Genomic DNA, 57,671 nt, shown 5'->3' on the forward strand with positions numbered 1-57,671 from the left:
TGGTCCGGGCGGCCTGGTGCGTCTGTCGAGGCGCGCCTCAGCCCTGGTTGCCCTCACCGGCGCCGGCGTGGGCCGGCTCCTGGGCGCTGGAGTCGAGGTCGTGCAGCTGGGTCTCGATGTAGGACTTGAGGTTGGAGCGGTAGTTCTTCTCGAAGCCCCGCAGCTCGGCGATCTTGCGGTCGAGCAGGCCCTTCTGCTTGTCCAGCTCCTCGAGGACGGCGGCCTTCTTCTGCTGCGCCTCCGCGACCATGCCGGTGGCTCGTTCGCGGGCCTCGGTGAGCATCTCGTCGCGGCGCGTGGTGGCCTCGGCGATCATCTGGTCGCGCTGGGACGTCGCCTCGGCGATCATCTGGTCGCGCTGCGAGGTGGCCTCCGCGATCATCTGGTCGCGTTGCGCTGCAGCCTCGGCGGCGATGCGCTCGGCCTCCTGGGTGGCCTGGTCGTGGCGGCTCTGGCCGGTGTGGATGAGCTCGTCGTGCCGGCTCTGGGCGGCGTTGACCAGCTCGTCGTGACGCGCCTGGGCAGCCTCGAGCATCTCGCGGTGGCGGTTCTCGGCCTCCGAGATGAGCTCGTCGCGGCGGCTCTCGCCGGCTGCGACGTGCTCGTCGTGCAGGCGCTGGGCGAGGGCGATGACACCGGCGGCGTCGAGATTGCCGGCCGTGGCAGCGGGGACCGCGTCAGCGGCCGGCGCAGCCGGTGCGGCGGCGGGGGCCTTCGCGGACTCCTCGCGCAGGCGGGCGGCCTCGGCCTCTGCGGCCTCGGCGTCGGCCTGGGCGCGAGCAGCCCGCTCCTCGGCGGCGCGGGCGTTCTCCTGGACCTTGGCCAGCTGCGCCTCGGCGTCGGCGACCTGGGACTTGAGGGCGTTGAGCTTGGCCTGCGCGTCGTCGAGGGCCTGGGAGTCGACGGCCGCCTTGGCAGTCGCCTCGGCCCGCTCGGCCTCGGCCTTGGCCCGCTCGATGCGCTCCTTGGCGACACGCTCGGCGTTGTCGGCCTCGGACTTCGCCTTGGCGGCGCGTTCGCTGGCCGCCTTGAAGGCACGCTCTGCATCCTGGATCTTCGCGGTGAGCCCGCCGAGCCTGGCCTCGTCACCAGGGCGTGCGACCGCCGGCATCGCCGCGGTCGGGGCGTCGGCGCGTACGGCACCCTGGTTCTTGCTCGCCCGGCAGTCGTTGAGCTGCTTCAGGTAGTCGTCACGCTGCTCGATGAGCGAACGCATCTCGGCGACGATCTCGTCGAGGAAGTCGTCAACGTCCCGCTCCTCGTAGCCACGACGAAACTGCGTGGTCTGGAAGTGCTTGTTGAGCACCTGTTCCGGCGTTAGCGCCATGGGTCACCTCGATGCAGACGTAATGATTCGGGTCAACGCTATCCAACGACGTGGTCGGCGACCAAAGCAACGTCCGCCGGGTCGGGCGTTGCTCAAGTGGACGTCAGCGGGTCGGATCCGGGCAGTCGCGCCGCTGGTGGGCAGGAGTGGCGCTCAGAAGTAGTTGGGCACGTTCAGGGCGAGAGAGGTCAGCAGCATCAGGACGAGGAAGCTGAGGTCGAGCCTGACCCCACCGATGTTGGGCGACGGGATCACCTTGCGCAGCGCCCGCAGCGGCGGGTCGGTGACGGTGTAGACCGCCTCGGCCAGGACGAGGACGAGCCCCGACGGCCGCCAGGACCGGGCCAGCACCTGCACCCAGTCGAGGATGAAGCGTGCGATGAGGGCGAGGAAGAAGGTGAAGACGACCACCCCGTAGATCGTCCAGAACACATCCATGGTCGTCAGTGTCCCTGATCTTCACGCCGGAACGAAACGTGGCACCGCGCAACCGCTCCGGATCGCTCCCCGACGTGCAGGACGGGAACCTCAGCTCTGGTTGAAGAAGCCGCGCGCGGAGGCAGCCGGCGGCTCGGGCTCGTCGGCGGAGATCTCGACGTGGGCGGGCGAGAGAAGGAAGACCTTGGAGGTGACCCGCTCGATCGTGCCGTGCAGCCCGAAGACGAGTCCCGCGGCGAAGTCGACGAGACGCTTGGCGTCGGCGTCGTCCATGTCGCTGAGGTTCATGATGACCGGCACCTGGTCACGGAACCACTCGCCGATGTTCTTGGCCTCGTTGTAGGTGCGCGGGTGGATGGTCGTGATGCGGTTGAGCGAGCCGACCTCGACGTCGCGCACGACGGCGGCCACGGGGCGCTTGGTGGGCAACTGGGTCACGGCCGCGGTGTGCTCGCTCTCGTCGTCGTAGCGGTCGGACTCGTCGTAGGCGTCGTAGTCGTCGTAACGGTCATGACGCTGGTCCTCCTCGCTGAGTCCGAGGTACACCATCGTCTTGCGCAGTGCCCCTGCCATGGCCAACTCCCAGAACGTCGAATTGTGATCCCCGCCGACGTTACAGAAGTGACGGGCGTGAACCGAGGATTGCGGTTCCGACACGCAGGTGTGTCGCTCCGTGGCGCAGCCCGGCCTCGAGGTCGCCGCTCATCCCCGCCGAGACCCAGGTCGCACCGGGGTGCCGGGAGCGTATGCCGTCCGCCACCTCTCGCAGGCGCGCGAAGGACGCGTCGGGGTCGGCTCCGAGCGGCGCGACGGCCATGACGCCTCGCAGGTCCAGCAGGTCCTCCGCAGCGACGGCGTCGGCCAAGGCGTCGAGCTCCTCGGGCAGGGCACCCCCGCGGGAGGTCTCGCCGTCGAGGCTCACCTGGAGCAGCACGAGCAGCCGCCGGTCGTGGGCGTGGGCGCCCTTGGCCAGCGCGGTGACGAGCTTGGGGCGGTCGACCGACTGCACCACGTCCGCGTAGGCCGCGACGTGCCCCGCCTTGTTGCTCTGCAGCTGACCGATGAAGTGGAGCACGGGCTCCTGCTCCCCGGCGTGGGAGAGCGCCGCGCGCACCTCACCGAACTTCTGGGCCGCCTCCTGGTCGCGGTTCTCGCCGAAGTGGCGCACGCCGAGCCGGTGGAGCAGCAGGACGTCGGATGCGGGGAAGAACTTCGTCACGACGACGAGGGTCACCTCGGCCGGGTCACGACCGGCGTCGGCACAGCCGCGCGCGATGCGCTCGTGCACGGCCGCGAGGTTGTCGCGCAGCTGCCCGAGCCGCCGCTGTTCGTCGCTGCTCACGCCGTCACCGCCCGACGGGCCACGACCCCGGCGAACCGGCCCGTTCGGCCGTCGCGCCGGTAGGAGTAGAGGTCTGCCGTCTCGCGCGTGCACCCCGGCACCCACTGGACCGGGACACCCTCTGCCGCGAGCTGCTCGACGACGCCTGCTGCGACGTCGATGGCGGTCGTCCCGGTCCACGAGCGGGCTGCGGCGCTCGGGGACGTGCGCGCCGCCTTCATCGCCATGTCCTGCGGCACCTCGTAGCACCGGCCGCACACCGAGGGGCCGACGGTGGCGGCGATGTCCTTCGCCCCGAGGTCGCGCATGGCGCGGACCGAGCGGGGCACGATGCCGGCGACCATGCCCGGCCGTCCGGCGTGGACGGCCCCGACCACTCCGCCGTCACCGTCGTGAAGCAGCACCGGCACGCAGTCCGCGACGAGGACTGCCAGGGCGAGGTCGCCTGCGCGGGTGACGAACGCGTCCGCCGCGGGCACGTCGCCCTGCCAGGGGCCGCGCACCTCGACGACGTCGCAGCCGTGCACCTGGTCGAGGAACAGCAGGCGCTCGCGCGTCACGCCGACCTGCCTGGCAAGGACCTCCCTGTTCGCCTCGACGTCGGCGGGGTCGTCGCCCACGTGGCCGCCGAGGTTGAGGCCGGCATACGGTCCGCTCCCCCGGCCTGCCGACCGGCCGGTGAAGGCCAGCTCCACGGCACCGACGCCGCGCGAGGGGGTGTGGGTGGCGCGCCAGTAGAACACGGGGACCAACCTAAACCCCGGGACGATTGGCCCCCACCGCGAGGGTGCGGCGCCATCCGGAGCCCGGGGACGCCGACGGGCGGGAGACGCCGCTGCGTCTCCCGCCCGTCCTGGGAGTGCCTGTCGGGGCGCCCGGCCCGGGCGCGTCCCGACTACTTGAGGAAGTCGGGGACGTCGAGCTCGTCGCCCTCGTCGAAGGTCACCTGGCGAGGCGGCTGCTGCACCGGCGGCTGGTGCTGCGGCACCTGCTGGTGCTGCACCTGCTGGTGCTGGGGCACCGGCTGCTGCTGGACCTGCTGCTGGTGCTGCGGCTGCTGGGCCGGCACCGCCGGCTGCTGGGTGGGCAGCTGCTGGGCCGGCCGGTGGGCGGGCTGCTGGGGCTGGGCGTGCTGCGGCTGCCCACCCGGGTGCTGCGCCTGGCCGTTCTGGTGGGGAGCCTGCTGAGGGACGGCCGACCGCTGCTGGGCCTGCGCCGGCTGCTGCGACCGGCCGACGACGTGACCCAGGGCCCGCTCGTCGTGGCGCTGGCTGGGCCCCCCGCCGTCGAAGCCCGCCGCGATGACGGTGACGCGCACCTCGTCGCCGAGCGCGTCGTCGATGACGGCACCGAAGATGATGTTGGCCTCGGGGTGGGCCGCCTCCTGCACCAGGCGCGCCGCCTCGTTGATCTCGAACAGGCCGAGGTCCGAGCCGCCCTGGATCGAGAGCAGCACGCCGTGCGCGCCGTCGATGGAGGCCTCGAGCAGCGGGCTGCTGATGGCGAGCTCCGCGGCCTGGACCGCACGGTCCTCACCGCGCGCGGAGCCGATGCCCATGAGAGCGGAGCCGGCGCCCTGCATGACCGACTTGACGTCGGCGAAGTCCAGGTTGATCAGGCCCGGGGTGGTGATGAGGTCGGTGATGCCCTGCACACCGGACAGCAGCACCTGGTCGGCCGAGCGGAAGGCGTCCATCATCGAGACGTTGCGGTCGCTGATCGACAGGAGCCGGTCGTTGGGGATGACGATCAGGGTGTCGACCTCCTCGCGGAGGCTGCCGATGCCGGACTCGGCCTGGTTGGCGCGGCGACGACCCTCGAAGGTGAACGGGCGCGTGACGACACCGATCGTCAGGGCGCCGAGACCGCGGGCGATGCGAGCGACGACCGGCGCGCCGCCGGTGCCGGTGCCGCCACCCTCGCCGGCGGTGACGAAGACCATGTCGGCGCCCTTGAGGACCTCCTCGATCTCCTCCGCGTGGTCCTCGGCGGCCTTCTTGCCGACCTCGGGGTCGGCGCCGGCTCCGAGACCGCGGGTCAGCTCACGACCCACGTCGAGCTTGACGTCGGCGTCGCTCATGAGCAGCGCCTGCGCGTCGGTGTTGATGGCGATGAACTCGACGCCCTTGAGGCCGACCTCGATCATGCGATTGATGGCATTGACGCCGCCGCCGCCGATGCCGACGACCTTGATGACGGCCAAGTAGTTCTGCGGTGCTGCTGCCACGAGAGTGGGCCTTCCTGACTGGTGGTGCCGTGCTGCGGGTGGGCTGGGGACGGGCGGGCGTGGTGCGCGCCCGATGGAGAGCTGGCTGAGGTCTGGCTGGTGCGGCTCGTCCCCGAGCCTGTAAACCCTCAAACCTTAAACGTAGACCTAAAGGTTACAGTTTGGTCACGAACCAGTGCCCCGACGGTATGACGAGCCGCAGGGCCGATCAACCCACGGCGCGGCGTGTCGTCCGGAGGATTCCCGCATTTGCGCAGGTCATACCTCACGAGCACCATCCGCCCCAGGGGCAACCGTCGAGGCCACCGCGGACCAGCCTCCCACGGGGCCGAAAGGTCCGGGATGTCGGGGTTGCACGCCCGAGATGCGATGAATTCATCGTCGGTGACCCTCACCGGGTCACGGGCGAGGAGGGGACGCTGACGTCGATCGTCGATCCCGGCTCCGGCAGCAGGATCTTGACCAGCTCCGCCTTGCGCGGACCGTCTCCCGCGCCGCCCCACACGACGGTCTTCGGCTGCTGCCGCTCGGGCCTGACCGTGAACGAGACCTGGTCGGCGGCCGACACCGAGACCCCCGACACCTTCGCGCGCAACGCGGGCTCGAGCGACCCGAGGGCCTGGAGTGCCGCATCGACCCCCTCCTTGGTCACCTGCGCCGCTCCCGAGCTGACGAGAGGCACGTCCGAGGGCGGCTTGTCGACCGTGCGGAAGGCGACGCCGTCACGATCCACGACGTCCACCTCACCTTGAGGGTTGCGCACCGCCAGCACCGCGACGCGGGGACGGACCGAGATGACGACGGTGTCGGGCAGCGCCCGGCTGACCGACACCTCACCCCACGCCTTGCCGGCGCGCAGGCGCTGGGTGATGGCGTCGGTGTCCACCTGCAGGAGGGGTCCACCGAGGGGCACCCTGGCGACGGTGCGCACCTGCGCCGAGGCCGCTGCACTCACACCCCTGACCTCCACCTTCGAGGCCGTCAGGACGCTGCTGAACCACCCCACCCAGACGAGCACGCCGGCGAGCACGACGACCCCACCGAGGACGGCAGCCAGGAGGCGCGGTCGGCGCCGGGCCGCGGCCGCGCGGCGCTCGAACCTGCTGCGGGAGGAGGCGAGCCCGGTCCCCGCGAGGCGGCGGCGGGACCCGCCCTGCTCGAGCATCACGGTCGCTCCCCTCCGAGGAGCCGCAGCACCTCCGGGCCCACCATCGTCACGTCGCCGGCGCCCACGGTCAGGACGAGGTCGCCCGGCCTCGCGAGTGCGACGACCTGCCCGGCCACGTCGGACCAGGACGGCACGTAGTGCACCTCCGCCGCCGGCCGTGCCGAGCTGACGGCATCGGCCACCAAGGCTCCCGAGACGCCCGGGAGGGGGTCCTCGCGGGCCGCGTACACGTCCATGACGACCACGACGTCGGCCGGCGAGAGCCCGGAGCCGAGCTCCGCCGCGAAGTCGCGGGTGCGGCTGTAGAGGTGGGGCTGGAAGACGACCAGGAGCCGGCCGCTGTCGCCGACGAGCTCCTTGGCGGTCTGGACGACGGCCGCCACCTTGCCGGCGTTGTGCGCGTAGTCGTCCACGACGACCACGCCCGCTGCCTCCCCCTTCGGCTCGAAGCGGCGCCGGGTGCCCGTGAAGGAGGCCAGTCCCGCCAGGACGCGGTCGGGCTCCTGCCCGAGCCCGTGCACGGCTGCGGCATAGGCGGCGGCGGCGTTGAGCGCGTTGTGGCGTCCCGGCACACCGAGGGTCATCTGCCGCTCGACCGCGACGTCGATGACCGTGACCGCCGCGGTGACGCCGTCCTGCTGGTAGTCGCGGAGCACGACGTCGGCCGTGGGGTCGAAGCCGTACGTCAGCACCCGCGTGCCCCTGGACCGCGCCCGCTGGGCCAGCTCCACGGCGCCCGGGTCGTCGGCGCAGGTCACGAGCAGGCCGCCCGGCCGGATCGTGCCGACGAAGGTGTCGTAGGCGGCCTGCACAACCTTGAAGTTCGAGTAGAAGTCGAGGTGGTCCGGCTGCACGTTCGTCACGACTGCCACCTCGGGGCGGTAGACGACGAACGACCCGTCGCTCTCGTCGGCCTCGACGACGAAGACGTCGTCGGCACCGTCGTGGGCGTTCGTGCCGTGCTTGGCCAGCTCGCCACCCACGGCGAAGGACGGGTCGAGCCCACAGCCCTGCAGGGCGACCGTCAGCATCGAGGTGGTCGTGGTCTTGCCGTTGGCACCCGCCACCGCGACCGGGCGGCGGCCGTGCATCAGGGAGGCCAGGCCCTGGGCCCGGTGCAGTACCGGCACCCCGCGCTCGCGCGCGGCGACCAGCTCGACGTTGTCGTCGCGGATGGAGGAGCTCATGACGACCGCGTCCGCGCGCTCCTGGTGCGCCTCGTCGAACCCGACCCACACGCCGGCGCCCTCGCTCTCGAGCGCCTTGAGGACCGGGACGTCCTTCGCGTCGCTCCCGGTCACGCGGATGCCGCGGGCGAGCATGATGCGGGCGACACCGGACATCCCGGCTCCGCCGATCGCGAGGAAGTGCACGTGCCCGAGCTCGTCGGCCCTGGGCACGGGCGCGGTGAAGTCGAAGCGCGCCGCGGCGAAGGGGTCATCGACGCTGGGAGTGCGCGGGGACCGGGTCACGGGTGGTTCCTGTCTCGTGCAGCCCGGTCGACGAGGTCGGCGAGCGTCTCGTCGGCGGCGGGTTCGCCGAGGGCCCGGGCAGCGGTGGCCATCCGGGCCACCCGCTCGCCGTCGGTGGCCAGGGGCAGCAGCTCGGCGTCGATCCACTCGGGGGTGAAGGCCGCGTCGTCGACGACGAGCCCGCCGCCGGCGGCGACGACCTCAGCAGCGTTGAGCCGCTGCTCCCCGTTGCCGATCGGCAGCGGGACGTAGACGGCCGGCAGGCCCACGGCCGTGAGCTCGCAGACGGTGTTGGCACCCGCGCGGGCCACAACGAGGTCGGCGGCGGCATACGCGAGCTCCATGCGGTCGGCGTACGGGACGACGACGTAGGGGGCGCCCGTCTCGGGAGGCGTCACGGCGAACTCCTTGCCCAGACCGGTGATGTGGAGCACCTGGACACCCGCACCGCTGAGGGCCGCCACGCGGCTGCGGAACGCGTCGTTGAGCCGCTGCGCACCGAGCGAGCCGCCGGTGACGAGGAGGGTCGGCCACTGTGCCTCGAGGCCGAAGTGCTCGAGGGCCTCCGGGCGCGACGCGGCCCGGTCGAGCGTCGCGACCTCACGACGCAACGGCATGCCCACGCGTTGGGCCCCGGGCAGCACGGTGCCGGCGAACGTGGTGGCCACGGCGCTGGCCCACCGCGCCCCGAGGCGGTTGGCGAGCCCCGCTCGCGTGTTCTGCTCGTGGACGACGATCGGCACGTGCCTCCGGCGGGCGGCCAGGTAGGCGGGCGTGCTGACGTAGCCACCGAAGCCGACGACGACCTCGGCGCCGGTCTCGTCGATGGCGGCTCCGGCAGCGTCGACGGCGGCCTTGAGGCGCCCGGGCAGGCGGAGCAGGTCGCTGCTCGGCCGCCGCGGCAGCGGGACCTTCGGGACGAACCGCAGGTCGTAGCCGCGCTCCGGGACGAGGCGCGCCTCGAGTCCCTGCTCGGTCCCGAGGGCGGTCACGCGCAGGTCGGGGTGGCGGCGCCGCAGGGCGTCGGCGAGGGCCAGGAGCGGGGACACATGGCCGGCACTCCCTCCCCCTGCGAGCAGGACGGAGGTGGGCGAGGACAGCGGGATCACCGACTTCTACGACGTTGCGGCACGGAGCGGACCCGGGCGGGCAGCACCGCGAGGGACCTGCGGACGAGGCTGGGGCGCGCGTCGAGCAGCGCCTTGCAGCCGGGCTCGTTGCGGGCGAAGGACAGCAGGATGCCGAGGGCCACCAGGGTGGTGACGAGCGACGACCCGCCGGACGAGACGAGCGGGAGCGGGACACCGATGACCGGGAAGAGCCCGATGACGGCGCCGATGTTGATGATCGCCTGGCCGAGCAGCCAGGCCATGATGCCGAACCCGGCGATCCGCACGAAGCGGTCCTGGGTGCGGGTCACGAGCCGGAAGCAGGCCCACGCGAGGATCGCGAACAGCGCGAGGATCAGCAGGGTGCCCGGCAGGCCCAGCTCCTCGCCGATGATGGCGAAGATGAAGTCGTTGTGCGCCTCGGAGAGCCACTCCCACTTCTCCTTGGAGGCACCGAGCCCCACGCCCCACCAGCCACCGTCGGCGAGGGCGTACATGCCGTGCACGGACTGTCCGCACCAGCCGTCGGGGTCGGCCTGGCAGGCCGGGTTGAGCCAGTTGGCGATGCGGCTGGTGCGGTTGCTGCTGCCGGTCACCATCAGGGCCACGCCGATGACCGCGAGACCACCGGCCATGGCGAAGACGCGCTTGGGGGCCCCGGCGACGAGCAGCACGGAGGCGATGATGACGAGCAGGACCAGGGCCGTGCCGAGGTCGTGGCCGGCCAGCACCAGCCCGAGCACCACGAGGGCGATCGGGGCGAGGTAGGGCACGGCGACGTGCACGAGGCTGCCCATCCGCGAGGACTTGTTGGCGAAGACGACCGCACCCACCAGCACCAGCCCGAGCTTGGCGAACTCGGAGGGCTGGAACTGGATCGGCCCCACCGCGAGCCAGTTGCGGTTGCCGTTGACGGTGCGGCCGAGCGGGATGACCGCGGCGAGCAGGAGCACCGAGACCACCATCGTCGGTGCCGCCAGCCGCTTCCACCACCGCACGTCGAGGCGGCTGGCGAAGCCTGCGGCGACCGCGCCGACGACCGCGAAGAGCAGCTGGCGCACGAACACGGCATACGACGCCTCGTCGGCGAGGAGGGCCTCGACGCTCGAGGCGGAGAAGACCATGACGAGACCGAAGACGACGAGCGTCGCGGTGACCCCGAGGAGGAGGTAGTAGGTCGTCAGCGGCGACTCGAGCTTGCCGATGACGGCCAGGGGCCGGTGCCCCTGGGGGGTCCCGGACGTGCCCGAGCCGGTGCCGCTGGCACCGGCCTTGGGACCGGCGGTCGTCGCGCTCACTCGAGCCCTCCGTGCGCCTCCCGGTGCCGCCGGACCGCCTCCTCGAAGGCGTCGCCGCGAGCCCCGTAGTTGGTGAACATGTCCATCGAGGCGGCGGCGGGGGCGAGCAGCACGACGTCGCCCGGCTGGGCGAGGCGGGCGGCCTCCCTCACGACGCGGTCCATGACCCCAGTGTCCGTCTCGGCCACGTCGACGACCGGCACATCCGGGGCGTGTCGGGAAAGGGCCTGGGCGATCTGGTCGCGGTCGGCCCCGAGCAGCACGACACCCCTCAGCCGCCCGGCCATCTCCTGCACGAGGCTGTCGACGTCGGCGCCCTTGAGCAGCCCGCCGGCGACCCAGACGACCGAGTCGAACGACCGGATCGCCGCCGCGGCGGCGTGCGGGTTGGTGGCCTTGGAGTCGTTGACGAAGCGGACGCCCCTGACCGTGGCGACCTCGGCGATGCGGTGCCGGTCGGGGCGGAAGGCCCGCAGGCCGTCGCGCACGGCGATGGGACCGACCCCGTACGCACGCGCGAGCGCCGCGGCGGCCAGGGCGTTGGCGAGGTAGTGCGGCGCCACCGAGGGCGCGTCGCCCTGCAGGTCCGCGATGGTGCAGAGCTCGGCCGCCGAGCGTTGCCGCTGCTCGACGAACGCGCGGTCGGCGAGGACGTCCTCGACGACGCCCACCATGGAGGGCGCGGGGATGCCGGTGGTGAAGCCGATGGCGCGGCAGCCCTCGACGACGTTGGCCTCCATGACGAGCTGCTCGGTCTGGATGTCGGCGACGTTGTAGATGCAGGCCAGGTGGGTGTTCTCGTAGATCTTGCCCTTGGCCCGGAGGTACTCCTCGTAGCTGCCGTGCCAGTCGATGTGGTCGGGCGCGACGTTGAGCACCGCCGACGCGACGGCCGAGATCGAGCGCTGCCAGTGCAGCTGGAAGCTCGACAGCTCGACGGCGAGCACGTCGTAGGGCTCGGGGTGCAGGACGGCCTCGAGCAGCGGCGTGCCGACGTTGCCCGCGGCCGTGGCCCGGAGGCCCGCGTGCCGCAGGATCGAGGCGAGCATGTTGACCGTCGTCGTCTTGCCGTTGGTGCCGGTGACGGTGAGCCACGGGGCCGCGCCCTCCCTGGCGCGCATGCGCCAGGCGAGCTCGACCTCTCCCCAGACAGGTGTGCCGGCCGCTGCGGCCGCGAGCATCAGCGGGTCGTGGGGCGGGACTCCGGGCGAGGTGACGACGAGCTCGGTGCCCGGTGGCGGCGCGACGACGTGCTCGGGACCGATCCGCACGTCGACGTCGAGGATCTCGAGGATCGTCGCCCGCTCGCGGATGGCGTCGGTCTCGTCGCGAGAGACGGCGACCACGTGCGCGCCCCGGTCGGCGAGGGCGTCGGCGGCGGCGAAGCCCGACACGCCGAGCCCGACGACGAGGACGTGCAGCCCGGACCAGTCGGCGTCGCGGTGGGTGAGCCCCTCGCGAGGTTCGTAGAGCGGGTCGTAGGTCACTGCGAACCCACCACCCACTCGGCGTAGAAGACGCCGAGGCCGAAGGCGGCGAAGAGCCCGGCGACGATCCAGAAGCGCACCACGACGGTCACCTCGTTCCAGCCGACCATCTCGAAGTGATGGTGCAACGGTGCCATCCGCAGGACCCGTTTGCCAGTGGTCTTGAAGGAGGCGACCTGGGCGACGACGGAGAGGGTCTCGAGGACGAACATGCCGCCGAGGATGATGAGGAGCAGCTCGGTGTGGGTCATGATCGCGAGGCCCGCAAGTGCGCCTCCGAGCGCGAGCGACCCGGTGTCGCCCATGAAGATCTTGGCGGGGGTGGCGTTCCACCAGAGGAAGCCGAAGCAGGCTCCCATGCCGGCCGCGGCCACCAGCGCCAGGTCGTGGGAGTCGCGCACCTCGTAGCACTTGATGCCCGGGTTGGTCTGGCAGTTCTGGTTGAAGGTCCAGATGCTGATGAGGACGTAGGCGCCGAACACCATCGTCGAGACGCCGGTGGCCAGGCCGTCGAGACCGTCGGTCAGGTTCACACCGTTGGAGGCCCCGGCGATCATGACGTTGGCGAAGATGACGAAGAGGATGACGCCGACGACGGTGCTGCCGCCGAGCGCCAGGCTGATGTTGGTGTCGCGGACGAACGAGACGAGCAGTGACGCCGGGGTGCGGTACTGCTCGTTGGGGAACTGCAGCGCCAGGCCGGCGAAGATGATGCCGACGAGCGCCTGGCCGACCAGCTTCTGTTTCGAGCGGAGGCCGAGGCTGCGCTGCTTGCTGATCTTGATGAAGTCGTCGAGGAAGCCGACGAACCCGAGCCCGGCGGCGAGGAACAGCACGAGGACGCCGCTTGCCGTCGGCGGCACCAGGGTGAAGAGGTGCGCGAGGAAGTAGGCGCCCAGCATCGCCGCGATGATCACCGCGCCACCCATGGTGGGCGTGCCGCGCTTGGTGTGGTGCGAGGTGGGACCGTCGTCGCGGATGAACTGGCCGTAACCGCGCTTGACGAGGAACTTGATGAACACCGGGGTGCCGAACAACGAGATGAGCAGCGAGATGGAGGCTGCCAGCAGGACACCCTTCACCGCGTGACCGCCTGCGCGTCGGCGTCCCGGCTCGGGCTCGGGCTCGGGCTCGGGCTCGGCGGCTCGCCCGGTCCCCCGTCGGCGGCGAGCCGGTCGCCGAGCCACCGCAGCCCGCTGTCGCGGCTCGACTTGAGCACGACCAGGTCGCCGGGTCGCAGGCGGGTGGCGAGGAGCTCGTAGGCGGCGTCGGTGTCGGGCACCCACTCGGCCCCGGGGAAGGCCTCCCCGAGCGGCCGGGCCCCCTCGCCCACGGCCACGAGGTGGTCGAGTCCGAGCGACGCGGCATACGCCCCGACGGAGGCGTGCTCGGCCTCGCTGTCGGCGCCGAGCTCGAGCATGCCGCCGAGGACGGCCCACCGCTCCCCCGTGACGTGCATCGCGGTGACGGCGTCGAGGGCGGCCCGCATCGAGTGCGGGTTGGCGTTGTAGGCGTCGTTGACGACGACCACGCCGTCGGGCCGGTCGGTGATCTCCATCCGCCAGCGACTGGCCGCCTCGGCCGCGCCGAGCCCGGCGACGACCTGGTCGACCGAGAGCCCGAGCTCGAGCGCCGCGGCAGCGACGGCCAGCGAGTTGCCCACGTGGTGTGCGCCGCTCTGGCGCAGGGTGACGCGCGCCCGGCCCTGCGGGCAGACGAGGACGTATGCCGCCCTGCCGCGCTCGTCGAGCGTCACGTCCTCGGCGCGGACGTCCGCCTCGGGGGCCAGCCCCACGAGCTGCACCCGGGAGCGCAGGCCCGAGGCCATGGCGGCGACGAGCGGGTCGTCGGCGTTGAGGATCGACAGGCCCTCGGCGGGGACGGCGCGCGGCAGCTCGGACTTGGCGCGGGCGATGTTCTCGCGGGACCCGAACTCGCCGAGGTGGGCGCTGCCGACGTTGAGGACGATCGCGACCTGTGGCGGCGCGATGCGCGTCAGGTAGTCGATGTGCCCGACGCCGCGGGCGCCCATCTCGGCCACGAGGAAGCGGGTCGTCGGGGTGACCCGGCAGACCGTCAGGGGCACGCCGATCTCGCCGTTGAGCGAGTTGACGGGTGCGACGGTCTCGGCGACCGACGAGAGCACGGAGGCGAGGAGGTCCTTGACGCTCGTCTTGCCGGAGGAGCCGGTGATGCCGACGATGCGCAGCTCGGGTGCCCGGTCCACGACCCCACGCGCCAGCTGCCCGAACGCGGTCTGGACGTCGTCGACGACGACGCAGGGGACGCCCTCGACCACCCGGGAGGTGAGGGCGGCGACTGCACCGGCCTGCACGGCTGCGGCGACGAAGTCGTGGCCGTCGGCGACCTCGCCGACGCGGGCGACGTAGAGGCTGCCCGGCTCGCACTCGCGCGAGTCGGTGGTGACGGCGGCGTCGACGAGCACGGCCTCCGGGGTGTCGGTGCCGTGCACGACGCCGCCGGTGAGGTCTCGGATCTCGCTGAGGGACATGGGGATCACGACGTGGCCTCCAGCGGCGTCGGCGAGCTGACGGCTGCGAGCGCGGCGCGCACGGCGTCGCGGTCGTCGAACGGGTACTTCACTCCGTGGATCTCCTGACCCTTCTCGTGCCCCTTGCCGAGCACCACGACGGTGTCGACAGGGCGGTCCTTGCCGGCGGCCACGACCGCCAGGGCGATGGCCTCGGCGATGGCGTTCGAGCGTGTGCCGCCGTCGATGATCTGGCTCGCCCGGGCGGTTCCGGAACCGACCGCCTCTCGGGCGCCCGCGGCGACGGCGGACCGGATCTCGGCGGGCTCCTCCGAGCGCGGGTTGTCGTCGGTCACGACGACGACGTCGGCCTGCCGAGCCGCGGCGGCTCCCATGGCAGGGCGCTTGCCGCGGTCGCGGTCACCGCCGGCGCCGAGCACCGCGATGAGCCGGCCCGGCGTGGAGGGCCGCAGGGCGGCGAGCGCGGCCTCGACCGCGTCGGGGGTGTGTGCGAAGTCCACGACGCAGCGAGGGCCCTGCGGGCCACCCGGCGACACGACCTGCATCCGGCCGGGCACGTCGGGTGCCGACGCCATGGCCGCCTCGACGTCGTGGGGCTCGACGCCGAGGCGCAGCAGCGCCAGGGCCGCCAGGGCGGTGTTGGCGACGTTGAACCCGCCCGGCAGGTGGGAGACGAGAGAGAGCGCGGCCGCGCCGGAGCGCTCGCGGAGCGTGAAGCCGCCGGCCTCGCCCGGCTCCACCACCCAGTCGGCGCCCTCGGCTGCTGCGGGGCTGGTGGCCAGCGTCGTCACGGGGACGGTCGCCTCGCTCGCCAGCCGGCGACCCCAGTCGTCGTCGACGCAGACGATCGCCGCGCGCGACCGATGTGGCGTGAACAGGGACGCCTTGGCGGCGAAGTAGTCCTCCATCGAGGGGTGGAAGTCGAGGTGGTCCTGCGAGAGGTTCGTGAAGAGCGCGACGTCGTAGACGACGCCGTCGACCCGGTGCAGCTGCAGGGCGTGGCTGGAGACCTCCATGACGCACGCGTCGAGGCCACGCTCGACCATGACCGCCAGGAGGGCGTGCAGGTCCGGGGCCTCGGGGGTCGTGCGCACCGACTCGATCGCCTCGTCGCCGATGCGGGTCTCGACCGTGCCGATGAGGCCGGTGCGCTGCCCGTGGGCGCGCAGCGCGGACTCGACGAGGTAGGCGGTGGTGGTCTTGCCGTTGGTGCCGGTGATCCCGACCATGGTCAGGCTGTGGGAGGGCTGGCCGTAGACGTGGGCCGCCAGCTCGCCGAGGACACCACGGGGGTCGCGCGCGACGAGCACCGGCACCGGTGGGCCGTCGGTGGCAGCCTCGGTGGCAGCGTCGGACGAGCTGCCCAGCTCGGCCTCGCCGGCGGCGTCGGTCAGCACCGCTGCGGCGCCGGCGGCGACGGCGTCGGCGGCGAACCGAGCGCCATGGACGTTGAAGCCCGGCAGGGCGGCATACAGGTCCCCCGGCACCACGGCACGGCTGTCGAGGGTCACGCCCGTGACGAGCACGTCGGGGACCTGCCCTTCGGAGGGGGCGGCGCCCACGGCGTGCGGGTGGGAGGTGTCCGGGTGGGAGGCGCCCGAGCCGGTGACGACCACGCGCGCGCCGTCCCCAGCCAGGGGGGTCAGGTCGTGAAGGCGTACACCCGACGTGGCGGGTCGTAGAGGGGAAGGTGACACGTCATGCCAACTTACAGGCCATCCCGTTTGGCCCGCGCATTGCTGATGACCTCCGGGTCGTCGGGCGAGAGGGGCTTGTCGGCCCACACGTGGTAGTTGAGGCTGGACTTCGGGCTCGGCGGCGCACCCGTGCGCTCGAGCAGGTAGGACATGACCTGGTTGAACACCGGTCCGGCGAGGGCGCCGCCGAACATGCCCGCGCTCGGCTTCTGGATGAAGACCGCGACGACGTACTTCGGGGCCTCGGCCGGCGCGAAGCCGATGAACGAGGCCGTGAAGCCGTTGTAGCGCTTCAGCTTCTCGTCGTAGCGGTCGGCCGTGCCGGTCTTGCCGGCGACCCGGTAGCCCTTGATGCGGGCGGCGCTGGCCGTGCCGTCCTTGCCGGTCACCTCCTCCATCATGCGGGACAGCTTCACGGCGGTGTCCTGGGACACGACACGCACGGGCGTGGTCGGCGCGGCCGGGATGAGGGTGCCGTTCTGGTCAACGGTGCCCTCGACGAGGGAGGGCGGCACACGGACGCCCTTGTTGGCGATGGTCTGGAAGACGCCCGCCTGCTGGATGGCCGTCACGGAGTAGCCCTGGCCGAAGAGGATCGTGTAGCGGCGGCTGGCGACCCAGTCCTTGGCGCCGGCGAGGAAGCCGGCAGACTCCCCCGGGAAGCCGACGGGGGTCTTCGAGCCGATGCCGAACTTGCGGTAGTACGCCTCCATGACGGCGGGCGAGACTCGCTCCCCGATCATGATGGTGCCCATGTTGGACGACTTCGCGAGCACACCGGTGGCCGTCATGTTCTCGACGCCGTGGGGCTCGTTGTCCTTGAAGTTCGAGTCCGCGCGCGGCAGGCGCGGAGGCACGATCACGCCGGTGTCGGGCGTGATGACCTTCTGCTCGAGCGCGGCGGACATCGTCATGAGCTTGCCGGTGGACCCGGGCTCGAAGGCGTCGTCGAACGCGTAGTTGCGCAGCTGTGACGCCTTGGCGTTGGCGAGGTCGTTGGGGTCGAAGGTCGGGTAGCTCGCGGCCGCCCGGACCTTGCCGGTGGCGACCTCGAGCACGACCGCGGTGCCGGACTCCGCCCCCACCGCGGTCACCTGCTTGGCGAGCGCGTTCTCGGCGTACCACTGCAGGTCGGCGTCGATGGTCAGCTTGACGTCACGACCGTTGACGGCCGGGGTGTCCTCGCGCTGGGAGCCGGGGATGACGTAGCCGTCGCGGGCGCGCTCGGAGATGCTGACGCCGGGGGTGCCCTGGAGCAGGGAGTTGTACATCTGCTCGATCCCGCCCGCGCCCGACTGGTCCGCGGGCAGGACGTAGCCGACGAGCTGTCCGAGCGCCATCGACGTGGGATAGACCCGCTGGGCGATGCGCTCACCGCTGATGCCCGGGATGCCGAGTGCCCGGATCTCGCGGTAGATGGCGGGGTTGACGTCCTTCTTGATCACCACGTATCGGGTGTTGGCGCGCGTCAGCAGCTTGGTGAGCTGGGCCGGAGTCATGTCGAGCAGCGGCGCGAGATCCGAGGCCGCGCGCGTGACGCCCACCTGCTCGCGCACGCCGTCGACGGGGACGGTGTAGGCCGGGACGACCGTGGGGTCGGCGGCGATGGTGAAGCGCTCGACGGAGTCGGCGAGCACCTGCCCGTTGGTGTCGAGGATCTGCCCGCGCATCGCCGGGGTCGTGGTCTTGACCGTGCGCTTGGAGAGGGCGGCCGCCTGCGTCGCCGACGCGTCGAAGGCCTGGATGCGCAGCAGCTGGCCGGCGAAGATGGTGAACACGAACAGGATCGCCACGAACATCACGCGGGCCCGACGACGCGGGTTGGCCCGGGAGATCCGCAGGGGCCGCCGAGGTCCTCGAGGTCCCCGGGGTCCCCGGGGTCCCTGCGCCCTCGTGGCGCCGGTGGCGCGTGGCCTGGTGCTCGGGCTTCCACCGCGGGTCGACGGGCTCGCGGGCCTGCCGCGCTCCGGGGAGGGCCGGCCCTGCGTGCGGGAGGAGGGGGTACGCGTGGGGCGGGGTCCCACGCCGACGCGGGCGGCCGAGGATCCGGACGCCGGACGGCCGGCACGGGCCGCGCGGCCGTCCTTGGCGGGGCCGCCCTTGGCAGGGCCGCCCCTGGCGGAGCCGGCCTTGGCGGAGCCGGCCTTCGCGGAGCCGGCCTTCGCGGAGTCGACCCTCGTGGAGTCGACCCTCGTGGAGCCCGCCCTGGTGGCGGCGGCGCCGGTGGTGTTGCCGCGGGCTCCCGCGCCGGGCCCGCCCTGCGCCCTGGCGCTCGGCCCTGCGCCCGTGCGGGCGGGGGCACCTTGGCGGGTGGCTCTGGGCTGTCGGGCGGGTGCAGCGCCGCGACCGGTCCGCTGGGGATCGGTCCCTCGGTCCTGCGTCACCGGGTCACCTCGCCGTCGTCTGCTGGGCCTGCCCGTCCTGGCTCGACGCGGCCCCGCTGGCGGGCTGGCCGGTCGACGCCCCGGGCGTCCCGCCCAGTGTGGACGCTGCGTGGTCCTGCGGCCCGGCACCCGGCGTCGTCGGCGTGGCGGCCGTCGACGACGCGCCCGTCCCCGATCCGGGGGACGACGCGCTCGCGGCGCCGGAGGACAGGACCTTCTGGACCGTGCTCGAGAAGGACGGCGGGGTCGGGCTGGTCACGACGGGGAACGCGTTCTGGCTGGTGGCGGGTTCGGGCTGGCCGGTGACGGTGCCCTTGGAGAGGTCGATGTAGCCACGGGTGTTCATGCGGACCATGCCGATCCTGGCCGCACTGGCCGCGAGGGCACCGGTGGCCGAGGCGCGGGCGATCTCCTCCTGCAGGTTGCCGGTCGTGTCGCTCAGGTGCACCGACTCTCGCTGGAGGTCACCGAGGGCCAGCGAGCCCTGGGCCAGGGCGGTGTTCAGCAGCAGCAGCGCGATGAGCCCGGACGCGAGCAGCGCGATGCAGATCCCGACGAACACCCCGTTGCCGGTGCGCGAGATGCTGCTGGGGATCACCCGCAGGGGCGTCGGGGCGGGGCCGCGTCGCGGGGTGCGCAGCGGCCTGGCCGCGGCAGTCATCTGGCTCATCGGGTGTGTCCCTTCCTGGTCCTGCTGGCTGAGGGCGTGGAGGTGGCGCGCACGCGCTCGGCGACGCGGAGGCGGGCCGAGGCGGCCCGCGGGTTCGTGGTGACCTCGTCGTCGCCGGGCGCCTCGGCGCCGCGGGTCACGAGGGAGAGGTAGGCCGCGTGCTCCGGCAGCTCGACCGGGAGGCCGGGCGGCGTGCTCGAGGTCGCTCCGGCGGCGAAGGCCTGCTTGGTCGCCCGGTCCTCGAGCGAGTGGTAGGACAGCACCGCGATGCGGCCGCCGACGGCGAGCACGTCGATGGCCTCGTCGATGGCGCGGCGCCAGACCTCGAGCTCGTCGTTGACCTCGATCCGCAGGGCCTGGAAGGTCCGCTTGGCGGGGTGGCCGCTCTGGCGCTGCGAGGCGGCCGGGATGACGCGCCGCAGCATCTCGACGAGTCGCGCCGACGAGGTGTAGGGCTCGATCTCGCGGTCGTGCACAATCGCCCTGGCGATCTTGCGGGCGAAGCGCTCCTCGCCGTAGTCGCGCAGGATGCGGGTCAGGTCCTCGACCGAGTAGGTGTTGAGCACGTCGGCGGCGGTCCGGCCCGTCGACTGGTCCATCCGCATGTCGAGGGGCGCGTCCACGCGGTAGGCGAAGCCACGGTCGGCCTCGTCGAGCTGCAGCGAGCTGACGCCGAGGTCGAAGAGGATGCCGTCCACGGCCGGGAGGTCGAGGTCGGCGACGACCGCCTTGATCTCGTCGTACACGGCGTGCACCGGCCGGAACCGGTCGCCGAACCGGGCGAGGCGCTCCGCCGAGAGGGCCAGGGCCTCCCGGTCGCGGTCGATGCCGACCACGACGCACTCGGGGAAGCGCTCGAGGACGCCCTCGGCGTGACCGCCCATGCCGAGCGTGGCATCGACGTGGACGGCTCCGGGCTTGTCCAGCGCCGGGGTCAGCAGCTCGAGGATCCGGTCACGCATCACCGGGACGTGTCGTCCCTGTGCGGGTCCTCGGTCGCTCATGGTGCGTCCCTCACGCTGGGTTCTGGAAAGTGGCGGGTCGTGTGCTGCTGCGGTGCTGGGAGCCGCTGGGCCGGTCCCGTCGGCCTCCTGCGGGCTGGTCCCCATCCGCTGCCTCGCCCGGGACGGGGGAAGTCGTCCCGGGAGTGGAGCGGCTGGAGGCCGGCACCCAGGTGGTGTCGGGTGGGCGGGCATCCGGTGTGGTCGATCGGTGCAGGTCGGTGGGTGGAGCGGTCGTAGGTGGACGGTGCGTGGTCCGAGGACTCAGAAGAGTCCGGGGATCACCTCCTCCGCCGTGTCGGCGAAGCTCTGCTCGGTCTGCTCCAGGTAGGCGTTCCACACCGCGCTGTCCCAGACCTCGAGGCGGGAGCCGGCGCCGATGACCGTGACCTCGCGATCGAGGCCCGCGTACTGGCGCAGGTTGGCCGGGATGGTGAAGCGGCCCTGCTTGTCGGGGATCTCGTCGGAGGCGCCCGAGAGGAACACGCGCATGTAGTCGCGCGCGGCCTTGCTCGTGGTGGGCGCCTGGCGCATCTGCTCGGCGACCTTCACGAACTCGTCCATCGGGTAGATGAACAGGCTGCGCTCCTGGCCGCGGGTGACCACGAGCCCGGCGGACATGCGCTCGCGGTACTTGGCGGGGAGGAAGAGGCGGCCCTTCTCGTCGAGCCGGGGTGTGTGCGTCCCGAGAAACATGGTCCACCACCTCCCCTTGATCGACCCGCAGGCGCCCCATCTCCTACCTTGTTGCCCCACCGTACTCCACTTTGCTCCACCGTCAACGACGTTTGGCCAGAATTGCCCCGGCGCGTCGCGCATCTGCGCAGGTCAGTAGGGGTGGAGCGAAGTGGAGGGCCCCAAGCTGCAGCTCCCTCCCCCGGGCCCCGGAAGGGCGCCGCGGCCAACCCGACGGGGGCAGACGGCATACGTCCTCGGGTGCTCGTTCGTGCTCGCCGCCGGGTGGTGGCCGAACCGAACAGGACGTGAGGACGTCGACGGTGGTGGAAAGTGGAGGAAGAACCGGATGCCACCTGACGGCTCGAGCCGTCGGGCCCCGCGCCCGGCCGTGCCCATGGATCGCTACCGGATTGGCGGCTGCATGGGGGAAGATCTCCCCACGGGTCGCGCACCCCGCGAGAAGCAGGCTGCGCCACGACATGGGGACAAGCAGCGGAGGACAGCGTGACGAGGATGGACATCGGGCGTGAGGCGTCCGCCGGCACGGCCACGACCGGCTCCGCCCCCGGGGCGAGCCCGTCGGGGGCGTCCGGCTGGGCCCCAGCCCAGGCGGGTCAGGCCGGCCAGGCCGTGGACGGGACCGACCTCGGGCTCGTGCACGAGGTCGCCGACCTGCTCATGACCGCGATGATGCGCGTGATCGAGGGCAAGCCGGACGTCGTGCGGACGACCGTCACGGTCCTGTTCGCCGGAGGCCACCTGCTGGTCGAGGACGTGCCGGGCGTCGGCAAGACGATGCTGGCCAAGACCCTCGCGCGGAGCATCGACGCCACCGTGCGGCGCATCCAGTTCACGCCGGACCTGCTGCCCAGCGACGTCACCGGCGTCAGCATCTTCAACCAGGACGCGCGGCGGTTCGAGTTCCGGCCGGGGGCGATCTTCGCCAACGTCGTGGTCGGCGACGAGATCAACCGCGCCTCGCCGAAGACCCAGTCGGCACTGCTCGAGTCGATGGAGGAGCAGCAGGTCACGGTCGACGGCACGACCTACCAGCTCCAGACGCCCTTCATCGTCATGGCGACGCAGAACCCCATCGAGATGGAGGGCACCTACCCCCTCCCCGAGGCCCAGCGCGACCGCTTCATGGCCCGCATCTCGATGGGCTACCCCTCCCCGAGCGCCGAGCTCGACCTGCTCGAGACCCACGGTGCGCGGTCCCCGCTCGACGACCTGTCCCCCGTGACGGACGCGGAGACGATCAACAAGGTCGTGCACTCCGTCACCCAGGTCCACGCCAGCCCCGCGGTCCGCCAGTACATCGTCGACCTGGTGAGCCGGACCCGGTCGACGCCGGCCCTGCGGCTCGGGGCCTCGCCGCGCGCGGCCCTGCACCTGCTGCGCGCCTCCCGGGCGTACGCCGCGCTCGAGGGACGCGACCACGTGATCCCCGACGACGTGCAGATGCTCGCCGGCCCGGTCCTGGCGCACCGGCTCATGCCCTCGAGCGAGACGCAGCTCGCCCGCCGGACCACCGCCGAGGTGGTGAGCGACCTGCTGCGCCAGGTGCCCGTGCCGCCCTCGGCACGATGAGCAGGACGATGAGAAGCGTGACGAGAAGAGGCCGGCGCGCATGGGCCGCCTGCGCAGCGTCCTGACGACGAGGGGCCGGGCCTTCCTCGGCTCGGGCTGCACCCTCGCGCTGGCCGGCATCATCTTCGGGTTCCGGGACCTGACCCGCTTCGGGGTGCTGCTCATCGCCCTGCCCGTCATCTCCGCGGTGGTCGTGCGCACGCGCAAGACCCGCATGCACATCGAGCGCCACACCCACCCCGAGCGCATCAGCGTCGGCCAGGACGCACACGTCACCCTCTCCTTCGAGAACGTGTCGGGCACGACCACGCCGATCTTCCTCGCCGAGGAGCGCCTCGACTACGTCCTCGGGGACCGGCCCCGTTTCGTGGTGGGCCGCATCCCGCCGGGTCGGGTACGCGCCATCGACTACGTCGTGCGCTCACACCTGCGCGGCCGCTACCGCCTCGGACCCCTCGGTGTGCAGGTGCAGGACCCCTTCGGCCTGGCCAACCGCAACGCCCTGCTCGAGGGCAGCGCCGACCTGGTCGTGCTGCCAGCCGTGCACCCCCTGCCCTCGAGCCGGCAGCGCAGCTCGGGGGTCGGCTCCGAGGGTGAGCAGGCGCACCTGATCGCCCTGCACGGCGAGGACGACGTCACGATCCGCGAGTACCGCGACGGCGACGACCTGCGCCGCATCCACTGGCCCGCCACGGCCCGCACCGGCGACCTGATGGTGCGCCAGGAGGACCGCCCCGCGCAGCGACGGGCCATCGTGCTGCTCGACCCGAGGCCCGCCGCGCACGGCGGCGTGGGAGCAGGCAGCTCCTTCGAGTGGGCTGTGACCGCGGCAGCTTCCGTCGGCGCCCACCTCTACGAGTACGGGTATGCCGTCCACCTCGTCTGCGCCGAGACGGTCGAGAGCGCGCGCGCCGCCGAGACCATGACCACCGACGAGATGCTCGACGTGCTCGCCGTGGCCGCGATGCGTGACGACTCGGGCGAGGACGAGATCCTGCGCGCCGGGCAGGCCCTCGCCTCCGCGGGCGGTGTCATCGTGGCCATCGCCGGCCCCTCGGGTCGGGACGTCACCTCGCGCCTGGCGAGCCTGCGCCAACCGGGCACCACCGGTCTCGGGCTCGTCCTGGACGCGCGCACCTTCGGGGCCAGCCACGCCGAGGAGGCCGAGCCGCACGTCGACGCGCTGAGGCTCGCCGGCTGGCGCGCCGTCCCGGTCACGAGCGACGACGACATCGCCGGCGCGTGGGCCCTGCTGACGGCCGCGACCGTGGGGAGCAGCCGATGAGCCGCCGCCGCTGGAGGATCACCCTGCTCGCCGCGCTCGCGACGCTGAGCGCCGTCTACCCCATCACCAGCCTCTTCACCGAGACGACCTGGCTCACCGCCGCCGGGCCGGTCGTCGCCCTCGTCGCGGGCCTCGGCCTCATCGGGCGGGGCCTGACCCGCTCGCGCGTGCTCGTCGTGCTCGGCCAGGTGCTCGTGACCGGCTACGTCGTCCTCGCCGTGTGGACCGGCGACACCTTCACCTTCCTCCTGCCGACCCCCGCCACCGCCGAGGCCGCCAACACGCTCGGCCTCCAGGCCCTCGAGACGGTCCAGCGGTACTCCGCTCCGGCCCCGCTCAACGACGGCGTCACGTTCTGCCTCGTGGTCGCGGTGGCGCTCGTGGCCATCGCCGTCGACGCCGCGGCGGCCACCTGGCGCAGCCCCGCGGCTGCCGGACTGCCGCTGCTGACGGCATACCTCATCACCGCCGCCAACGGGGACTCCGCCCTCGCCCTGCGCTACTTCGTCGTGCCGGTGGCCCTCTGGCTCGTCATGCTGCACACCACGGCCCGAGCGCAGTTCGGGCGGTGGGGCACCACCCACGCCGCCGCCGGCGGGGAGATCGAGGAGGCGGAGCACGACCGCCAGGCCCTGAACTCGTTCACGGCGGGAGCGGTCAGGCTCGGCGCAGTGGGCGTCGTCGTCGCGGTGCTGGTGCCCGCCCTGGTGCCGCACTTCCCCCCGCACTACCTGACGGAGGGCCTCGGTCGCGCGAGCAGCGGCGGAGGCGAGGGCTCGGTCGGGTTCAACGACACCCTTGACCTCTCGCGGAGCCTCAACGACCAGGACCAGACCCCCGTCCTGACCTACACCACCACCGGCTTCAGCCGCCCTCCGCTGCGGGTGCTCGCGACGTCCTACTACTCCCGGGGCCAGTGGAGCGCCGTCGGCTCGGCCGCCGAGCGTCCCGACAGCCCCGCCCCGCTCCCCCCACCCAGCCAGCGGCGCGACTACGTCATCACCGTCAGCAACAACACCCTGGCGGCCCCGCGGATCGCCGCCCCCTACCCCGTCGTCGCCGTCGCGATGGAAGGCACCCCGTGGTCCATCGACCCGGTGACGCGCGACGTCCGCGTCGGGCGGGCGGTCAGCAGCTACCGCATCACCTACGCCGACCTCGCCCCCACGCCGCCGCAGCTGCGCGCGTCCGGCACGCCGGACTCCCCCGCCATCACGGGTGACGACCTCGCGGTCCCGGACCGGACCAGGGAGCTGATCCAGCGGTGGTCCGACGAGGTGACGCGCGGGAAGGACAACCCGCTCGACAAGGCGATCGCGATCCAGAACCACCTGCGCGACACGAGCACCTACACCTACACGCTCGACCTGGGCGAGCCGCTGCGCGACAGCGACGGCAGGCTGCTCGACCCGATCCAGAACTTCTACCAGACCCGCCGCGGGTACTGCGTGCAGTTCGCGACCGCGATGATCATGCTGGCCCGGGCGCAGGGAATCCCGGCCCGGATGGCCATCGGCTTCCTGCCCGGCCAGCTCTCGGGCGAGCAGTACGTCGTCCGCGCGAGCGACGCCCACGCCTGGCCCGAGCTGTACTTCCAGGGCTTCGGCTGGCTGCGCTTCGAGCCGACGCCCGGCGTCCGGACGGGCACCCCGCCGCCGTATGCCGTCCTCGGCGGCGACACCGGCGCCTCGCGAGGCGGTCGTGAGGTCACCGACAAGGCGACCAGCGGGGGCGCCACTTCAGCGCCGTCGACGCCGACTCGCGTGACGGTGGCACCGGTGAAGCCGCCACCCTCGTCGTTCCTCGAGTCCGTGGGGCAGCTGTTCACGCTGCGCAACCTGGTGGTGTTCCTGGCCGTCGTGCTCGGCCTGCTGGCAGCCTTCGCGATGCCGATCACCGCCTGGCTGCTGCGAGTGCGGCGTCGCCGGGCGGCCGTGACGCAGCAGGACCTCATCGAGGCCGAGTGGGACGAGCTCACCTCCCACCTCGGCGACCTCGGGATCGCCGCCCCCGCCGGTGTCACCCTGCGCCAGCTGCGCCAGCGCTACGTCACCGACGGGCACCTGGACACGGAGAACGCCAGCGCCATGAGCAGGGTCACCGCCACCCTCGAGAAGTCCCGCTACGACCGGCCCGACCGCACCACGCCCGAGGAGGCCGTACGCCTGCACGACGACATCCGCGCGATCCGCCGGCAGGTCGGCCGGACCCGGGCCTGGCAGGTACGCGTGCGCTCCTTCCTGTGGCCGCAGGCCGGTGTCTCGTTCTGGCGTTCGCTTCCCGGCCGGCTCGGGATGCCGGACGGCTCTGGCTCCCGCGGCCGGATGAGCCGCCGGGGCCGCTCCGGTCGTCGCTGACCGAGCGGTTGCCCTCGCGCGGTGGTCCACCGAGCGCTGGTTGAACGTTCAGGCGAAAGCGAGGCGCGCGAGGTGGCTCCGGGTGGATCCTGTTGTCCACCGAGCGGCCCACCCGCGGACCGCAGAGCGGACCCCAGGAGGACGACATGGCCGGCGCTGCTCCACCCACCGCCCCCTCAGGTGCAGGTGACCACGACCGCCTCGCCGATCTCGGCTACCGCCAGGAGCTCTCCCGCGTCCTGTCGCTCTTCGACAACTTCAGCGTGGCCTTCTCCTACCTCTCACCGATGGTGGGGGTCTACTCCCTCTTCGTCCTCGGCGTGGGGGCCGGTGGCCCGCGCTACCTCTGGCTCATGCCGATCGTCGTGGCCGGGATGTTGCTCGTCGCGCTCGTCTTCGGGGAGCTCGGCAGCCACTACCCGGTGGCCGGTGCGCTCTACCAGTACGGCAAGTACTCGGTGGGCGCCGGCTACGGCTGGTGGGTCGGGTGGATCTACGGCATCGCGCTGCTCGTCACCGTCGCCAGCGTCGACACCGGGGTCGTGCCGTACGTCGCCGACCTGGTCAACCAGGTGTTCGGGACGACCATCGACCCGACCAGCCACTCCGTCATCCTCCTGGTGACGGTTCTGTTCATCCTGCTGCAGACGGTCCTCAACACGGTGGGCGCCAAGGTGCTGGGCAGGATCGCCCGGCTCGGTGTCTACGTCGAGACCATCGGCACCTTCGGCGTCGCGATCGCACTGGCCATCTCCGGGTTCCACCACGGCTTCGGGTTCCTCTTCTCCACCGCGGGGGCGGAGACGGCCTCGACCAACAGCCTGCAGGTCGACTTCGGAGGGAACTGGTGGACCGGTGCCGCGCTCGTGGCGATACTCGCCCACGTCTACATCTTCTACGGCTTCGAGGCCGCCGGTGACGTGGCCGAGGAGACGGTCGACGCCAGCCGCCAGGTGCCACGCGCCATGCGGTCCGCCCTCGTCTACGGCGGCATCGCGTCCTTCGTGCTCGTCGCCGGCCTGCTCCTGGCGACGCCGTCGGACCCCAAGGGCTACGCGAACGCCACCTCGTTCGCCGGCGGCGTGCCGGCGATCCTCGCCCAGCTGCCGCAGTGGCTGCAGGACGTCTTCCTCGTCATGGTGATCCTCGCGTTCTTCTCCTGCGGCACCGCGGTGCAGGGGGCCGGAGCACGGCTCGCCTACTCCTACGCCCGAGACGGCGCGGTCCCGGCCAGCGCCTGGGTCCGGCGGATCTCCCCGCGGTTCCACACCCCGACCAACGCCCTGCTCATCGGTGCGATCGTCCCGGTGTTGTTCGCCCTTCTCGTCAACGTCAACCCGTCGAAGGACGTGAACATACTCTGGTTCACCTTCCCGGCCGGCATCAACGCCCTGACGGCACTTGTCTCGTTCGGGGTCTCGGGCATCTACCTGTCGTTCCTGCTCACCGTGATCGGCTCGATGATCGCGCGCTCGCGGGGTTGGGTGCCGGAGGGGACCTTCCGCCTGGGCCGCTGGGCCTGGCCCGTCAGCATCGTGGCCGCCGTCTACCTGGCACTGATGCTCCTCAACATCCTCGTGCCGACCGGTCTGACAAGCCCCCGGGGAGCGCTGTTCAACTTCGACTGGGTGACACTCGTGGTCGTGCTCGTCATCCTGCTCGTCGGCGGCATCTACTTCGTCGTCGCGCGCCCGCACCGGCGCCTGGAGGCGCACCTCGCCGACCGCCTCGAGCCCACGGGAGCCGAGCGTCACGAGACCCCGTCACCCGACGCTCCCTGACGGCATACGCCGTCGGACGTCGCATCTGGCCGACGGGGCGTCACGACGCGACGACACGAGCACGACAGGATGGGGCGCCGGCGACACACGGCACGCGGTGTCGGGGGACTCGTTCCGGCGCCGCCTGTCGGCTCACCGCTTGGCGTAGTCGGCGAAACCCTGCCAGTCGACGAAGACACAGGGCTCGTCACCGACGACCCAGGCGTCGTGGCCGGGCGCCATGATCGCGACGTCGCCCGGGCCGTAGTCCGCCTCCTCGCCATCGTCCATGACGACCTTCATGCGACCGGACACGAAGTAGCCCGTGTGGGCTGCCTGGCAGCTGTCAGTGCCGGCGATGGGCTTGACGTGCTCGGACCACTTCCATCCGGGCAGGAAGGTGGCGCGCCCGACGACGCCCTCTTGGGTGCTCACCAGCTCGAGCTGACCCGAGTCGCCCTCGAAGGGGCGGGTCTCCTCGGGTGAGTCGAGGCTCTTGCGCACGAGACCTGGCATGGTGACCTCCACGTGGCTGCTCTGGTCCGCGATCGATGCATCTTTCAGGTTCGCACCGCAGCGCACCGGTGTCAGCGGATCCCGACCTGCGCATGCCCGGACTCATCGTGGCCCTGTGGTCCTCCGGCGCTGTTGCGCTCGTCTCGAGGAAGGCAGCCACCTGGCGTGTCATGGTGCCCGACGTGGCGGCGCGCAGCACTCCCTGGTCGGCGCTTGTGCGGTGGTGCCCTAGACCCGGCAGGCCCTGTCGAATCGTCGCCGAACCTCATCGAGGATCTCGTGGTCCTGCCGGCCACTGCACTCCCGGAGCATCGTCACCAGGGTGCCCACGAGGGTGAGCGAGCCGCCCAGGGCGGCGTTGAGGTCGACCTCGAGTCCCTGGCCCTGGCCTTGGAGCGAGACCCGGCCACCCCCGATCGCGTGGACCCGCTTCCCTGCGAAGTCCAGGAGCGAGCTGTCCTGCGTGTCGTGGGATGACACCACGTCGAGTAGTGCCTGCCCATAGGACCGTGCCGTGGTCGGATCCGCCATGGGTCATGCCTACCCAACGGGAGGGCTCCGTGTCTGCCGGCGACTCGGTGACTCGCTTCACACGCGCAGCGACGCGTTCGCGGGAGGGCATGCCAACGGCCCCTGACCAGCGGACACGCGGTCAGGGGCCGTCAGGACTGTCAGGACTCAGTCGAGGTAGTCCCGCATTAGGGACGACACAACGCTGTGCACAAGCCGCACACGCGCATGTGCCGAACGAGCGCAGTGCTGTGCAATACCTTGGACTGACAAGCCCCATCACTCTCTAGGGCGTGTACGAGACGTCGGTCGCTCGAGCGGACAGCTTCGTCCCGGAGGAAGGGACAGTCCCTCTCTCTTCGGAGTCGAACGACGCCTGGCCATCCTCGATAGTGAAGGTGTTCACCGCCTCGCCGTCCTCGAAGCCCTTCACGGCATACGTGACCTCGATCGTCCCGGTATCGGGGATGTCCGCTAGGCCCACATACTTCGGGTCGATGCGGTAGGTGACGTTGCAGCCAGCGCTGCCGAAGCACTTCTTCCTGAGAATCTTGATGCCGATCTGGAAGTCAGCGGCCTTTCCCTCGAACGTCGCAGCCGGCGGCGCTGGCGTGTCACTCGACGCATAAACCCTGGGCGTATCACTGTTCACGACGGTCCCGCCCAACCGGGGCTGCAGCGCTGGCGCGCCCTTTCCGTTGATGATCCAGTTAGGGCCCACGAGCAGCGACAGCTCCGAGAGGCCCCCACTCTGCAAGGTGTCTACGACCTCGTCTCGATTCGCCTCCGACGTGTACGTGGAAAAGACATCACTGTCGGAGCAGATTCCCGACTCAGAGGCTTTGTTGATGCTGTTCGTCTCCCCCCAAGAGGGGCATGGGTAACCAGCTGCCACGGCGGCATCACGGAGTTGGTCGAGGCTCTGAACCTCGCCGAGCTCGGTAGGCGTGGGCGTCGGTGTCGGGGACGAAGACGACGGTAAGGCTGCCGTTGCCGCCACCGGGGCGCTGGTCGGCGTAGCAGACGAGCAGGCGGTCAAGGCAAGGATGGCCACGATGGTGGCGGCGGCGTGGGCCGGTGGGAAACGCATGGGCGGCAGTCTTCCCTGCGCTCTCTCCTCATATGTCATTTTCAAAGATCTCGCTGCACACCGAGACGGACGGGCGGCCAAGCGCGGTCAAGGGCCTGCCGAAGAGATCAGATGAAACGCACCCGCGCGACCGAGGCATACTGCACGATCGAGGCCATGCGGAGAGTCTTCATCTTCATCGGCTCGGTCCTCTTCCTTATCGGCCTTGCCCTTGGCTTTGTACCCATGAGCAGTGGCGAACACGGTTGCGGCTCTTTCTTCGTTGCCGCGGCCCCGATCGCAGTGCCCCCACCCATGCCGGCCACGGTCGCGTCTACCGACGACTTGGCGAAGTACAACGCAGACCAGGAGTTGACCTACTCCATGGCGGCGTTGGCATGCTCTGAGGCTCGATCGAGCACGCTGATCTTCATTCTTCCCCTGGGGCTTCTGGGGTTCCTCATCCTCGGAAGTGCGCTCGTCTATCGCCGTCCAGCAGCCCGCAATCCCGCTATTTGAGGCGGTCGGGCCGCAGGCGCGAATCATCGCCGTCGGCGGACACCCGCGACTGTCGCCGCCATCAGGCAAGATGCGCCAGGACACGGATGGTCACGGAGAGGCATGACAGTGGACGTCGACATGATGAAGGACTTGATTCCCTACGTGGTGCCAGCCGTGATCGCATTCTTCGGTGTCACGCTCGGTCCTGCCTTCATCACCACTCGTCGCGTGCGCCAAGACCTCGCCGCCGACACAGAGCTCTTGGCACGGCTGCAGCCGGGCAGCAAGGAGCACACGGAACTGGCCGAGGCTGTTCAGTCACGCACGCTGCACCTGGTATCGATGATCCACTACCCAGCTGCCACACGCCTCGATGTGCTGGCCTGGCTTGGGACTGTCAGCTGCTCGGCGGTGGCGACCGCTTGGGCGATCGTCTCCACTCAACCTGCGTTGCGCCCCTTCACGACACTTGACTCCCTCACCTCTGGGTTTCCGGTGGGGCTGGGGCCCGTCAGCGTGGTGAGCGCATGGATGGGGTTTCAGCACCCATGGAGCAAACGGGCCGTCTCTCGGGTCCGTTACGTCAGAGCCCATCTTGGGCTTGAGGAGGCAATGGAGACGTACCGCTCTCTTCGCTTGGCCGAGAAAGCATCCTTCATCGTGGCGATGGTCTTGACGATCTACACCCTCGCCGTCGTGACGGTTGCATGCTTGTCAATGCCCGACGCTGTGCCCGCTTTCGTCGGTGTTTGCGCCGTTATGGCCGTGGCGATTGCAGGCGCCTGCTTCCTAGCCACGCGCCACCGCTTCGGGCTGAACAAGGTGCTGCCTTCGCTACTCAAGGCCGACATCGCAGCAGACGAGGCACGCGCGGCCGAGGAGGCTGAGCGGGCAGCGGTGGCACGGCGAGCCACGGTCGCGACGGCGCAGCGCCAGCCCACCTGGCGTCGGCTTTCCGCGGCGATGGTTGGCATGCTGCTGCTCGACCGACGGGGTGGCTAGGAGCGCGCCCGTGGCCGCGTGGAAACCATAGTCGGGTCACAGTAGCGATGGCAGGGAGGATTCGATGGGCTGCATGCCGAGCCGTCCCTCGAGTCCTCAATGCCCGCTCCGAGCCCCTCCTGCCTCTCGGCGGCCAGGCGTCATCGTGGCATCTTCTTGAGACACCCCCATCCCAAACGGACTTTGCTGTCCACGGCCTGACAGCATGCCTAGCATGAGCAACGGGGAGATTGAGGCGCAGGCGAACGACGAGCTCCGGCCTGCGGACGGGCACAGCGAGTGTGTCTTCTGTGGCCAGGACTATGACTTCGAACTGCCGCTTAGCCTGGTCCAGGCAGCGAAGCAAGGTCGTTTGGTGATCTTCGCCGGTGCGGGTATCAGCACCGAGACCAGCAGAGTGTTCCCCTCGACCTTCTACGAGGAAATCAAGTCGCAGTTGCCCGATGACTCGGCGCCTGAAGAGTTTCCGGCGGTCATGTCTGCATACGAGGAGATATACGGACGGCTCCAGTTGGTGCAGCAAGCCATCACTCGAATTCGCTATGCGGAGACGTTTCCGGCTGTCGAGTATGCGGCTGCTCGCTTCCATAGGGAACTGGCAACGATTTATCAGATCCGCGAGATCATCACCACGAACTGGGATGGGTTCTTCGAGGACGTCTGTGGCGCCATACCAATAGTGGTCGATGGTGACTACGCCTTCTACGAACTTCCGGACCGCAAAGTGTACAAAATTCACGGCTCGCTACGGAATGTTTCAACGGTCGTCGCGACGACTCAGGACTACCGACAAGCGGAGGAGAGCCTGAGAAAGTCAGCCGTCGGAGGGACACTGCGCCACCTGTTGGCGACCAAGGTCGTCGTCTTCGTGGGTTACTCACTCCGAGACGCCGACTTCCGGAATGTTTATGAGCCGCTCATGCAAGGGATGGGCAAGTTACGGCCGGTGTCGTACTTCGTTGGCCCGTACGATTCCGATGAGGCTGCGGCCCTAGGCCTGCGCCACCTCAAGACGGATGGAACCCACTTCGTACGGTCACTGAAAGCGCACTTGGTGAACGGTGGCGCATTGCTCCCTGATGAGGTAATTGACCGTGCTCGAGCCTTACGAGGCGTGGTCGGACTGGCTCATGACCTGACTGCCGACATGGATTGGCGCAGCCATCCCGAGATTGTGTTCTCACTGGCCTATCAAGATGGTTTACTCGATTCGCTCAATCGCATCGCGGCCCGTTGGATAACGGGCGAATATACGGACGCGCAGCGTGTGCAGGACTCATATCACTCCTACGGGCACCTATTGCACACGGCAGTCCACCGCGAGCGATTCTGGGACGCCGCATATATCGACGGTTACCGGGACGGAATCATGGTGCTGCTTCTGGAAGATGGTGCCGATGTTAAACATCTGCCCATATACGAGTTCTTCAACGACCCGTTCTTTCATGGGCCCGCTGAGCCTAGTTCCAAGCCAGATGGTGATGAGGATGCGGAGTCCAATCCGCTCGAGCCAGAAGGTGACGTTGACGGGGAGGGCGAGGAAGATGCGGAAGAGCAAGTGTTGCCGCGTTTACTAAGCCAGGACGAGCTGCTCGAACTGCTTGACGGCGTGTTCCAGGAGATTCCCGCCCTAGAGGGTGAGGCGCGCAAGATCGCTGAAGGCATGTCGGAGGGGATAATCCCCCAACACACCCCGTTCTTGAATGGGGTGCTAGACCCGGAGTAGACCGTGGGCAAGTCGTCCCCTGTACCGGACTTCCCACACGCGGCTGGCCTTGGCCCGCCACCGTGCCTTTCATGGACAAGTCAGGGACGCTGAACGCGGTCGGGCCGGCTGCTCGGGCGCGAGGGGGCGCTGCCGTCCTTCCCACATTAGGACGGCAGCGCCCCTGCTTCGCGGCAGCGGAGCGAATCTGCTCATCGTCCACCTGCGATGGCCTGCTACACGAGCCGGTCCATCGCTCCGAGCTGTGCGGGTCCCACGTCCTGCGGCCGATCCGCGTGCCGGCGCAAGAGACGGGTGCGGTTGATAAGCGCGCCGGGGCCGAAGGTTCGATGGAGAGAGCTGTCACGCGAAACGTCCTCCAGCACACTCAGACCTTAGAACATTAGTTCGAAAAAATGGACTCGCAGCCGCACGCATGGTGAAGTGCTACCCGCCATCGCCTTGTCCGTTACCGCATGTGGGGGCACTCCCCCCACCCTCGCCCCGCGTAACGTTCGGAGGCGGTGCTCGAGCGGCCCCTACTCCGCCCCAGCCCAATCAGGGCGTCTTTGCTGTCACTGCAGCATCCAATTCGTGTATAAGGTCTCGGCAAGCCCTGGCTGCCGAGACCAAGTCCTGCTCTTCGAGCACGACCTCATCGTTGACGATCGAGATACCTGTTCGGTTGATCTTCGTCATGGTGGAGGAGTGAGACCTCTGCTGCCGCCGAGTCAGTGTGCCGAGTCCATGAGCCACGGCGTTCCTAACCTCGGCCAACCCCTCAAGCTGGAGCCAGTCTGGGGAGATCTGATGCCACTTCTTAAATGCCTGCTTTTGCGCTTCCCACGTACGGGTGGTGTCGATCGCTACTTCTTCCCAGATCATTGTTCGAATAGGGTCAGCGGCAGGATCGACGGCGAGCTCGGTGTGCATGAGTAGACGCTCGGCGCAAAATGCTTCAGTGATAGATACAAGTCTCAGCAGCGTCGCCTGGCGTTGCACCTGCACAGGGTCTGGGCCCACGACCCCTAGTCGGCGACTAGAGCGGAGTCTTGCGGCTGGGCTGGCCATTGCCTTCTGGTGCATTCCCAGCGTCTGGAACAGAAGGCGTGTAGCGCCTTCGGCTCGTGCGCTCAGCCCGGCTGGCGCCATGTCCGCGTCGCTTCAATCAGCAATTGGTCCACACGGTCTTCACGGTTGGCCTCAGCTTGGTCCTCGTCCATGAGGGCCAAGCCCCACAGCATAAGAGGACGCCATGACGGACCCACACGATCGAGAGCGCCCACGACCACGTCTGTCTCGGACAGCCCGAGCTTACCTAGTGCGGCAGCCGCAGTGGCAGCGAGCGCTGGCGCTCCGACACGGACACATTCGACCAGCCACTCATAGTGTGCGTGGTCACTGTCACCTCGCACAACGTTTCCCGCCGCGTCGGCAAGCCACATCTTCTGCCAAGTGCTGAAGTTATCTTCTCGACAAAGGGCATCTAGACGAGTCCGAACCAGGCGTCGAGCCGACTTGCCGTTTCCGGCGAGCCCCACGATGTACTTCGCGGTCTGTGGTGTCAACGCCGGTTCATATCTAAGAACCAAGGACAGGTATTCGAGGGGATGCCGGTCCCCTCCCGCCCCCAGGATAGGAAGCGACCGGGATAGAAGTGCCTCCGTCACCGCTGCCGTCCGACTCGATTGCGTCTCTTCGGACTCGTCTTCGTCCATCCATATTTCCCAGGCGCGCCTGGCCGCGCGAAGTTGCGCCCGATCAACTTCGGCTTGCCGCTCCTCGGTGCCGTTCATCTCGACGATTGCGTCTGAGTCCGTGATGTCTTCGATTTCGGTGTCAGACAACGCGAACCCAGGCTCAGCGTCCTCGTCCTCACCGTCCTCATCGTCGTCATCGTCGCTGTAGTCACTTTCGACGAGCAGTCTGAGGTCGCGAAGCGCGGTCTCCTCATCGAACAACTTGGCCTCGGCGTCTGCGAACGCGGTGAGGGAAGCCTGGTAATTGTCTACGGCATATGTGTACGTCTTGCTCTCGTTCAGAACTAAACCCAAGAGGCGAACTTCAGCGGCGCATGCCTCAAGAGCGCTTCGCGCTCCCGCCAGAGACCCCGATGCGATTCTGAAGTCGTCTGAGAACGTATAGACCTCATACCCCGCCCGGCGAAGCCGGCGCTTGGCCGGGTCAATGTATGTGTCCCCGAGAATGTCGCTGGCCTTATGGACTTGAGGCAAACCGACTCGTCGACCCATCATTCGCTCTAGAAGGTCCATCAGAGCGTCGATCGCCAAAGCCTCGCCCGTTTGCGCCAATAGTTCATCGTGGAGCAGCTCGTGATCGATGAACTCGTAGTAGGCGGCGACATCGGTTTTGCTGATGTAGCGCACGTTCGGAACATCCAGGGGAGCGTGGCGAAAGCTCTCAATCGGGGGCCTGCGCACCAGCTCGTCAGGGAGCGATTGTGCGATGAGCGTAACCAAGGAACGATAGAGCACACGGTCCCGGATGGAAAGCTCACTTATAGGGCGGGTACCCTTCCGGTTCTTGTCGACAAAGAGGATCGAGGCTGGGGGCTCCATCTTGTCGCGGCGATACTGAGCCTTCAACCATTTGGCGATCTCTGAGGCGTGGGCGACGAGCGCCAAGCGGTCCCACCTTCTTGGCATCAGGCGGTTCGTCGTGGCAAGTTCCACCTTGACGGCCGTCTCGAAATCGAGCCGCTGCAGCAAGGCTTCTGGGAGGGACATGCCAGACATCCTGCCAGTCACGCGCACCGAATGCCTGCTTGCAGTGGGTCGTACCGCTATGCGCCTGTCCAGGGCTTCTGCATTAAGCAGGTCAGCCCGAGACGGTGGCGACATCTGCCACCGTCTCGGGTGACCCAATGGTTGGCCTACAAGGAAGCGTCGGCGAGGATCGCGTCGGCTTGTGCGGCGGTGTTGACCCGCAGCTGGTAGCCGCCGACGACGAGGGCGAGCCAGCGGCCGCCGAGCCGGTGCCGGTTGATGCGCTTGAGGGTGCTGCCGGCCACGGCGTCGAGCGGGTCGTACTGGACGGCTTCGGTGGTACCGCGCCACAGGTTCATGGCGCCGTCGTAGTGCGTTGACCCCTCGGTGGCCGCCAGGAAGAGCGCCGCAGGCTGGCGCTTCGGGCCGATGCCAGCCATGTCGGCCATCTGGATGCGGAGGAGGCCGATGCGGTCGAGCGTGGTGACGGCTGGTGCCAAAGCCCGGTATGCCGTGATAGCGGCCGGGGTGGCGTGCTCGAGCAGGCTGGTGGTGTCAGTGTCCGGGGTCAGCCCCTGTTGCGCAGCCCGCTGGACTGCCTTCAGAGCCAGCGCGAAGTCCTTCGCCATGTGGGCCACGATGGGGTCGGACAGGGTCCGCAGCGCGTCTGACGCGTTCTTTGCAAGGCGTGCCTCGAAGCCGAGCTGGACCTCGCCCTGGACAGGGTAGGTGGCACGGTCGATGCCGGCTTGGCGGACCCGCTCAGCGACCTCGCCGGCAGGCAGGTCGAGGAGGTCGCCGTCGAGGTGCCGGGCGGTGTCGCCGTGGGTGACCTTGTTGATGGCGATGGTGATGGCGTCGATCCGCTCGATGACGGTCCCGGTGTCGTATCCCGCGTCGCGGAGTGCGCTGGCGAGGGCCAGGACCTCGTGGAGCTCGAGGGGCCAGCCCGTGGGGCGGATGTACGGCACCTCGTGCGGGTCGATGGTGTGGACGACGCGAACGGTCTTGCGGTGGTGGTCGATGGTCATGAGGACTCCTTAGTGATGTAGCCCAGCGCACTGGTGTGCTGGAAGTGGAAGCGGTTTCTGGCCTTCGCAGTGCTTGTCGCAGAGCCACCGCACCGCAGTGCCGGTTTGGCCGGCGGTTGCGGACTCGGCGCCTCCACAGCGATCGGCCGGTGACGTCGAGTGAGTCATGGCCGGCTGCCTCCATGGCGAAGTACGGCGGACAGTTCGCGTCGTGGTGGAGGAAGCGCCACAGGAGGGGGCAGGTGAATACGGTGAACGTCTCGGCAGTACTCCGTACTGCTGCCGAGAGTTCACGTTCGCCGGCAGGGCTGAACTCGGCTGAACTGTCGATGGGAGTTCAGACGTTCCGTGCTTGAACCGGGCCCCGTCGGCTCCGTCTGAACTCCTGTGAACTCCGGAGCGCGCTCACCCGTCTCGGGCGGAGGTGAACTCCCGCTGGAGCTCACCCTTCCTGGTCCGGATCACGTCCTGGACGACACGTCCCGAGACTTTGATGCCGCGTGTGGCGGCGAAGGTGCGCACCGCGTCCCGGTTCGCCTCGACCGCCAGCCCGTTGGCGTTGCACAGCTCGACGAGGTGCGCGACCTTGGCGTCGTGGTCGCTCACCGCGCCGAGCACCTCGACGGTGTGGTGCAGGCGGGGCAGCTGGTGCCGGCGCAGGTGCAGCGACTTGGTGCTGATCTGCAGGCGGCTGTCGGTGCACTCGAGCCGGAAACGCTCCTCGGTGATCCGGGTCAGCCGCCAGATCGCGTCCACGTCGCCGGACTTCGCCGACCCGCCGCGCTGGCCCTTCGTCTCGTCCTTGCCGGTGTGGTCGAGGCGGAGCACGGCGATGCCCGCGCTCTTGAGCTTCACCAGGGTGTGCCGGTACAGGCCCAGCCAGGTGTCGTTGCTGTTCTCCTCGCCGTCGACCGCGCGGCTGACCGTGTCGATGACGACGACCTGGGACCCGTAGACGCGCACCGCCTCGAGGAGCTCGAGGGAGCCGCGCTCGGTGTCCAGCCCCGCAAGCCGCGGGAACGAGAGGTAGTCGAGGTGGTCCAGGTCATCGGGCGTGTAGCCCATCGCCTGCAGGCGGCTGCGCACGTCCCCGCGCGGGTCGTTCTCGAAGTCGACATACAGCACCCGGTGACGGGCCCCGATGGCATAGCCGAGGAACATGTCGCCGCGGCTGACCGCCACCGCCATCTCGAGCGCCACCAGCGACTTGCCGACCTTTGGCGGGGAGTAGATCACCACGGACCGCCGAGCCGGCAGGAGCGGGTGGTGAATCCACTCCTCTTCGGTGTCGTCGGCCCACAGCTGGTGCCAGTCGATCCGGGGGAACAGGCGCCTGGTCCGCGCGGCGGCATCCTCGTCCGCTGCCGCACCGGGAACAGTGCCGGCGACGGTGCCGGGGGCGGGCGACGGTGCGGCTGCGGGCGCACCGTCGAGCGCCTGCAGCGAGTCTGCCTCGTCGTTGCGGGCTCGGGTCCGCTCGGCCCGCGAGTCAGTCGCCTTGAGCCAGCACCTCAGCACGTCGTCGTCGTGGCGCGAGGCGAGCCGCTCGGCGAGGTCGGCCCGGTCGGCGACGACGCCGCGCGTCTGCGCCAGGGTCAGCCCGGTGTCGTGACACGCGCCGACGACACGCATGGTGTCGGTGGAGCGGTCGCCGCTGACCAGGGCGAGCGCGTCACGCACGCGCGCCGGCAGGGTGTCGAGGTCGACCGGCTCGGCCGCCGCCATCGGCGTGGAGAGGGCCTGCGGCAGGTCCGGCGACGGCAGGGCCACGCCGAGCGCCTGGGCGAGCAGCTCGGGGTCCCACGCGATGCCGGTGGGCTTGCGCCGCCACGCGACGGCGCGCGGCGGGGCGGCCTTGTGGTTCCAGGTCCCGGGCGGCCGGAGGAGGTCGTTGTCGCTGATCTTCGCGTCCGCGTCGCCGAGGTACCTCCCCAGCGCGCGGCAGAGTGCCTCGTGGTGGGCAGCCGGCACAGGCCGGTCGAGGTCGACGTAGACGTGTCCGTGGCCGGCGCTGCCGGAGGCCACGGCATACCCGGACAGGCGGTCGACCCGGTCGAGGTCGAGCTGGCCGTCGACGTCGGCGTGCACCTTCCGGCGCTCCACCGCCGCGCCCTTGGCGCGCCCCGAGCCCGCCATCAGGTACGGGCACAGGTAGACGTCGGCACCCGCTGCGGCCTCCTGGGCGACGTTCCGCGCCAGCAGGTCTCGCTCGGCCGGCCACGCGAACGACGACTGGACCCAGGACCGGAACCGCAGCTTGCCGTCCTCCAGGCGCTGCCCCGACCCGACGGCCAGGTGTGCGCGGCCGTCGCTCTCCCCGAAGACGGCGTCGAGGTAGCTGGCCACGGCGCTCGCCGGGCCACAGTCCTCCTCGAGCCGGGCCCGACCGGCGTGCGGTCCACGAACCTGGTCGGTGGCGCGGAGCGTGGGCGCCGTCATGCGGCGCCCCCGAACGGCTGCGTGCGCAGCCAGTCGTCATACGTTTGCTGCTGCTCGGGTGTCATGGGCGGCATGCCGGCGGCGCTGCGCCTGCTAGCCAGCCTGCGGGCGCGGGCCTCGGGGTCGCGCACGTAGACCGCAGCGAGACCGTGCCGCAAGGGAATCCCGTCCGGGGAGCCGGACGCGGTGGGCTGCATCGGCTGGGCGGCCCCGCCGCCACGAGCGGGCGTTGTCGTCGCGCTTGCCGTGTTGTTGTGGCCGGTCACGCGGGCTCACCCCCGAGCTCCGCGGGGTCGGCCTCGACCTGCTGGGCGGTGGCGATTGCCTCGCGCGCCTGGCGGCGGGCCTGGGCGCTCCTCAGGGCGAGGCGGGTGTAGTGGGCCTTCTTGTAGTGCTCGGCGCGGACGGGGTCGCCGTCGGCCATCGTGAGGAACTTGTCCTCGAGGGCGCGCCGGGCCGGTGCGGTGCGGGCGGCCCGGTCGGCGGTCTGGGCCCACGACTCGTGGGCGGCGATCCGGCCCCGGAGTTGGGCCAGGGAGTCGACGGATGACCGGCCGATGGGGTTGCTGGATGAAGCGGACATGAGGTGATGCCTCCACGACGTTCGTTCCTGTCGTGGCGCGAGCACCCGAGATCAAAGAGGCCGCTCTGCCGACCTGTCCCGCGGATGCGCCTGAAGCCCAGCACACATGTGTTTGGTTTCCCCCCGCTGTGACGTCCCAGAGCCGGACTGGCGGGGCAACTCTCGGCTGGAAGCCTACGGCACAGGGGTGCCCGTTCTGCGTGCATCTGCGCGCGCCTCACGCCTTGGGATCAGAGCGCGCCGAGGTTGAGCCGGGCGGCCTCCTCGGCGGCGCGGGCGGAGGCCTGTGCCTTGGTGTAGCGCAGGAGCATGTCGGGGCGTGTCCATCCCGCGACGGCCATGAGGCCGCCTTCGGAGCCTCCGGCGGCGAGCCAGCGGTGGGCGGCGGTGTGCCGCATCCGGTGCGGGTGGAAGCCGGTGATGCCGGCCGCCTGGGCACGCTCCCCCAGCGACTTGTGCAGCGCGTCGTAGGTGAACCCCTTGCCGCGGTCCCCGAGCCACAGCTCGGTCGTGGTGGCTCCGAGCCGGTGGTGTCGCCGCAGCCGCAGGTAGCGGTCGATCGCCTGGGCGGCCTGCGGGCCGACGGGGACGAGACGGCCCTTGCCGCCCTTGCCGCGACGGACGATGGCGGTGCCGGCGGTCAGGTCGACGTCGTCGACCGCCATCGCGACCACCTCCCCGGCGCGGGCGCCCGTCTCGAGCATGAGCCGCACGATCGCCTCGTCGCGGCGGTGCCGCAGCGCCTCGAGCGGGGTGGCGCCCTTCGGCGGCTGGCAGGCCTTGAGCAGGGCGCGGAGCTGGTCGTCGGTCAGCGGTTCGATGACGCGCTGGTCGAGCTTGGGCGCCTTGAACCCGAGGAAGGGGTCGGTGGCGATCTCGCCCTCGTCGGCGAGCCAGGCGGCGAACCGGCGCACGGCGAGCTGCCGGGCCACCGCGGTCGAGGCGGCGGCACCGGAGTCGAGCAGTTCGGCCACCCACGCCCGGAGGCTGGCTCGCGCGAGCGGGTCGGCGACCTGGGCCTCGCACCAGGCGAGGTAGAACCGGACCCCGTCGCTGTAGGTCTTGAGCGTCTGTGGGCTCTTGCGGTCGGCGCGCAGCGCGAGGGCCCACGAGGCGGCCAGCAGGCGAAGGTCGGCGGCGGACATCGGGCTCATGCCGCCAGCGTAGCGCCGATATCTGGACTAGGAGCGCTGTACCAAGAACAACATACCTGTCCGGGGCTACCAGAACGGCCCCTGACCTGCACTGATGCGGTCAGGGGCCGTTGGCACTCAGTCCAGGTAGTCCCGCAGCACCTGGCTGCGGCTCGGGTGGCGCAGCTTGCTCATGGTCTTGGACTCGATCTGGCGGATGCGCTCGCGCGTGACGCCGTAGACCTTGCCGATCTCGTCGAGAGTCTTGGGCTGACCGTCGGTGAGACCGAATCGCATGGACACGACGCCGGCCTCGCGTTCGGAGAGCGTGTCGAGCACCGAGTGCAGCTGCTCCTGCAGGAGCGTGAAGCTCACGGCGTCGGCGGGGACGACAGCCTCGGAGTCCTCGATGAGGTCACCGAACTCGCTGTCGCCGTCCTCGCCGAGCGGCGTGTGCAGCGAGATGGGCTCACGGCCGTACTTCTGGACCTCGACGACCTTCTCAGGGGTCATGTCGAGCTCCTTGGCGAGCTCCTCCGGAGTGGGCTCACGACCGAGGTCCTGCAGCATCTGGCGCTGAACGCGGGCCAGCTTGTTGATGACCTCGACCATGTGGACGGGGATGCGGATGGTGCGCGCCTGGTCGGCCATGGCCCGGGTGATGGCCTGACGGATCCACCAGGTGGCGTAGGTCGAGAACTTGTAGCCCTTGGTGTAGTCGAACTTCTCGACCGCACGGATGAGGCCGAGGTTGCCCTCCTGGATGAGGTCGAGGAAGAGCATGCCGCGGCCGGTGTAGCGCTTGGCGAGCGAGACGACCAGACGCAGGTTGGCCTCGAGCAGGTGGTTCTTGGCCTTCTTGCCGTCCTGGGCGATCCACCAGAGCTCGCGCTTGAGCTTCATGTCGATCTTCTCGCCGGAGTTGAGCTTCTCCTCGGCGAAGAGGCCCGCCTCGATGCGCTTGGCGAGCTCGACCTCCTGCTCGGCGTTGAGGAGGGCGACCTTGCCGATCTGCTTGAGGTAGTCCTTGACCGGGTCGGCGGTGGCGCCGGCGGTCACGACCTGCTGCGCCGGGGCGTCGTCCTCGTCGTCGTCGCGGATGACGAAGCCCGACTCCTCGGCCTCCTCCGTCTTGGCTGCGGCGGCCGGCGCGTTCTCGTCCGCGTCGTCGGTCTCGTCCGCGTCCTCCACCACCTCGGCGACGACCTCGACGTCCTCGAGCTCGGCGACCGGGGCGTCGTCGGGCTCGACGTCGGCGTCCTCGTCCACGTCGTCACCGACGACGGCGTCGGCGCCCCCGGCGCCGGAACCGGCAGTGGCCTTCTTGGTGGTGGTCTTCTTGGTGGCGGCCTTCTTCGCCGCGGGCTTCGCGGCGGCCTTGACGACACCGGCGTTGGTCGCCGCCTTCTTGACGGTGCGGGCGGCGGTCGGCTTGGCGGACCCGCCCTGCTCGTCGTCGGCGGAGGCCGCCTTGGCGGTCGTCTTCTTCGCAGTGGTCTTGGTGGTGGCGGTGGTGGTCCGCGTGGCGGACTTCGTCGCCGCGGCCGTGCTGCTCCGTGCGGTGGCCACAGTGCCTCCCTTGGTCCCGGTTCGGGTCTTCTTGGTGCTCGAGTGCGGTGCGTCGACGACGATCTCGATGTCGTGGGCCTCGAGCGTGGTGAGGACCGGCTTCATCTGCTTCAGGTCGAGTCCAGCGTCGACCTGGGCCTGCGCGATCTCAGTCCCGGTGATCGTCCCGTTGGTGCTGCCCTTGACCAGGAGCTGCATGATCGCCTCGTGCTGGAACACCTTCGGCAGGGTCTTGGGAGCTCCAGCGGTTGTTGCCTTGGGCACGGATGCAGTCGCCTTTCGTCGCGAGACTCGTCTGGTGGGCGCGCCGCTTCCGGGCATGCACCATCACAACGAACGAGGATGGGAGTTGGTGCCCGGAGAAGCGTGGCCTGTCGGAGTCGGTCCCTGTTCGAGCTCTCGGTGTGCCTTGTGCGATCCGGTACTCGGACATTATAAAACGGCGTGAGGCATCAGGGCGAACGCAGGGGAAATACGGCGGGGCGCTGGGACCCCTCGCTGCGCCGACCTCCGAGTCAGGCGAGGTGCTTCGTCACTCGCCCTTGACGGCGAGGACGGGACAGCTCGCGTCGAGCAGGATGCGCTGGGCGTTGGAGCCGAGGATGAGCTTGCCGACGGGGCTGCGGCGGCGCAGGCCGATGACGATGAAGTCGGCCTTCTCCTCCTCAGCGACGGAGATCAGGTCCTCGGCCGGGTCGTTGCCACGGACCAGCTGGCGCACCTCGTGCTCGAGCCCCTTCTCGTCGAGCAGGGCCTGGACGCGGCTGAGCTCGGTCTCGAACTGGCTGGCCTCCGCCCTGTCGAAGTCCTTCCCACCTCGGTGGGAGCTGATCACGACGAGCTTCGCACCACGCAGGACGCACTCCTCGGCAGCTCTCTTGAGCGCCGCGCGCCCTTCCTTGGTGGCGACATAACCGACAACGATGGCCACTTTCCCGGACCTCCTTGGGACGGAAACAACCAGTGGTCGCACCGTACCCGAAATCCCCCTGCGCAGCGCGTCGCGCGAGCGTCTGCGGGCACCGGTCACCGGTGCGGGACGGTGACAGTCCGGTCAGCCCCGCGGGCGGCCCAGTGCCTCGCGGACGATCCGGCCCACCTGGTCCTCCTCGATGAGGAACCCGTCGTGGCCGAAGTCGGACACGATGTGCTCGCGCTCGGACGCGGGTAGGGCCGCGTGCAGCTCGTCGGACAGCCGTGGTGGGTAGAGCCGGTCGGTGTCGACCGAGACCACGGTGCAGTCGGCCGTGACCCGGGCCAGCGCCGCCCGGAGCCCACCGCGGTCACGCCCGACGTCGTGGGAGTTCATCGCCTCGGTGAGGACGATGTAGGAGTTGGCGTCGAAGCGGCGCGCCAGCTTGCCGGCGTGGTGGTCGAGGTAGGACTCGACGGCGAAGCGCCCCCGCTCACCGGCCTGCAGCGGGTCCTCGCCGAGCTGTGGCTCGCGGCCGAAGCGCTGCCCGAGCTCGGCCTCGGTGCGGTAGGTGATGTGCGCGATGCGGCGGGCGAGGCCCAGACCGGCGTCGGGCCGACGTCCGCTCGCGTAGTAGTCACCCCCGGAGAAGTCGGGGTCGTGGCGGATCGCGAGGAGCTGGGACTGGCACCAGGCGATCTGGTCGGCGGTGGCGTAGGCGGTGGAGGCGAGCACGATGCAGCGCTCCACCGCGTCGGGTCGGCTCACAGCCCATTCCAGTGCCCTCATGCCGCCCATCGACCCGCCGACGACCGCTGCGAGGCGGTCAATGCCGAGGTCGGCGAGCACTCGATGCTCGGCCTTGACCTGGTCACGCACCGTGACGTACGGGAACCGGCTGCCCCACGGCCGGCCGTCGGGCGCGGTGCTCGCCGGACCGGTGCTGCCCTGGCAGCCGCCGAGGACGTTGGCAGCGACGACGAACCACTGCCCGGGGTCGACCGGGCGCCCGGGACCGATGAGCGAGTTCCACCAGCCCGGCGACGCGTGACCATCGCCGGCCTCCCCCACTACATGGCTGTCGCCGGTCAGGGCGTGCTCGACGAGGATGACGTTGTCCCGGGCCTCGTTGAGCGTTCCCCACGTCTCGTAGGCGATGCGCACCCCGGGCAGCACGCCCCCGCGCTCGAGCTCGATGTCGCCCACGTCGGCGAACCGGCGCCGGCCGACCGGGTCGCCGTCGCGCCACACGCCGTCGCCGCGCTGGTCGACGCGGCCGTCACCGGGACGCCCGTGCCCCGGGGCCGGCGCCGGCGTGGCGCGCCCCGACGGGAACGGGGCGACCCCAGTGTGCTGGACACCTCCGGCCGCGCCGACGTGTCCGGGTCGCCGCGTGCCCTGCTTCCGGTGCGTGACGGTCATCGGGTACCACTCCTCGTGCTCGCGCTTGCACGCACCCGGGACGGGCGCGGCCAGGTCCTCACCCGGGGCACCCCACCGCGAAGGAGGGTTGCCGACCAGCGAGCCGGGGCTTGTCACTGGTACTCATGACCTCGACAAACCATACGCGAGGGCGCCTCGTGGCCTCACGCAGCCGTCCACGACATGGACGCCCTCACGCGCACCGGCTCGGGCGGATGCCGTAGTCGAGCGACTGCCGCACGAGCCGGCTGAGCCGGTGCTCGGGCTCGAGCTCCAGCGCACGGTCGACAGCGACGCCCGACCTGGCTCCGTCGCCCACCCACCAGGCGAGCGAGGCCACCACCGACAGCAGGGGTGCTGCGTGCGCCGGCGGGGTCAGGCGGCAGACCTGCTCGAGCCGGGCGAGCACCAGCCGGGGCACGGCCGCCTCGTCCCACCCGTCCAGCTGGCCCGCAGCAAGGCGCGCGTCGTCGAGGTCGAGTCCCGGTCTGACGTCGAGGGGCTCGCCCGACCCGTGGCCGTCGCTCCACGGGCCCTCCTCCGGCCCCGTGTCCGGCCCCGTGTCCGGCCCCGACCGTTCGTCACCGGCGGCCGGTGGCAGACGCAGCTCCGGTCCGAGGAGCTCGTCAAGGAGCACCTGGAGCTGGTCCGGAAAGCCATCCAGCGGCACGCACCCCGGACACAACCACCCCACGATCGCGTCACGGACGTGCAGGTCGCGAAGCGGTCCGACCAGGGACGGCACCCAGTCGGCCAGCTCGGACTCGTCGATCTCGCCGTGCAGGACCGCGGCCCAGGCGACGAGGGACTCGTTGACCAGCTGCTGCCGGGCGCTGTGATCTCCACCCTCGAGGACGGCCAGGCCGCGGTCCGAGGTGCCGGTCCGGGTGCGCGAGGCGCGTCGCGGCCCCGGCCCTTCCGGCAGGTCCGAGACCGATCCCCCGGCCGCGGCATACCTCCGCTGCCACTCCTCGATGCCTGCGTGGATGCCGCGGTGGAGCGGGTCGGTGGGCGCGAGTGGCGCGACGAGCCGGGCGAGATCCTGCCGAGCGGGCAGCACGGCATGCCCCAGAGCGACGTAGTCGGCGACCGCCGGGACGTCGGCCTGCTCCGGCAGCCGCCACCCCTCGTCGGGACAGCAGTCGCAACCGATCGAGCGCCACCGGCCATCACGGACGACAAGACGCTCGCGGACCAGGACGCGGTCCCACTCGACCGCGTCCGCCAGTGCCTCGAGCAGCGGCAGCGCCTCATCGGGCTCCTCCTCGAACCCGACGAGGGCGACCGACGAGGGGTCACCCTGCAGCAGAGTCGGCACCGTCTGGGCTGCCGCCTCGGCAGCCACGTCGGCGTCGACGACGTCGAGCCGGGCCAGCAGGCCCAGTCGCCTGCCGTGGAAGCAGACCACCACGACGCTGCGCGTCGGCTGGAACCCGAGGTGGAAGGGAATGACGGTCAGCAGCTCGGCCGGCCCGGACAGTGAGATCTTCGGCATGCCGAGAGCCTCGCCTCGCTGCCGGAGTGGCGACAGGCCCCTCGGCCACCCTGTGGACGGGCACCCCTCACCCTGATCGGGGTGTGGACGACCTGCCCGTCGGGACCTGCCTGGGCCAACGGGCCCGGTTACGCCTCAGCGCTCCAGCCGCTTGCGCACGGACTCGAGGACGAAGTCTGCCGCTGCCTGCCGCACGCCCTCCGGCAGCCGTGCTCGAGCGCCGCGGTCGGCACCGGCGGCGGCGCCCGTGACGTCGCGGTCGGGGTTCGGCGCGCCCGCGCCCCGGGCGCCTGAGGTCGCCACCACGGACTGCAGGTCGCGGGGCGAACCCGTGGACGGATGATGGGTGCCGCCATTCCCGGTGGAGCCCGGCTCGGCCGTGCCGGGAACCGTCGTGCGCGACGCCTCGGACGACCCGGTGAACCGGCCCCCGGAGCCCTGGTCCCGGCGCGAGCGGGCACCGGAGGACCCGTGCCCTGCCTCCCAGGACAGGAAGCGGTCGGTTTCCTCGAAGAAGGCCTTGATCGCCCAAGAGATGACGACCGCGTCGTCCGCGGCACCGAGCACGGGAAGGACCGCCTCGGGGAGCAGGTCGACGGGTGAGGCGACGTAGGCCACCGCCCCGGCGACGAGCCCGAGCCGCTTGAGGGTCGTGCCGGCATACGTTCCCTGCAAGGTCGAGCGCACGAGCCGGGGGACCGCCTGCACGCGCTCGGGCAGGCTGGGCGCCCCGGGGCGGACGGAGGCGCGAACGACCGAGGCCACGCTGGCGGCCATCTTGAGGCGGGACGCAGTCTTCATGACCGGCCCAACGAGCCGGGCCGGGGCACGATTCCCGACGGCGGGTTCGTTTGCGAAACAGTGATGATGTGGATACTCCTCACACGGCGTGGACGGCGGCCATGAGCTCGGCGGACTCAGCTGCCGAAGGTCTTGACGGACGGGAACTCGCGGGCGGCCTGCCGGCCGATCCGGTTCAGCATGTAGACGTCGATGCCCGCGCCGACGAGGCCGCCGACAATGGGCACGGCCCGGCCGAGCCTGGCCAGCGTGCCCTGGCCGATGCGACCGAGGAGCCGGAAACCGACGGCCTTGTTGAGCACCATGAGCGCCGGGGCCGGCAGCCGGTCGGTGGCCAGCGCCGACAGCCTGCCGCCGGGGACACGCAGGCCTGCCTTCTTGAGCAGGTCGTCGCTGTCGGCGCCGGTGAGCGTCAGCAGGATCGCGGACCGGATCTCGGGCTGGTCGATGTCGTAGCCGCGCACCTTCGCCGTGGCGGCGGTCATGCGGGTGGCCAGCAGGTGGAACTCGAGGACGTTCGCCGGCAGCGCGACCACCATGGTGAAGAACCCGCCCAGCCCCGTCGCGAAGCCGCCGACCGCGCCGAGCTGGCGGTGGTCGCGGACGATGACCTTCACCGCCTGCTCCACGTCACCGCGGGCGCGCTTGAGCGCGCTGGCGGCCACCTCGTGCGCGGAGTCGAACGGCCCCTTGCCGTCGATGCCCACGTCCAGCAGCCGCTCGACGAGCCGCGTCGCGGCGCCGGAGAGCCCGCCGTCACGGTGCTGGGCGGCTCGTTCGAGGGCTCCCGCGTTTCGCGTCCTGCGCACCTGCGCAGCCGTCGCGTCCGAGGCCTCGACCGCCTCGTTCCTGCCCCAACCGAAGACACCCACCGGTTCCACCTTCTCCTCGAGCCGACCTGACGGACCGACCGTACCCACTGCAGCCACGGGCCCCACCCCGCCGGTGACCGTCGGTCCCGTCTCGTAGGGTCGGGCCATGGCCGAGAGCGAGACCCTGACCCCCATCCTCGGGGCGCCCTTGACCGAGCTGCGCGGCAGCCGCACATCGGTCAAGTGGGGGGTCCATCCTGCCGACGTCATCCCGATGTGGATCGCCGAGATGGACAGCTCCCCCTGCCCTGCGGTCGTGGAAGCCGTCACTTCGGCCGTCGCACGTGGCGACACGGGCTACGCCCTGACGGAGGCGTATGCCGCCGAGGTCGCCTCGTTCGCCGACGCCGAGTGGGGCTGGTGCTTCGATCCGGGCACCACGACGCGGGTTGCCGACGTGCTGACGGGGGTGACGCACCTGCTGCGGCTCTTCACCGACGAGGGCGGCCCGGTCGTCGTGAGCCCGCCGGTCTACAACGCCTTCTACGACGTCATCGCCGCCTGCGGCCGGCAGGTTGTCGAGGCGCCGCTCGGTTCCGGCGCGCGCCTGGACATCGAGCGGCTGGCCACGGTCTTCGCCGACGTGACGACGGGCGGGCGCCGAGCGGCGTACGTGCTGTGCAACCCGCACAACCCCACCGGGACCGTCCACTCCCCCGACGAGCTGACCGCTCTGGCGCGAGTCGCCGACGCCCACGGCGTGCGGGTCGTCTCGGACGAGATCCACGGGCCGCTCGTGCTGCCGGGCAGCACGTTCACGCCCTACCTCTCGCTGCCCGGCACGGAGCGCGGCGTCACCGTCACCTCCGCCTCCAAGGCGTGGAACCTCGCCGGGCTCAAGGCCGCGATCATGGTGCCGGGTGCCGAGTCGGTCGGCGACCTGCGCCGGTTGCATCCCTTCGTGACCTTCGGCGCCAGCCACCTGGGGGTCATCGCGCAGACAGCCGCCTTCCGCGACGGCAGGGCCTGGGTGCACCGGCTCGTCGACGAGCTGGACGCCAACCGTCAGCTGCTCACCCGCCTCGTCTCCGAGCAGCTGCCCGGCGCGCGGCTCGTCCAGCCGCAGTCGACCTACCTGGCGTGGCTCGACCTCCGCGGCCTGGCTCTGGGTGGCGACCCCGCTGCGGAGCTCGTGCGGCGCGCGCGCGTGGCACTCTCATCCGGTCCCACCTTCGGCTCGGGCGGGCAGGGCCACGCGCGTCTCAACTACGCCACGTCCCCCGAGATCATCCGCGAGGCCATCGGCAGAATCGCCGCCTGCCTTGGCTGACAAGCCTTCTCGTCCCCCGCTCGTCGCGCTCGTCGTCGGTCCCCAAAGGGCGTATGCCGTGGGGCCGGGCGTCGACGAGGCGTGGGCGCCGGGCGACGTCGCCGCACGCTTCACCGAGATGTCGGCGACCCGCGGTCCTCGATGGGTCATCTGGTCCGCGGGCGCGACCCTGCGTGGGGTCGTGGACGCCGGCGTCGACGTGACCCGCACCTGGGACCTCGCCGAGGCCCACCGGCTCCTCCACGGTGGCTGGTGGGCCACCCCCGGCCACGTCGTCGCGGGATGTCGTGGACTGGACGAATCAGCGGTGCCGGCGCCGCGGTCCGCCCGCCTCCGGGGCTTCGACGGCGACCTCTTCGACGTCGCGGCCGGCGAGGACTCGGCGCTGTTCGCCGCCGACGGCCACCTTCGGGCCGACGCCCTCGCCTGGGCCACGGACGAGCCGCGCCTGCGCGAGCTCGCGGTGCTGGCCCTGGAGTGCCAGGTGGCTCAGCAGGAGGCACTGGGCAGGCTCGGCGGAACGCACGCGGGGCGCCTCGAACGCACCGTCTGGTCCGAGTCGGCGGCGGCCGTCCTGTGCCTCGAGCTCGAGCGCGACGGACTGCCGGTCGACCGGGCCGCCGCTGAGGACCTCATCGCCGCCTCGGCCGGGGAACGACCGCGCGACGAGGCGGACGCGGCCCGGATCCGGGTGGAGCGCGACGCCGCGGTGCTGCGGCACGCGCCGGGCCGCGAACGCACCGACCTGCGCAACCCCACCCAGGTGCGCGACCTGCTCCTGTCCGTCGGCGTCGACGTCCCCAACACCAGGGCCTGGGTGCTCGAGCCCTACCGCCACACGCATCCGCTCGTCGACGCCCTGCTGCGCTGGCGCAAGGACGAGCGCATCGCCACCACCTACGGCTACCGCTGGCTCGACGACCACGTCGGGCCCGACGACCGGCTCCGCGGCAGCTGGACCCCGTGCGACGGCGGCGCCGGGCGGATGACGGCGCAGAACGGCCTGCACAACCTCCCCGCTCCCCTGCGCCCCGCCATCTGCGCCGCCCCGGGCCACGTCTTCGTGCGCGCCGACCTCGGCCAGATCGAACCGCGGGTGCTCGCCGTCGTCAGCGCCGACCGGGCCTTCGCCGAGGCCACCCGCGCCGACGACCTCTACGCCCCGGTCGCGGCCAAGCTCGGCGCGGACCGGCCGCGTGCCAAGGTCGCCGTCCTCGCGGCGATGTACGGCCAGCGCTCCGGCGCCGCTGGGGAGGCCCTGAAGGACCTCGAGCGCGCCTACCCCGTCGCCATGGGCCTGCTCGACGACGCGTACGCCGACGGTGTCTCCCGGAGGCCGGTGCGCACCTGGGGTGGCCGGCTCATCCGCCTCGGGAGCACGCCACCACCGCAGGCCGACCCCGACACCCCACAGTCCGGGGGCAGCGACTTCTCGGCCGCCGGCGCCGAGGGTGCCAGAGGGCGCTACGCCCGCAACGCGATCATCCAGGGCTCGGCGGCCGAGCTCTTCAAGGCCTGGGCCGCGACGGTGCGCCATGCGGTTCGGCCGCTAGGCGGCCAGATCGTCCTGTGCCTGCACGACGAGCTCCTCGTGCACGTCCCCGAGCAGCACGCGACGGCCGCAGCCGCAGCCGTCGAGCACTCGCTGACCAGCGCGGCCCGCACCTGGGCCGGAACCGACGAGGTCCGCTTCGTCGCCGACACCTCGGTCGTCCGCCGCTGGAGCGAGGCCAAACCCTGACGATAGCCTCCCTGTCAGGCGACAGAGTTGGCCCCTCGACTGCACCGACCCGGCACATCGTGGCCTGTCGACGGTAGAAATCGGCGGCCGCAGAGACGGGGAAGGGAGCGGGGTGCGAGGGCGCGAGCGGCATCGGCGGCGGCCCACGGCATACGCAAGGAGCGGGTGGGCTGGGACGGCCGCCGACGCTCCACGCCGCGAGGGCCGTCGCGTCCCGCGAGCGTCCCCGCGCCGGGAGGGCCGTCGCGTTCCGCGACCGGCCCCTGACAGCGAGGCGGGTCCGACCAGATGGTCGGACCCGCCTCGGTCAAGCCGGAGAGCTACTCGTCCTCGTCCGTGACGTCCTTGAGGAAGGCCTCGAACTCGGCCCCGATCTCATCCGCGGTGGGCAGCTCGGACAGGTCGGTGGCCAGCAGGTTGCGCTGCTTGCGGCCCTCGAGGAAGGTGTCGTACTGCTGCTCGAGCGCACGGACCACGGCCATGATCTCGTCGGACTCCTCCATCTGCCGGGAGATCTCGGCGCGGTTGAGCCCCGCGGTCGCCGCCAACTCGCGCAGGTCGAGGTCCAGTCCGGTGGCGGCCCGGAGCCGCTCGAGGCCCACCACCGCGGCGTCGGCGAACTCGCTCTGGCCGAGGTAGTGCGGGACGTGGATCGCGAAACCCATCGCGTCCCTGCCGGCCTCGCCGAGCCGAAGCTCGAGCAGCGAGGCGAAGCTGGCCGGGACCTGCACGGTGCCGAACGCCGGGTCGTTGCCGGTGATGAGGCGCGGGTTGGTGCCGTGGGTCGTGACGCCGAGGGGACGCGTGTGCGGCACCGCCATGGGGATGCCGTGGACGCTCACGGTGAGGTCGACCCCGAAGGTGCGGATGAGCGAGGTGACGGCCTCGACCATGCGGTTCCACTGGTAGTCGGGCTCCGGGCCCACGAGGAGCAGGAAGGGCGCGCCCTCCTTGTCGACGACGCGGTGCAGCAGCAGGCTGGGGTCGTCGTAGCTGCTCCAGTGGTCGCGGTCGAACACCATGACGGGCCGGCGCCCGCGGTAGTCGAGGAGCTGGTCGACGTCGAAGGACGCGAGCACGCGCGACTCGTGCGTCGCCAGGATGTGGTCGGCCATCAGCTTCTGTGTGTGGCCGGCGTCGATGAAACCGCCGAGGGCCACCACGAGAACCGAGGCCTGCAGCTCCTGGAGCTGGCTCGGTGACGTGTCGCTCTCGAACTGGAAGAGCTCGGTGGGATCCTGCACGGGACTGGCCTTTCGTCGTACGCGGTCATGTGGTGCAACGTGCCGGTCCGGCCCATGATTCCCTCTCGGGCCAGCCGCGCCCAGGGGTGTGGGGGCGCTCAGGCAGCCACCTTGGCGATCGCCTTGAGGATGCGCTGGGGCGAGACGCTGTATGCCGTCCCGACCGTCTGCGCGAAGAGCGAGACCCGCAGCTCCTCGATCATCCAGCCGATCTCGACGACGTCCGCGGCCCCACGCTGGGCCGGCCGCAGCGAGTCGAGCAGGTCGGCGTAGCGTCCCTCGACGAGGTCGACCTGGTCGAGCGCCTGGGCGTCGCGGGCCAGGTTGGCCGGCGCCTTCTCGAGGCGGTGCGCGATGGCGCGCAGGTAGCGGTCGAGGTCGGGCAGTCGGCGCAGCCCGGTGTCGGCCACGAAGCCGGGGCGGACGAGCTCGCGCAGCTGAGCGCGGACGTCCGCGAGCAGGGGGCGCAGCGCCGGGTTGGCCAGCCGGTCGAGCTCGGCGAGGCTGTTGGTCAGGGCGAGGTGCTTGGCCAGGATCGGTTCGACGAGCCCGACCACCTGGACCACCTTGGCCGTCGTGTGGGTGCGCACGGCCGACAGCGCCCACTCGAAGTCCTCGCGGCTGCGGACGGTGTGGTCGGCACGATCCGTCACCGCGTCGTCGCGGATGGCGTCGACGGCGGCCGCGAGGCAGTCGTCGAGCAGGGCCGGGACGCTGCCGTGCGGGTTGTGGCCGAGGGCCAGCTTCTGGGTGTTGGTCAGGCGGGCGAGGACCTGCTTCCACGGCGGGGTGATGCCGAGCAGCAGCAGCCGACGCACGCCGAGTCGATGCTCCGCATCGGCCTCCGCCCGGGTGGGCAGGACGCGCAGGTCGACCGCCGACCCGGTGTCGACGAGCGCTGGGAAGCCCTGGATGCCGCTCGTGCTCTCGAACGTCTCGGCGACCCCCTCGTCGGGGAACTCGGTGAGACCGGTGCGCTCGATGCCGGAGCCGGCCCGGCTGACCTGCCGCCGAAGCTGCGGTGTGGCGGCATCACGCACGGCCTCGAGGTCCTTGCCCGTGGCGACGGGGCGGCCGTCGGGCCCGTCGACGCTGAAGGTCACCGTCAGGTGCGGTGGGACCCGCTCGAGGTCGAAGTCCGCGGGAGTCACGGCCACGCCGGCACGTCGGCGCAGGGCGGTGGCGAGCGCCCCGAGGAGCGGTCCGGAGCGGGGGTCGAGCTCGGGCAGCACGGCTCGCGCGTGGTCGGGCGCGGGCACGAGGTTGCGGCGGATCCCTTTGGGCAGGCTGCGGATCAGCGCGGTGACCAGCTCCTCACGGAAGCCGGGCACCTGCCAGTCGAAGCCCTCGGGGCTGACCTGGTTGAGCCGGTCCACCGGGATGTGCACCGTGACGCCGTCCTGGGCCGAGCCGGGCTCGAACTGGTAGGTGACGGGCAGGACGTTCTCCCCCTGCGTCCACGTCGTCGGGTGGTCCTCGTCGGCGATGCTGCCGGCGCTCTCGCGAAGGAGCAGCTCCTCGGTGAAGGTGAGCAGGTCAGGCGTCTGCCGCCGGGCCTTCTTCCACCAGGTGTCGAAGTGCCGGCCGGACACCACCTCGGGCGGGATCCGCTTGTCGTAGAAGGCGACCAGCGTGGAGTCGTCGACGACGATGTCGCGGCGGCGCGTGCGGGCCTCGAGCTCCCCGAGCCGCTCGACGAGCGCGGCGTTCTCGCGCAGAAAGGCGTGCTGGGTGTGCCAGTCCCCCTCGACGAGCGCGTGCCGGATGAAGAGGTCGCGCGCGAGCTCGGGGTCGATGCGCCCGAGCCCGACGACCCGGCCGACGACGAGCGGCACGCCGTAGAGCGTGACCCGCTCCGTCGCGACGGCCGACCCCCGCCTGCCCGACCACCGAGGTTCGGAGTACTGCCGCTTCACGAGGTGCTCACCGAGCTGCTCGGCCCACAGCGGGTCGATGCGGGCGTTCACCCGGGCCCACAGGCGGCTGGTCTCGACGAGCTCCTCGGCCATGACGAACTGCGGCTGCTTGCGGAACAGGGCCGACCCGGGACTGATGCCGAAGCGCGTGCCGCGCGCACCGGCATACTCCCGCTTCTGCTCGTCGCGCACGCCGACGTGCGAGAGGAGGCCGGCGAGCAGCGACTGGTGGACGGCGTCGGCGTCGATCTCCCCCTCCCCGACGTGGACGGTCCCCCTGCTGACGTCGAGACCGGCCTGCTTGGCGGCCTGCTTGACCTGGCTGTGCAGGTCCTGCCACTCGCGGATGCGCAGGTAGTGGAGGAACTCGGCCTTGCACATGCGGCGGAAGGCGCTGCTGCTCAGCTCCTTCTGCTGCTCCTTGAGGTAGGCCCACAGGTTGAGCCACGTGACGAAGTCGCTCGTCTCGTCGGCGAAGCGCTTGTGCGCGGCGTTGGCGAGCTCCTGCTTGTCCTGCGGGCGCTCGCGCGGGTCCTGGATCGAGAGCGCCGCGACGATGACGAGCGCCTCGCGCAGCACCCCTCGCTTGTCGGCCTCGATGACCATGCGGGCGTGCCGTGGGTCGATCGGCAGGGCCGCGATGGTGCGGCCGTATGCCGTCAGGCGGCGTCCCGGGCGACGCCGGCCCCGCGCGCCGGCGGGCTCGTCGTCCTCGGGGGCGAAGGCCTGCAGCTCCTCGAGGAGCCGGATGCCGTCGGTGATCTGGCGGCTGTCCGGCGGGTCGACGAACGGGAAGCGGGCGATGTCGCCGAGGCCGAGGCTCGTCATCTGGAGGATGACGGAGGCGAGGTTGGTGCGCAGGATCTCGGGGTCGGTGAACTCCGGCCGACTGTCGTAGTCGTCCTCGGAGTAGAGGCGGATCGCGATGCCGTCGGCGACACGGCCGCAGCGGCCCGAGCGCTGGTTGGCCGAGGCCTGGCTGATCGGCTCGATCGGCAGGCGCTGGACCTTCGTGCGCTGGCTGTAGCGGCTGATCCGCGCTGTACCGGTGTCGATGACGTAGCGGATGCCGGGGACGGTGAGCGAGGTCTCGGCGACGTTGGTGGACAGGACGATCCGCCGCCCGGTGTGCGGCGAGAAGACGCGGTGCTGCTCGGCGGCGGAGAGGCGTCCGTAGAGCGGCAGCACCTCGGTGCGTGGGAGCTTCATCCCGTTGAGGGCGTCCGCGGCGTCACGGATCTCCCGCTCGCCCGAGAAGAAGACGAGGATGTCGGAGCTGGTGCCGGAGTGGCGTTCGGTCCACAGCTCCTCGACGGCCTCGCAGACGCCGGTCACCATGTCGCGCTCCTCCGCCTCGGGGCGGTCGGGGTCGACGAGCGGCCGGTAGCGGATCTCGACGGGGAACGTGCGACCCGAGACCTCGATGATCGGCGCCGGCTCCCCCGTGGCCGGGTCGGCGAAGTGCTCGGCGAACCGCTGCGGGTCGATGGTCGCCGACGTGATGACGATCTTGAGGTCGGGCCGGCGCGGCAGGAGCTGCTTGAGGTAGCCGAGGATGAAGTCGATGTTGAGGCTGCGCTCGTGCGCCTCGTCGATGATGATCGTGTCGTAGCGGCGCAGGTCCCGGTCGCGCTGCATCTCGGCGAGCAGGATGCCGTCGGTCATGACCTTGACGAGCGTGTCGCGCGTCGCGTGGTCCGTGAAGCGCACCTGGTAGCCGACGGCCTGCCCCAGCTCCACCCCGAGCTCCTCGGCGAGGCGCTCGGCGACGGCGCGGGCGGCGATCCGGCGCGGCTGGGTGTGCCCGATCTGGCCGTCGAGGCCGCGGCCGAGCTCGAGGCAGATCTTCGGGATCTGGGTGGTCTTGCCGGAGCCGGTCTCACCGGCGATGACGACGACCTGGTGGTCGCGGATCGCCGCGGCGATGTCGTCGCGCCGGTCGACGACCGGCAGGTGCTCGGGATACGTGATGGGCGGGACGGTGGCCGCCCGGGCAGCCCGACGAGCCTCGCGCTGCTCGGGGCTCTGGCCCCGGCGCTGCGTGTCGGTGCCGGCGCGCCCGCCACGTCCGCCGGAGCCGCGGCGGCGAGGGGTCCGCGAGCGCGTGGGGGCGGTCGCGGACGGTTCGGACATGGTCGACAGGATAGGCGCGGCGAGCGCAGCGGGTCGCACCGGTTTCCCGGGAAGCGACCGACGCCCGTGCGACTTCGACCGGTTCACCCGCGGGACGGCTGCGCCTCTGGTTGCATGGCCCCGTCACGAGGCAGGGGGAATGACGTGGCCGTGCACGAACCGACAGCGCCGGTGCCGGGCGACCTGCCCGACTACCGCGGCGAGCCTCCGGCCAGTGTCCTGGCCTCGGCGGAGCGCGCCGAGTGGGTGCCGCAGGCGGTGGCGCCGCGGCCGGCGCCCACGCCCGACGACGTCCCGGGTCCGCCCACCGTGCCCGTCGGGCTGCGCGTGCGGCGATGGCACCTCGTCGCCGCCGGCTCGGTCGTCGTCCTCGCCCTCACCGGCATCGCGGTCATCGCCGTGGGCCACGAACCGGCCGGCCGCGCCGACGCTCTGCCCACCAACGCCCGCTCACGGCCCGGCCGACCTGGCGGCCACCGACCCTCGTCGGGCGCCCGGGTGCCACGCTCGTCCCCCGGATCCCCAACACCTCGAACCTGCCGGGACAGCCGGGACAGCCGGTGCTTCCCGGCCTTCCGGGGCTGTCCAGGCTGCAGTCGGTGACGCCCGGCACCGGCAGCACCTCGTCCGTGCCTGCGCCCGTCCTGACGCCCCGACTGGTCCCGGTCCCCACGAGGGCGGTCACGCCGGTGCCGACCGACGCCCGCTCGGTCCGGTTCGAGGCGTGGGGCGAGCCCGGCGCCACCATCGAGATCACGGTGTCCGACTCGCGGCACACCCGGTACGTGCTGCCGGCGCGGCGCGGGCCGATCGCCTTCGACCTCGCGCTGCCCACGCCGGGCACCCCGAGCGACTTCTTCGTCGTCCAGGTCCGGGCGCCCGCCAACCTGGGCGGCGCCTCGCGCGGAGAGGTGGCCTGCCGCGTCCTCGTCGGTGGAGTCGTCGTGCGGTCCCAGCAGGGCCATGGCTCCGCGGTGTGCCAGCTGTCCCCGTACTACGACGTGCGGCGGCGCTGACGCCTCAGATGTCGCCCTCGGGCGCGGATCCACCACCGGTGCGCCGCTTGTTGATGGCGATGCGGGCGGCCATGGCCTTGGCGAAGGCGAAGTGCCAGAAGCGGCTCAGCACGAGCTCGCGCTCACCCACCATCTCGACGACGTCGGCGCCGGCGCCGAGCTTGAACAGCAGCAGGCCGGTGAGCGGGCTGGTGGCCCCGAGCGAGGTGTTGAACCCGCGGAAGTCGTAGGCCTCGCAGCCTGCGGCAGCGGCGTCGCGCAT

General features: G+C 70.9%; 48 protein-coding genes and 1 riboswitch (1 of these 49 running past the window's edge). Of the genes, 11 read left to right on the plus strand and 37 right to left on the minus strand.

Translation table 11 applies throughout. The annotated features are described in order from the left end of the window. Positions 1-37: 37 nt before the first annotated feature. The 18 genes from ABD241_RS15150 to mraZ all read right to left on the minus strand — a co-directional run bounded on the left by ABD241_RS15150 (position 38) and on the right by mraZ (position 20,828). Positions 38-1,327 carry a DivIVA domain-containing protein gene (locus ABD241_RS15150; RefSeq protein WP_344064334.1) on the minus strand — a complete coding sequence of 430 codons (1,290 nt, stop codon included), beginning with the start codon at positions 1,325-1,327 and terminating at the stop codon, positions 38-40. Between the two features lie 153 nt (positions 1,328-1,480). Continuing rightward, the gene (locus ABD241_RS15155; protein WP_142186395.1) at positions 1,481-1,765 is read right to left on the minus strand and encodes a YggT family protein; all 285 of its coding nucleotides are present in this window, start codon (positions 1,763-1,765) and stop codon (positions 1,481-1,483) included. 90 nt (positions 1,766-1,855) lie between these two features. Continuing rightward, the gene (locus ABD241_RS15160; RefSeq protein WP_344064337.1) at positions 1,856-2,338 is read right to left on the minus strand and encodes a cell division protein SepF; all 483 of its coding nucleotides are present in this window, start codon (positions 2,336-2,338) and stop codon (positions 1,856-1,858) included. Positions 2,339-2,378: 40 nt separating this feature from the next. Further along, positions 2,379-3,107, minus strand: coding sequence for a YggS family pyridoxal phosphate-dependent enzyme (locus tag ABD241_RS15165; RefSeq protein WP_344064339.1), 729 nt, complete (start codon positions 3,105-3,107; stop codon positions 2,379-2,381). Then, a complete protein-coding gene (pgeF, locus tag ABD241_RS15170; protein ID WP_344064341.1) occupies positions 3,104-3,850 on the minus strand; it encodes a peptidoglycan editing factor PgeF in 747 nt (248 codons plus the stop codon). The genes ABD241_RS15165 and pgeF overlap by 4 nt, the downstream gene beginning before the upstream one ends. Before the next feature lie 152 nt (positions 3,851-4,002). Beyond that, the gene (ftsZ, locus tag ABD241_RS15175; protein ID WP_344064345.1) at positions 4,003-5,334 is read right to left on the minus strand and encodes a cell division protein FtsZ; all 1,332 of its coding nucleotides are present in this window, start codon (positions 5,332-5,334) and stop codon (positions 4,003-4,005) included. Between the two features lie 391 nt (positions 5,335-5,725). Further along, positions 5,726-6,499, minus strand: a complete 774-nt coding sequence (locus tag ABD241_RS15180; protein WP_344065313.1) for a cell division protein FtsQ/DivIB — start codon at positions 6,497-6,499, stop codon at positions 5,726-5,728. Further along, complete coding sequence (gene murC, locus ABD241_RS15185; RefSeq protein WP_344064348.1) at positions 6,499-7,974, minus strand: UDP-N-acetylmuramate--L-alanine ligase; 1,476 nt, start codon at positions 7,972-7,974, stop codon at positions 6,499-6,501. The genes ABD241_RS15180 and murC overlap by 1 nt, the downstream gene beginning before the upstream one ends. After that, positions 7,971-9,083, minus strand: coding sequence for an undecaprenyldiphospho-muramoylpentapeptide beta-N-acetylglucosaminyltransferase (gene murG, locus ABD241_RS15190; RefSeq protein WP_344064351.1), 1,113 nt, complete (start codon positions 9,081-9,083; stop codon positions 7,971-7,973). The genes murC and murG overlap by 4 nt, the downstream gene beginning before the upstream one ends. After that, positions 9,080-10,381, minus strand: coding sequence for a putative lipid II flippase FtsW (ftsW, locus tag ABD241_RS15195; RefSeq protein WP_344064354.1), 1,302 nt, complete (start codon positions 10,379-10,381; stop codon positions 9,080-9,082). The genes murG and ftsW overlap by 4 nt, the downstream gene beginning before the upstream one ends. Further along, positions 10,378-11,868, minus strand: a complete 1,491-nt coding sequence (murD, locus tag ABD241_RS15200; protein WP_344064357.1) for a UDP-N-acetylmuramoyl-L-alanine--D-glutamate ligase — start codon at positions 11,866-11,868, stop codon at positions 10,378-10,380. The genes ftsW and murD overlap by 4 nt, the downstream gene beginning before the upstream one ends. Next, entirely contained in the window at positions 11,865-12,950 is a 1,086-nt protein-coding gene (gene mraY, locus ABD241_RS15205) for a phospho-N-acetylmuramoyl-pentapeptide-transferase (protein WP_344064360.1), read from the minus strand. The genes murD and mraY overlap by 4 nt, the downstream gene beginning before the upstream one ends. Then, positions 12,947-14,389, minus strand: a complete 1,443-nt coding sequence (locus tag ABD241_RS15210) for a UDP-N-acetylmuramoyl-tripeptide--D-alanyl-D-alanine ligase (RefSeq protein ID WP_344064364.1) — start codon at positions 14,387-14,389, stop codon at positions 12,947-12,949. The genes mraY and ABD241_RS15210 overlap by 4 nt, the downstream gene beginning before the upstream one ends. Continuing rightward, the gene (locus tag ABD241_RS15215; protein WP_344064367.1) at positions 14,386-15,996 is read right to left on the minus strand and encodes a UDP-N-acetylmuramoyl-L-alanyl-D-glutamate--2,6-diaminopimelate ligase; all 1,611 of its coding nucleotides are present in this window, start codon (positions 15,994-15,996) and stop codon (positions 14,386-14,388) included. Before ABD241_RS15215 ends, ABD241_RS15210 begins: the two co-directional genes overlap by 4 nt. 92 nt (positions 15,997-16,088) lie before the next feature. Further along, on the minus strand, positions 16,089-17,876 hold the full coding sequence (locus ABD241_RS15220) for a peptidoglycan D,D-transpeptidase FtsI family protein (protein WP_425580793.1): 1,788 nt from the start codon (positions 17,874-17,876) through the stop codon (positions 16,089-16,091). A 589-nt stretch (positions 17,877-18,465) separates the two neighbouring features. Further along, positions 18,466-19,131 (minus strand): cell division protein FtsL, encoded by a 666-nt coding sequence (gene ftsL / locus ABD241_RS15225; protein WP_344064373.1) that lies wholly within the window; start codon positions 19,129-19,131, stop codon positions 18,466-18,468. Next, a complete protein-coding gene (rsmH, locus tag ABD241_RS15230) occupies positions 19,128-20,135 on the minus strand; it encodes a 16S rRNA (cytosine(1402)-N(4))-methyltransferase RsmH (protein WP_344064376.1) in 1,008 nt (335 codons plus the stop codon). The genes ftsL and rsmH overlap by 4 nt, the downstream gene beginning before the upstream one ends. 261 nt (positions 20,136-20,396) lie before the next feature. Continuing rightward, positions 20,397-20,828, minus strand: a complete 432-nt coding sequence (mraZ, locus tag ABD241_RS15235; RefSeq protein ID WP_142186369.1) for a division/cell wall cluster transcriptional repressor MraZ — start codon at positions 20,826-20,828, stop codon at positions 20,397-20,399. Positions 20,829-21,323: 495 nt separating this feature from the next. Here mraZ and ABD241_RS15240 point away from each other — a divergent pair, with 495 nt between their 5' ends. The 4 genes from ABD241_RS15240 (at position 21,324) to ABD241_RS15255 (ending at position 27,823) form a co-directional block, all read left to right on the plus strand. Then, on the plus strand, positions 21,324-22,400 hold the full coding sequence (locus ABD241_RS15240) for an AAA family ATPase (protein ID WP_344064381.1): 1,077 nt from the start codon (positions 21,324-21,326) through the stop codon (positions 22,398-22,400). A 40-nt stretch (positions 22,401-22,440) separates the two neighbouring features. After that, a complete protein-coding gene (locus tag ABD241_RS15245) occupies positions 22,441-23,685 on the plus strand; it encodes a DUF58 domain-containing protein (RefSeq protein WP_344064384.1) in 1,245 nt (414 codons plus the stop codon). Further along, positions 23,682-26,042: a transglutaminase TgpA family protein gene (locus ABD241_RS15250; RefSeq protein WP_344064387.1), complete on the plus strand. Its 2,361-nt coding sequence runs from the start codon at positions 23,682-23,684 to the stop codon at positions 26,040-26,042. Before ABD241_RS15245 ends, ABD241_RS15250 begins: the two co-directional genes overlap by 4 nt. A 146-nt stretch (positions 26,043-26,188) precedes the next feature. Beyond that, on the plus strand, positions 26,189-27,823 hold the full coding sequence (locus ABD241_RS15255) for an APC family permease (RefSeq protein WP_344064390.1): 1,635 nt from the start codon (positions 26,189-26,191) through the stop codon (positions 27,821-27,823). A gap of 132 nt (positions 27,824-27,955) precedes the next feature. Here the strand turns inward: ABD241_RS15255 and ABD241_RS15260 are convergent, their stop codons facing one another. From ABD241_RS15260 to ABD241_RS15270, 3 genes are all read right to left on the minus strand, one after another. Then, positions 27,956-28,318, minus strand: a complete 363-nt coding sequence (locus ABD241_RS15260) for a cupin domain-containing protein (protein ID WP_344064393.1) — start codon at positions 28,316-28,318, stop codon at positions 27,956-27,958. 228 nt (positions 28,319-28,546) lie between these two features. After that, positions 28,547-28,849 carry a hypothetical protein gene (locus ABD241_RS15265; RefSeq protein WP_344064396.1) on the minus strand — a complete coding sequence of 101 codons (303 nt, stop codon included), beginning with the start codon at positions 28,847-28,849 and terminating at the stop codon, positions 28,547-28,549. A gap of 265 nt (positions 28,850-29,114) precedes the next feature. Continuing rightward, on the minus strand, positions 29,115-29,918 hold the full coding sequence (locus ABD241_RS15270; protein WP_344064399.1) for a hypothetical protein: 804 nt from the start codon (positions 29,916-29,918) through the stop codon (positions 29,115-29,117). A gap of 111 nt (positions 29,919-30,029) precedes the next feature. Between ABD241_RS15270 and ABD241_RS15275 the strand changes: the two genes are divergently transcribed. The 3 genes from ABD241_RS15275 to ABD241_RS15285 all read left to right on the plus strand — a co-directional run bounded on the left by ABD241_RS15275 (position 30,030) and on the right by ABD241_RS15285 (position 33,126). Beyond that, complete coding sequence (locus ABD241_RS15275; RefSeq protein ID WP_344064402.1) at positions 30,030-30,416, plus strand: hypothetical protein; 387 nt, start codon at positions 30,030-30,032, stop codon at positions 30,414-30,416. Between the two features lie 102 nt (positions 30,417-30,518). Then, positions 30,519-31,400, plus strand: coding sequence for a hypothetical protein (locus ABD241_RS15280; protein ID WP_344064405.1), 882 nt, complete (start codon positions 30,519-30,521; stop codon positions 31,398-31,400). A 214-nt stretch (positions 31,401-31,614) separates the two neighbouring features. Further along, complete coding sequence (locus ABD241_RS15285) at positions 31,615-33,126, plus strand: SIR2 family protein (RefSeq protein WP_344064408.1); 1,512 nt, start codon at positions 31,615-31,617, stop codon at positions 33,124-33,126. 537 nt (positions 33,127-33,663) lie between these two features. Here ABD241_RS15285 and ABD241_RS15290 read toward each other — a convergent pair. From ABD241_RS15290 to ABD241_RS15350, 13 genes are all read right to left on the minus strand, one after another. Next, on the minus strand, positions 33,664-34,038 hold the full coding sequence (locus ABD241_RS15290; protein WP_344064410.1) for a hypothetical protein: 375 nt from the start codon (positions 34,036-34,038) through the stop codon (positions 33,664-33,666). Between the two features lie 200 nt (positions 34,039-34,238). Next, on the minus strand, positions 34,239-35,852 hold the full coding sequence (locus tag ABD241_RS15295; protein WP_344064413.1) for a reverse transcriptase domain-containing protein: 1,614 nt from the start codon (positions 35,850-35,852) through the stop codon (positions 34,239-34,241). Between the two features lie 146 nt (positions 35,853-35,998). Beyond that, a complete protein-coding gene (locus ABD241_RS15300; RefSeq protein ID WP_344064416.1) occupies positions 35,999-36,862 on the minus strand; it encodes a hypothetical protein in 864 nt (287 codons plus the stop codon). A 405-nt stretch (positions 36,863-37,267) separates the two neighbouring features. Then, positions 37,268-39,301, minus strand: coding sequence for an AAA family ATPase (locus tag ABD241_RS15305; protein ID WP_344064419.1), 2,034 nt, complete (start codon positions 39,299-39,301; stop codon positions 37,268-37,270). Beyond that, positions 39,298-39,567, minus strand: a complete 270-nt coding sequence (locus ABD241_RS15310; RefSeq protein WP_344064422.1) for a hypothetical protein — start codon at positions 39,565-39,567, stop codon at positions 39,298-39,300. Before ABD241_RS15310 ends, ABD241_RS15305 begins: the two co-directional genes overlap by 4 nt. Beyond that, entirely contained in the window at positions 39,564-39,884 is a 321-nt protein-coding gene (locus ABD241_RS15315) for a hypothetical protein (RefSeq protein ID WP_344064425.1), read from the minus strand. Before ABD241_RS15315 ends, ABD241_RS15310 begins: the two co-directional genes overlap by 4 nt. A 230-nt stretch (positions 39,885-40,114) precedes the next feature. Beyond that, positions 40,115-41,038 carry a tyrosine-type recombinase/integrase gene (locus ABD241_RS15320; RefSeq protein WP_344064428.1) on the minus strand — a complete coding sequence of 308 codons (924 nt, stop codon included), beginning with the start codon at positions 41,036-41,038 and terminating at the stop codon, positions 40,115-40,117. 117 nt (positions 41,039-41,155) lie between these two features. After that, on the minus strand, positions 41,156-42,784 hold the full coding sequence (locus ABD241_RS15325) for an RNA polymerase sigma factor (protein WP_344065316.1): 1,629 nt from the start codon (positions 42,782-42,784) through the stop codon (positions 41,156-41,158). 334 nt (positions 42,785-43,118) lie between these two features. After that, the gene (locus ABD241_RS15330; RefSeq protein WP_142186355.1) at positions 43,119-43,517 is read right to left on the minus strand and encodes a universal stress protein; all 399 of its coding nucleotides are present in this window, start codon (positions 43,515-43,517) and stop codon (positions 43,119-43,121) included. Positions 43,518-43,640: 123 nt separating this feature from the next. Further along, positions 43,641-44,921 (minus strand): homoserine O-acetyltransferase MetX, encoded by a 1,281-nt coding sequence (metX, locus tag ABD241_RS15335; protein ID WP_344064432.1) that lies wholly within the window; start codon positions 44,919-44,921, stop codon positions 43,641-43,643. 16 nt (positions 44,922-44,937) lie between these two features. Continuing rightward, positions 44,938-45,052: riboswitch (SAM riboswitch) on the minus strand. A gap of 62 nt (positions 45,053-45,114) precedes the next feature. After that, positions 45,115-46,416 (minus strand): DUF4192 domain-containing protein, encoded by a 1,302-nt coding sequence (locus ABD241_RS15340; protein WP_344064435.1) that lies wholly within the window; start codon positions 46,414-46,416, stop codon positions 45,115-45,117. A 135-nt stretch (positions 46,417-46,551) separates the two neighbouring features. Next, a complete protein-coding gene (locus tag ABD241_RS15345; RefSeq protein WP_344064438.1) occupies positions 46,552-47,217 on the minus strand; it encodes a YkvA family protein in 666 nt (221 codons plus the stop codon). A gap of 116 nt (positions 47,218-47,333) precedes the next feature. Continuing rightward, on the minus strand, positions 47,334-48,089 hold the full coding sequence (locus ABD241_RS15350) for an EcsC family protein (RefSeq protein WP_344064440.1): 756 nt from the start codon (positions 48,087-48,089) through the stop codon (positions 47,334-47,336). Positions 48,090-48,195: 106 nt separating this feature from the next. On the opposite strand from ABD241_RS15350, the gene ABD241_RS15355 reads away from it, so the two are divergent. Together ABD241_RS15355 and ABD241_RS15360 are read left to right on the plus strand one after the other, a co-directional pair. Continuing rightward, entirely contained in the window at positions 48,196-49,359 is a 1,164-nt protein-coding gene (locus tag ABD241_RS15355; RefSeq protein WP_344064443.1) for a MalY/PatB family protein, read from the plus strand. A gap of 118 nt (positions 49,360-49,477) precedes the next feature. Next, a complete protein-coding gene (locus ABD241_RS15360) occupies positions 49,478-51,100 on the plus strand; it encodes a DNA polymerase (protein ID WP_425580807.1) in 1,623 nt (540 codons plus the stop codon). A gap of 320 nt (positions 51,101-51,420) precedes the next feature. On the opposite strand, the gene ABD241_RS15365 is transcribed toward ABD241_RS15360, so the two are convergent. Then, positions 51,421-52,344, minus strand: coding sequence for a PAC2 family protein (locus tag ABD241_RS15365; protein WP_344064449.1), 924 nt, complete (start codon positions 52,342-52,344; stop codon positions 51,421-51,423). Positions 52,345-52,442: 98 nt separating this feature from the next. Continuing rightward, positions 52,443-56,393, minus strand: coding sequence for an ATP-dependent RNA helicase HrpA (hrpA, locus tag ABD241_RS15370; RefSeq protein ID WP_344064452.1), 3,951 nt, complete (start codon positions 56,391-56,393; stop codon positions 52,443-52,445). Positions 56,394-56,543: 150 nt separating this feature from the next. Between hrpA and ABD241_RS15375 the strand changes: the two genes are divergently transcribed. After that, positions 56,544-56,996: a hypothetical protein gene (locus ABD241_RS15375; protein WP_344064455.1), complete on the plus strand. Its 453-nt coding sequence runs from the start codon at positions 56,544-56,546 to the stop codon at positions 56,994-56,996. Then, entirely contained in the window at positions 56,993-57,409 is a 417-nt protein-coding gene (locus ABD241_RS15380; protein WP_344064458.1) for a hypothetical protein, read from the plus strand. Before ABD241_RS15375 ends, ABD241_RS15380 begins: the two co-directional genes overlap by 4 nt. 4 nt (positions 57,410-57,413) lie before the next feature. On the opposite strand, the gene ABD241_RS15385 is transcribed toward ABD241_RS15380, so the two are convergent. After that, positions 57,414-57,671, minus strand: the 3' end of a protein-coding gene (locus ABD241_RS15385) for a lipid II:glycine glycyltransferase FemX (RefSeq protein ID WP_344064462.1). It continues 972 nt past the right edge of the window; only the last 258 of its 1,230 coding nucleotides appear in the window; its start codon lies off the right edge, out of view — the gene reads right to left on this strand; the stop codon is at positions 57,414-57,416.

The sequence above is a fragment of the Terrabacter lapilli genome, from assembly GCF_039531305.1.
In the GTDB taxonomy this organism is placed as follows: domain Bacteria; phylum Actinomycetota; class Actinomycetes; order Actinomycetales; family Dermatophilaceae; genus Terrabacter; species Terrabacter lapilli.

Excerpts from the sequence above, each read along its gene's own strand:
- ABD241_RS15150 (WP_344064334.1), bottom strand. The coding sequence starts at position 1,327 with ATGGCGCTAACGCCGGAACAGGTGCTCAACAAGCACTTCCAGACCACG.
- ABD241_RS15155 (WP_142186395.1), bottom strand. The coding sequence starts at position 1,765 with ATGGATGTGTTCTGGACGATCTACGGGGTGGTCGTCTTCACCTTCTTC.
- ABD241_RS15160 (WP_344064337.1), bottom strand. The coding sequence starts at position 2,338 with ATGGCAGGGGCACTGCGCAAGACGATGGTGTACCTCGGACTCAGCGAG.
- ABD241_RS15180 (WP_344065313.1), bottom strand. The coding sequence starts at position 6,499 with ATGCTCGAGCAGGGCGGGTCCCGCCGCCGCCTCGCGGGGACCGGGCTC.
- ABD241_RS15220 (WP_425580793.1), bottom strand. The coding sequence starts at position 17,876 with ATGTTCGTGGCGATCCTGTTCGTGTTCACCATCTTCGCCGGCCAGCTG.
- ftsL (WP_344064373.1), bottom strand. The coding sequence starts at position 19,131 with ATGAGCCAGATGACTGCCGCGGCCAGGCCGCTGCGCACCCCGCGACGC.
- rsmH (WP_344064376.1), bottom strand. The coding sequence starts at position 20,135 with ATGAGCGACCGAGGACCCGCACAGGGACGACACGTCCCGGTGATGCGT.
- mraZ (WP_142186369.1), bottom strand. The coding sequence starts at position 20,828 with ATGTTTCTCGGGACGCACACACCCCGGCTCGACGAGAAGGGCCGCCTC.
- ABD241_RS15240 (WP_344064381.1), top strand. The coding sequence starts at position 21,324 with ATGGACATCGGGCGTGAGGCGTCCGCCGGCACGGCCACGACCGGCTCC.
- ABD241_RS15245 (WP_344064384.1), top strand. The coding sequence starts at position 22,441 with ATGGGCCGCCTGCGCAGCGTCCTGACGACGAGGGGCCGGGCCTTCCTC.
- ABD241_RS15250 (WP_344064387.1), top strand. The coding sequence starts at position 23,682 with ATGAGCCGCCGCCGCTGGAGGATCACCCTGCTCGCCGCGCTCGCGACG.
- ABD241_RS15255 (WP_344064390.1), top strand. The coding sequence starts at position 26,189 with ATGGCCGGCGCTGCTCCACCCACCGCCCCCTCAGGTGCAGGTGACCAC.
- ABD241_RS15260 (WP_344064393.1), bottom strand. The coding sequence starts at position 28,318 with ATGCCAGGTCTCGTGCGCAAGAGCCTCGACTCACCCGAGGAGACCCGC.
- ABD241_RS15265 (WP_344064396.1), bottom strand. The coding sequence starts at position 28,849 with ATGGCGGATCCGACCACGGCACGGTCCTATGGGCAGGCACTACTCGAC.
- ABD241_RS15270 (WP_344064399.1), bottom strand. The coding sequence starts at position 29,918 with ATGCGTTTCCCACCGGCCCACGCCGCCGCCACCATCGTGGCCATCCTT.
- ABD241_RS15275 (WP_344064402.1), top strand. The coding sequence starts at position 30,030 with ATGAAACGCACCCGCGCGACCGAGGCATACTGCACGATCGAGGCCATG.
- ABD241_RS15280 (WP_344064405.1), top strand. The coding sequence starts at position 30,519 with ATGACAGTGGACGTCGACATGATGAAGGACTTGATTCCCTACGTGGTG.
- ABD241_RS15285 (WP_344064408.1), top strand. The coding sequence starts at position 31,615 with ATGAGCAACGGGGAGATTGAGGCGCAGGCGAACGACGAGCTCCGGCCT.
- ABD241_RS15290 (WP_344064410.1), bottom strand. The coding sequence starts at position 34,038 with ATGCACACCGAGCTCGCCGTCGATCCTGCCGCTGACCCTATTCGAACA.
- ABD241_RS15295 (WP_344064413.1), bottom strand. The coding sequence starts at position 35,852 with ATGTCCCTCCCAGAAGCCTTGCTGCAGCGGCTCGATTTCGAGACGGCC.
- ABD241_RS15300 (WP_344064416.1), bottom strand. The coding sequence starts at position 36,862 with ATGACCATCGACCACCACCGCAAGACCGTTCGCGTCGTCCACACCATC.
- ABD241_RS15305 (WP_344064419.1), bottom strand. The coding sequence starts at position 39,301 with ATGACGGCGCCCACGCTCCGCGCCACCGACCAGGTTCGTGGACCGCAC.
- ABD241_RS15315 (WP_344064425.1), bottom strand. The coding sequence starts at position 39,884 with ATGTCCGCTTCATCCAGCAACCCCATCGGCCGGTCATCCGTCGACTCC.
- ABD241_RS15320 (WP_344064428.1), bottom strand. The coding sequence starts at position 41,038 with ATGAGCCCGATGTCCGCCGCCGACCTTCGCCTGCTGGCCGCCTCGTGG.
- ABD241_RS15325 (WP_344065316.1), bottom strand. The coding sequence starts at position 42,784 with ATGCAGCTCCTGGTCAAGGGCAGCACCAACGGGACGATCACCGGGACT.
- metX (WP_344064432.1), bottom strand. The coding sequence starts at position 44,921 with ATGACCGTCACGCACCGGAAGCAGGGCACGCGGCGACCCGGACACGTC.
- ABD241_RS15340 (WP_344064435.1), bottom strand. The coding sequence starts at position 46,416 with ATGCCGAAGATCTCACTGTCCGGGCCGGCCGAGCTGCTGACCGTCATT.
- ABD241_RS15345 (WP_344064438.1), bottom strand. The coding sequence starts at position 47,217 with ATGAAGACTGCGTCCCGCCTCAAGATGGCCGCCAGCGTGGCCTCGGTC.
- ABD241_RS15355 (WP_344064443.1), top strand. The coding sequence starts at position 48,196 with ATGGCCGAGAGCGAGACCCTGACCCCCATCCTCGGGGCGCCCTTGACC.
- ABD241_RS15360 (WP_425580807.1), top strand. The coding sequence starts at position 49,478 with ATGTCGGCGACCCGCGGTCCTCGATGGGTCATCTGGTCCGCGGGCGCG.
- hrpA (WP_344064452.1), bottom strand. The coding sequence starts at position 56,393 with ATGTCCGAACCGTCCGCGACCGCCCCCACGCGCTCGCGGACCCCTCGC.